The sequence below is a fragment of the Streptomyces xantholiticus genome (assembly GCF_014651015.1).
GTDB lineage: Bacteria > Actinomycetota > Actinomycetes > Streptomycetales > Streptomycetaceae > Streptomyces > Streptomyces xantholiticus.
This window is the reverse complement of the sequence record NZ_BMWB01000033.1, coordinates 17,317-58,998: the sequence shown is the minus strand read 5'-3', so window position 1 is coordinate 58,998 and position 41,682 is coordinate 17,317. Positions and strand designations below refer to the sequence as shown.

General features: G+C 71.7%; 41 protein-coding genes. 18 read left to right on the top strand and 23 right to left on the bottom strand.

Features of this window, described 5'->3' with window-relative positions; genetic code table 11:
* Nucleotides 1-62 precede the first annotated feature (62 nt).
* Together IE198_RS31665 and IE198_RS31660 are read right to left on the bottom strand one after the other, a co-directional pair.
* Entirely contained in the window at nucleotides 63-1,079 is a 1,017-nt protein-coding gene (locus IE198_RS31665; RefSeq protein ID WP_189892881.1) for a sigma-70 family RNA polymerase sigma factor, read from the bottom strand.
* Between the two features lie 123 nt (nucleotides 1,080-1,202).
* On the bottom strand, nucleotides 1,203-2,471 hold the full coding sequence (locus IE198_RS31660) for an MFS transporter (RefSeq protein ID WP_189892879.1): 1,269 nt from the start codon (nucleotides 2,469-2,471) through the stop codon (nucleotides 1,203-1,205).
* A 62-nt stretch (nucleotides 2,472-2,533) separates the two neighbouring features.
* On the opposite strand from IE198_RS31660, the gene IE198_RS31655 reads away from it, so the two are divergent.
* Nucleotides 2,534-3,496: a LysR family transcriptional regulator gene (locus IE198_RS31655; protein WP_189892877.1), complete on the top strand. Its 963-nt coding sequence runs from the start codon at nucleotides 2,534-2,536 to the stop codon at nucleotides 3,494-3,496.
* A 330-nt stretch (nucleotides 3,497-3,826) separates the two neighbouring features.
* Here the strand turns inward: IE198_RS31655 and IE198_RS31650 are convergent, their stop codons facing one another.
* Nucleotides 3,827-4,606, bottom strand: coding sequence for an alpha/beta hydrolase (locus IE198_RS31650; RefSeq protein WP_189892896.1), 780 nt, complete (start codon nucleotides 4,604-4,606; stop codon nucleotides 3,827-3,829).
* A 205-nt stretch (nucleotides 4,607-4,811) separates the two neighbouring features.
* Here IE198_RS31650 and IE198_RS31645 point away from each other — a divergent pair, with 205 nt between their 5' ends.
* From IE198_RS31645 to IE198_RS31635, 3 genes are all read left to right on the top strand, one after another.
* Nucleotides 4,812-5,948, top strand: a complete 1,137-nt coding sequence (locus tag IE198_RS31645) for an adenosine deaminase (RefSeq protein ID WP_189892875.1) — start codon at nucleotides 4,812-4,814, stop codon at nucleotides 5,946-5,948.
* Nucleotides 5,949-6,090: 142 nt separating this feature from the next.
* Nucleotides 6,091-6,480, top strand: a complete 390-nt coding sequence (locus IE198_RS31640) for an ATP-binding protein (protein ID WP_189892873.1) — start codon at nucleotides 6,091-6,093, stop codon at nucleotides 6,478-6,480.
* A 79-nt stretch (nucleotides 6,481-6,559) separates the two neighbouring features.
* On the top strand, nucleotides 6,560-7,321 hold the full coding sequence (locus IE198_RS31635) for a hypothetical protein (RefSeq protein ID WP_189892870.1): 762 nt from the start codon (nucleotides 6,560-6,562) through the stop codon (nucleotides 7,319-7,321).
* A gap of 15 nt (nucleotides 7,322-7,336) precedes the next feature.
* Here IE198_RS31635 and IE198_RS31630 read toward each other — a convergent pair whose 3' ends face one another.
* From IE198_RS31630 to afsQ1, 5 genes are all read right to left on the bottom strand, one after another.
* Complete coding sequence (locus tag IE198_RS31630) at nucleotides 7,337-7,537, bottom strand: PspC domain-containing protein (RefSeq protein ID WP_189892869.1); 201 nt, start codon at nucleotides 7,535-7,537, stop codon at nucleotides 7,337-7,339.
* Nucleotides 7,538-7,629: 92 nt separating this feature from the next.
* Nucleotides 7,630-8,172, bottom strand: a complete 543-nt coding sequence (locus tag IE198_RS31625) for a VanZ family protein (protein ID WP_229834621.1) — start codon at nucleotides 8,170-8,172, stop codon at nucleotides 7,630-7,632.
* 114 nt (nucleotides 8,173-8,286) lie between these two features.
* On the bottom strand, nucleotides 8,287-8,958 hold the full coding sequence (locus IE198_RS31620) for a hypothetical protein (RefSeq protein WP_229834618.1): 672 nt from the start codon (nucleotides 8,956-8,958) through the stop codon (nucleotides 8,287-8,289).
* Nucleotides 8,955-10,520, bottom strand: coding sequence for an ATP-binding protein (locus tag IE198_RS31615; RefSeq protein ID WP_229834614.1), 1,566 nt, complete (start codon nucleotides 10,518-10,520; stop codon nucleotides 8,955-8,957). Before IE198_RS31615 ends, IE198_RS31620 begins: the two co-directional genes overlap by 4 nt.
* Nucleotides 10,521-10,551: 31 nt before the next feature.
* Nucleotides 10,552-11,229 carry a two-component system response regulator AfsQ1 gene (gene afsQ1 / locus IE198_RS31610; RefSeq protein WP_175257369.1) on the bottom strand — a complete coding sequence of 226 codons (678 nt, stop codon included), beginning with the start codon at nucleotides 11,227-11,229 and terminating at the stop codon, nucleotides 10,552-10,554.
* A 181-nt stretch (nucleotides 11,230-11,410) separates the two neighbouring features.
* On the opposite strand from afsQ1, the gene IE198_RS31605 reads away from it, so the two are divergent.
* Nucleotides 11,411-12,151 (top strand): SigE family RNA polymerase sigma factor, encoded by a 741-nt coding sequence (locus IE198_RS31605; protein ID WP_189892862.1) that lies wholly within the window; start codon nucleotides 11,411-11,413, stop codon nucleotides 12,149-12,151.
* Nucleotides 12,152-12,500: 349 nt separating this feature from the next.
* Here IE198_RS31605 and IE198_RS31600 read toward each other — a convergent pair whose 3' ends face one another.
* Nucleotides 12,501-13,130, bottom strand: a complete 630-nt coding sequence (locus tag IE198_RS31600) for a uridine kinase family protein (RefSeq protein WP_229834611.1) — start codon at nucleotides 13,128-13,130, stop codon at nucleotides 12,501-12,503.
* 118 nt (nucleotides 13,131-13,248) lie between these two features.
* Here IE198_RS31600 and IE198_RS31595 point away from each other — a divergent pair, with 118 nt between their 5' ends.
* Nucleotides 13,249-13,635, top strand: a complete 387-nt coding sequence (locus IE198_RS31595) for a hypothetical protein (RefSeq protein ID WP_189892859.1) — start codon at nucleotides 13,249-13,251, stop codon at nucleotides 13,633-13,635.
* Nucleotides 13,636-13,693: 58 nt separating this feature from the next.
* Here IE198_RS31595 and IE198_RS31590 read toward each other — a convergent pair whose 3' ends face one another.
* The 3 genes from IE198_RS31590 to deoC are packed head-to-tail and all read right to left on the bottom strand — an operon-like array spanning nucleotide 13,694 to nucleotide 16,996.
* A complete protein-coding gene (locus tag IE198_RS31590; RefSeq protein ID WP_189892857.1) occupies nucleotides 13,694-14,584 on the bottom strand; it encodes an aldehyde dehydrogenase family protein in 891 nt (296 codons plus the stop codon).
* A complete protein-coding gene (locus tag IE198_RS31585) occupies nucleotides 14,577-16,013 on the bottom strand; it encodes an aldehyde dehydrogenase family protein (protein ID WP_189892855.1) in 1,437 nt (478 codons plus the stop codon). The genes IE198_RS31590 and IE198_RS31585 overlap by 8 nt, the downstream gene beginning before the upstream one ends.
* 5 nt (nucleotides 16,014-16,018) lie before the next feature.
* Nucleotides 16,019-16,996 (bottom strand): deoxyribose-phosphate aldolase, encoded by a 978-nt coding sequence (gene deoC, locus IE198_RS31580; protein ID WP_189892892.1) that lies wholly within the window; start codon nucleotides 16,994-16,996, stop codon nucleotides 16,019-16,021.
* 186 nt (nucleotides 16,997-17,182) lie between these two features.
* On the opposite strand from deoC, the gene IE198_RS31575 reads away from it, so the two are divergent.
* On the top strand, nucleotides 17,183-17,818 hold the full coding sequence (locus IE198_RS31575) for a PH domain-containing protein (RefSeq protein ID WP_189892853.1): 636 nt from the start codon (nucleotides 17,183-17,185) through the stop codon (nucleotides 17,816-17,818).
* Between the two features lie 136 nt (nucleotides 17,819-17,954).
* Here the strand turns inward: IE198_RS31575 and IE198_RS31570 are convergent, their stop codons facing one another.
* From IE198_RS31570 to IE198_RS31560, 3 genes are all read right to left on the bottom strand, one after another.
* Nucleotides 17,955-19,604, bottom strand: coding sequence for a phospho-sugar mutase (locus IE198_RS31570; protein WP_189892851.1), 1,650 nt, complete (start codon nucleotides 19,602-19,604; stop codon nucleotides 17,955-17,957).
* 368 nt (nucleotides 19,605-19,972) lie between these two features.
* Nucleotides 19,973-20,803 carry a purine-nucleoside phosphorylase gene (locus IE198_RS31565; RefSeq protein WP_189892849.1) on the bottom strand — a complete coding sequence of 277 codons (831 nt, stop codon included), beginning with the start codon at nucleotides 20,801-20,803 and terminating at the stop codon, nucleotides 19,973-19,975.
* Between the two features lie 124 nt (nucleotides 20,804-20,927).
* Nucleotides 20,928-21,365, bottom strand: a complete 438-nt coding sequence (locus tag IE198_RS31560) for a gamma-glutamylcyclotransferase family protein (protein WP_189892847.1) — start codon at nucleotides 21,363-21,365, stop codon at nucleotides 20,928-20,930.
* A gap of 236 nt (nucleotides 21,366-21,601) precedes the next feature.
* Between IE198_RS31560 and IE198_RS31555 the strand changes: the two genes are divergently transcribed.
* Both IE198_RS31555 and IE198_RS31550 read left to right on the top strand, forming a co-directional pair.
* Complete coding sequence (locus tag IE198_RS31555) at nucleotides 21,602-23,041, top strand: NAD(P)H-quinone dehydrogenase (protein ID WP_189892844.1); 1,440 nt, start codon at nucleotides 21,602-21,604, stop codon at nucleotides 23,039-23,041.
* 143 nt (nucleotides 23,042-23,184) lie between these two features.
* Complete coding sequence (locus IE198_RS31550) at nucleotides 23,185-24,108, top strand: DeoR/GlpR family DNA-binding transcription regulator (RefSeq protein WP_189892842.1); 924 nt, start codon at nucleotides 23,185-23,187, stop codon at nucleotides 24,106-24,108.
* A gap of 561 nt (nucleotides 24,109-24,669) precedes the next feature.
* Here IE198_RS31550 and IE198_RS31545 read toward each other — a convergent pair.
* Together IE198_RS31545 and IE198_RS31540 are read right to left on the bottom strand one after the other, a co-directional pair.
* Nucleotides 24,670-25,233: a TetR/AcrR family transcriptional regulator gene (locus IE198_RS31545; RefSeq protein ID WP_229834609.1), complete on the bottom strand. Its 564-nt coding sequence runs from the start codon at nucleotides 25,231-25,233 to the stop codon at nucleotides 24,670-24,672.
* 196 nt (nucleotides 25,234-25,429) lie between these two features.
* On the bottom strand, nucleotides 25,430-27,181 hold the full coding sequence (locus tag IE198_RS31540) for an ATP-binding protein (protein ID WP_189892838.1): 1,752 nt from the start codon (nucleotides 27,179-27,181) through the stop codon (nucleotides 25,430-25,432).
* A gap of 380 nt (nucleotides 27,182-27,561) precedes the next feature.
* Between IE198_RS31540 and IE198_RS31535 the strand changes: the two genes are divergently transcribed.
* Nucleotides 27,562-27,993, top strand: coding sequence for a hypothetical protein (locus IE198_RS31535; RefSeq protein ID WP_229834606.1), 432 nt, complete (start codon nucleotides 27,562-27,564; stop codon nucleotides 27,991-27,993).
* Nucleotides 27,994-28,006: 13 nt separating this feature from the next.
* Here the strand turns inward: IE198_RS31535 and IE198_RS31530 are convergent, their stop codons facing one another.
* From IE198_RS31530 to IE198_RS31525, 3 genes are all read right to left on the bottom strand, one after another.
* On the bottom strand, nucleotides 28,007-28,636 hold the full coding sequence (locus tag IE198_RS31530) for a nucleoside triphosphate pyrophosphatase (protein WP_189892836.1): 630 nt from the start codon (nucleotides 28,634-28,636) through the stop codon (nucleotides 28,007-28,009).
* Between the two features lie 387 nt (nucleotides 28,637-29,023).
* The gene (gene mmpB / locus IE198_RS36225; RefSeq protein ID WP_100108772.1) at nucleotides 29,024-29,152 is read right to left on the bottom strand and encodes a morphogenic membrane protein MmpB; all 129 of its coding nucleotides are present in this window, start codon (nucleotides 29,150-29,152) and stop codon (nucleotides 29,024-29,026) included.
* A 48-nt stretch (nucleotides 29,153-29,200) separates the two neighbouring features.
* Entirely contained in the window at nucleotides 29,201-29,824 is a 624-nt protein-coding gene (locus tag IE198_RS31525; protein WP_189892834.1) for a TetR/AcrR family transcriptional regulator, read from the bottom strand.
* Between the two features lie 72 nt (nucleotides 29,825-29,896).
* Between IE198_RS31525 and IE198_RS31520 the strand changes: the two genes are divergently transcribed.
* Nucleotides 29,897-31,078, top strand: a complete 1,182-nt coding sequence (locus IE198_RS31520) for an SGNH/GDSL hydrolase family protein (protein WP_189892832.1) — start codon at nucleotides 29,897-29,899, stop codon at nucleotides 31,076-31,078.
* A gap of 49 nt (nucleotides 31,079-31,127) precedes the next feature.
* Here the strand turns inward: IE198_RS31520 and IE198_RS31515 are convergent, their stop codons facing one another.
* Both IE198_RS31515 and IE198_RS31510 read right to left on the bottom strand, forming a co-directional pair.
* The gene (locus IE198_RS31515) at nucleotides 31,128-31,334 is read right to left on the bottom strand and encodes an acyl-CoA carboxylase epsilon subunit (protein WP_189892830.1); all 207 of its coding nucleotides are present in this window, start codon (nucleotides 31,332-31,334) and stop codon (nucleotides 31,128-31,130) included.
* 31 nt (nucleotides 31,335-31,365) lie between these two features.
* Complete coding sequence (locus tag IE198_RS31510) at nucleotides 31,366-32,955, bottom strand: acyl-CoA carboxylase subunit beta (protein ID WP_189892828.1); 1,590 nt, start codon at nucleotides 32,953-32,955, stop codon at nucleotides 31,366-31,368.
* Between the two features lie 159 nt (nucleotides 32,956-33,114).
* Here IE198_RS31510 and IE198_RS31505 point away from each other — a divergent pair, with 159 nt between their 5' ends.
* The 5 genes from IE198_RS31505 (at nucleotide 33,115) to hutH (ending at nucleotide 39,225) form a co-directional block, all read left to right on the top strand.
* Entirely contained in the window at nucleotides 33,115-34,020 is a 906-nt protein-coding gene (locus tag IE198_RS31505; protein WP_189892826.1) for a biotin--[acetyl-CoA-carboxylase] ligase, read from the top strand.
* Nucleotides 34,021-34,104: 84 nt separating this feature from the next.
* Entirely contained in the window at nucleotides 34,105-35,304 is a 1,200-nt protein-coding gene (locus tag IE198_RS31500; protein ID WP_189892824.1) for an adenylate/guanylate cyclase domain-containing protein, read from the top strand.
* Nucleotides 35,305-35,560: 256 nt separating this feature from the next.
* Nucleotides 35,561-36,361 carry an enoyl-CoA hydratase/isomerase family protein gene (locus IE198_RS31495; RefSeq protein ID WP_189892822.1) on the top strand — a complete coding sequence of 267 codons (801 nt, stop codon included), beginning with the start codon at nucleotides 35,561-35,563 and terminating at the stop codon, nucleotides 36,359-36,361.
* A 71-nt stretch (nucleotides 36,362-36,432) separates the two neighbouring features.
* Nucleotides 36,433-37,599, top strand: coding sequence for a GGDEF domain-containing protein (locus IE198_RS31490; protein ID WP_189892820.1), 1,167 nt, complete (start codon nucleotides 36,433-36,435; stop codon nucleotides 37,597-37,599).
* 84 nt (nucleotides 37,600-37,683) lie between these two features.
* A complete protein-coding gene (hutH, locus tag IE198_RS31485) occupies nucleotides 37,684-39,225 on the top strand; it encodes a histidine ammonia-lyase (protein WP_189892888.1) in 1,542 nt (513 codons plus the stop codon).
* 62 nt (nucleotides 39,226-39,287) lie between these two features.
* Here the strand turns inward: hutH and IE198_RS31480 are convergent, their stop codons facing one another.
* Nucleotides 39,288-39,578 (bottom strand): LAETG motif-containing sortase-dependent surface protein, encoded by a 291-nt coding sequence (locus tag IE198_RS31480; protein WP_189892818.1) that lies wholly within the window; start codon nucleotides 39,576-39,578, stop codon nucleotides 39,288-39,290.
* Between the two features lie 107 nt (nucleotides 39,579-39,685).
* On the opposite strand from IE198_RS31480, the gene IE198_RS31475 reads away from it, so the two are divergent.
* Together IE198_RS31475 and IE198_RS31470 are read left to right on the top strand one after the other, a co-directional pair.
* A complete protein-coding gene (locus tag IE198_RS31475) occupies nucleotides 39,686-40,075 on the top strand; it encodes a hypothetical protein (RefSeq protein ID WP_189892816.1) in 390 nt (129 codons plus the stop codon).
* A 314-nt stretch (nucleotides 40,076-40,389) separates the two neighbouring features.
* Nucleotides 40,390-41,655 carry a L,D-transpeptidase gene (locus IE198_RS31470; protein WP_189892814.1) on the top strand — a complete coding sequence of 422 codons (1,266 nt, stop codon included), beginning with the start codon at nucleotides 40,390-40,392 and terminating at the stop codon, nucleotides 41,653-41,655.
* Nucleotides 41,656-41,682 lie beyond the last annotated feature (27 nt).

Here is a 41,682-nt window from a genome sequence, read left to right as displayed (position 1 = left end):
GAACTGACGCACCAGCAGCAGAAGTCACACAAAAACTAACGATCAACTACTGGCGCAGGACACTAGGAGGCCCCTGTCCCGACCGCCACCGGCTCGCCCGCCCTGTCCAGGCGCACAGGCAGGTCGAACAACGGGAACCAGCGCTTGGTGTCCAGGAAGAAGTCCATCCCGCCGACGTTGCCGTCCGAGAGCTCGAGGACGATGAGCGCCCACGGCTCGTACCCCTCGCCGTCCGCCGACGGGTGGTAGTGGGCGAAGGCGGGGACGCCGTTGGCCACGGTGGGTACCAGCTTCGAGCCGCGGCAGACGTCTCCGACGCCCAGCATCCAGCCGACGATGTTGTCGTGTCCCTGCAACCACAGGTCGTACGGCGGCATGGACATCGTCGCGTCCTCGCGGAGCAGCGCCGTCAGCGCCTTCATGTCGTACCCCTCGAAGGCCGCGACATAGCGGTTGAGCAGTTCCTGCTGCTCCTCGTCGAGCGGGTCTGCCGCGTCCGACGTTGCGGGCTGCTGCTCGGCGAGCGTCGCCCTGGCCCGCTGCAGCGCGCTGTTCACCGAGGCGACCGTGGTGCCGAGGAGTTCGGCGACCTCGCTCGCCTTCCAGGCCAGCACCTCCCGAAGGATCAGCACCGCCCGCTGCTTGGGCGGCAGGTGCTGGAGCGCGGCGACGAAAGCGAGCCTGATCGTCTCCCGCTCCACCGCCGTCTCCGCCGGGTCCACCGTCGACGGCAGCACCCGCCCGTCAGGCACCGGCTCCAGCCAGGTGATCTCAGGGCGGGCGTTGAGCTGGGCCTGGGCGACCGGCGTCGGACCGGACAGATCCATCGGCCGGGCGCGGCGGTTGCCCGCGTTCAGCATGTCCAGGCACACGTTGGTCGCGATCCGGTACAGCCAGGAGCGCAGGGAGGAACGGCCCTCGAACTTCTCGAAGCTGCGCCACGCCCGGACCATCGTGTCCTGGACCGCGTCCTCCGCCTCGAAGGACGAGCCGAGCATCCGGTAGCAGTAGCCGGTCAGCTCTTTTCGGTGCTGCTCGAGCCGCGAATCCAGGTCCTGCGTCGTCGCGAGGTCACTCATGCGGGTCCACCCCTGTCACCCATCGGTACCACCGCTTGGAAAGCTACCGCAGGGCACTGACACTCACCCCTCGACGGGGAAACCGGGCAGGCTCCGCGACCGCCCGCTGCCGTTCGGCGCCGCTCAGTGCCGTGCGCCCGCCGGCACCAGCCGTGCCTGTGTCCGCGCCGCGTGCGTCCCGTAGAGCGTGATCGACACGACCCCGAGGACCGCGAGCAGGCCCAGCAGCACCGTGCCGCCCCAGCCGCCGGCGTGGAAGGCGACCGCGCCGAGCGTGCCGCCTGCGCTGCTGCCCAGGTAGTACGCGGACTGGTACAGCGCGGAGGCCTGGGCGCGGCCCCTCTTCGCGGTACGGCTCACCGCGGACGAGGCGACCGCGTGGCCCGCGAAGAAACCGGCGGTGATCAGGACGAGGCCGAGCAGCACCGCCGTCAGCGTGTCCGCGAGGGACAGCAGCAGACCGGCGGCCGTGGTGGTGACCGCCAGGTACAGCGCCCCGCGGCGGCCGAGCCGGGCGAGCGTGCCGGCCGCGGCCGAGGAGGCCGTACCGACGAGGTACACCAGGAAGATCGAGCCGATCACGCCCTGGGGCAGGCTGAACGGCGCCTCCACCAGGCGGTAGCCGATCACCGTGTAGACGGCGCCGAAGACGGTCATGAACAGCGCGCCGATCCCGTACAGCCGCAGCAGCAGCGGATCGGCGAGATGACCGCGGACCGTCCTCGCCAGGGTGCGCGGGTTCAGCGTCCCCGGCGTGAAGTGCCGGGCCTTCGGCAGCAGCGCGCGGAAGACCAGCGCGCAGAGCAGCGCCATCACACCGACCGCGGCGAGCCCGGCGCGCCAGCCGAAGGCCTGCGCGACCCAGCCGGAGACGATCCGGCCGCTCATGCCCCCGATGCTGTTGCCCGCCACGAACAGGCCGATCGCACCGACCAGGGCCTTCGGCCGGACCTCCTCCGCGAGGAACGCCATGGCCGACGCCGGCAGCCCGGCCAGCGCGGCGCCCTGCAGGGCGCGCAGCGCCACCAGCGACTCGACGTTCGGCGCGAGCGGCACCAGTACGCCGACCACGACCGCGACCGCGAGGGACGCGTTCATCACGGTGGTCCGCCCGTAGCGCTCGGACAGCGCGCTCATCGGCAGTACACACAGCGCCAGTGCGCCCGTCGCGGCGGAGACCGTCCAGCTGGCGGTGCCCGCGGTGACGCCGAAGTCGGCGGAGACGGCGGGCAGCAGCGCCTGGGTGGAGTAGAGGAGGGCGAAGGTCGCCATTCCGGCGGCGAAGAGCGCGAAGCTCATGCGGCGGTAGCCGGCCGCGCCGGGGGAGAGGAGTTCGGGGGACGACGGGGCGGCGCCCACGGTGGTGGGCGCCTTGGTACTGGCAGAAGGCATATGTCGAAGGTAGGCCGACGGTTTTCATGCGTCCAATGCATGAAACGGCGATAATCGTTCCCATGGTGCATGAACGCAGCTCAGAGCCTCGCCCGTCACCGGGCAGTTACGAAGGATACGAAGCAGACACAGCGCTGGAGCTTGCGCCCCGCCTCGCGTACTTCGCGGGAGTCGCCCGCCACGAGCATGTGACCCGCGCCGCACAGGACATGGGCGTCCCCCAGTCGACGCTGTCACGGGCGATCGTCCGCCTCGAGGCGGATCTGGGCGTCGCACTGTTCGCCCGCAAAGGCCGTACGGTCTCCCTCACCCCGGCCGGCCGGACCTTCCTCGCCTCGGTCGAGCGGGCGCTGGCCGAGGTGGAGCGGGCAGCCGAGGCCGTCCGCGCCGACACCGACCCACGCTCGGGCAAGGTCGCCTTCGGCTTTCTGCACACCATGGGCTCGGAGACCGTGCCGGGCCTCATCCGGGCCTTCCGCGCGGACCATCCGCGCATCCGCTTCACCCTCGTCCAGAACTACGGCGAGGCCATGATCGAACGGCTCCGGGCGGGCGAGCTGGACCTGTGCCTCACCTCGCCCGTGCCCGACGCCCCCGACCTGGTCGCCCGCCGTCTCGACGAGCAGCGCCTGCGGCTCGTCGTCCCCGACGACCACCGGCTCGCCGGCCGCAGACGCGTCCGGCTCGCGGAGGCGGCGGACGAGACCTTCGTGACCCTCGAACCCGGCTACGGGCTCCGGCGCATCACCGACGACCTGTGCGCGCAGGCGGGTTTCACCCCGCGTGTCGCCTTCGAGGGCGAGGAGGCCGAGACACTGCGCGGACTGGTGGCGGCGGGCCTGGGCGTGGCTCTGCTGCCGCCGCCTGCCGTCGCCCGCCCGGGTGTCGTGGAGTTGACGGTGACGGCGCCCAGGGCGGTCCGGGAGATCGGCGTCGCCTGGCTCGACGGCCACCCGGACACCCCGCCGGTCGCCGAGTTCAAACGCTTCCTGCTCTCCAGGCGTGGCCGCCTCCTGCCGGAGTGACCGCACCGTCTCCGGGCGGCGCGGCCGGCCCGCCCGTCGTCGTGGGGTGCCGGATCCGTGCACGGCGACGCACCGCCTTCGCTGATCCCCCGTCAGCCGGAGGTGGACCGCCGACCGTTCTCCTCCGGCTGCGCCGCGGGGGCGCCCCGTCGGCAGGATCACCAGGGGCCGGGCCGGCCGATCTGCCGGGTCAGGACCACCTGGTTCACATCGCCCCGGTCTCCTCGGCGACCTTGCGCAGCTCCGCCGGCCGGGCGGGCCCGGAAGGTCGCAGTCCGCCGGCAGCGGCTTGTCGGCGCACTTCAGGGGCAGCCCTGCCCGTGCCCCGCCTCACGCCCGCAGCGACCGCCCGAAGCCGGCCGCCAGCGGCATCCGCAGCCCCAGCGGCGGCGGCGCGGCCAGCGCGTCCGCGAGCGGCCTGGCGTAGCTCCCCGTGAAGAGCGAACCGCGCACGAAGTCGACGGCCAGCGCGTGGACTTCCTCCTGGTACTGACGCAACGCGTGGCCGTCGGAGTGCACCTCGAAGCGGCAGATGTCGGGATTGGACTTCCTGGCGCGCTCGGCGAGCCGGTAGGAGAGCTCCGGGTCCGTGCGCGCGTCGTTGGTGCCGTGCACGATCAGCACCTGGCGCTCCACCAACTGCAGCACCGGCTCCGGCTCCGCCGCCATGTCGTCCTCCGGCAGCCAGGGCGCCAGCGCCAGTACCGAGTTGACCGCGGGATGCCCAGCCGCGTGCAGCGCGGCCCGCCCGCCCATGCCGTGGCCCGCCAGGCACACGGGCACGTCGCCGTAGCGGCGTACGACCTCCTCGACCGCCCAGGCCGCATCCGCGGCGAGCCGCGCGTCGGCGCCGTTCCAGCCGCGGCCCCTGTAGCGGACGCCGTGCACCGTCAGTCCGTCGTCCCGGCCGGCCCTGGCCAGTACGCGGCCCAGCGGCAGCACGGCGGCGTACGACAGCGCGGACGCCCTGCGCGCCGACTCCGGCTCACCGTCCGGCAGCAGCAGTACCACCCCGGCCACCGCCGGGCCGTTCCCGTCGCCCCGGGCCGCGGAACGCCCCGGCAGACGGCCCAGCCTCGCCTGCGGCGGTATCCGCCCCCCTCGCGCCATGTGCGCGACCGTCGTCTCACCGCGGGCGCTCGGCCCTCCGGCCGCTGCGGCCGGGCGCCCCCACCACCGGGGCAGTGCGTGGTGTCCCATGGCAGAACAGTCTCAGAAGGCGAGGTGTACGCCACCCGTACGCGTGGTCACTGTTACGTATCGACAGGCGTTCCGAGGGGGCGCGCTCTACGCGCGTAGGGGCTAGAGTGCCCAGATGACGAGCCAGACCCTCAATTCGCCCACCGCGGACCAGATCCGCCGCGCCCCGAAGGTGCTGCTCCACGACCACCTCGACGGCGGTCTGCGGCCCGGCACGATCATCGACCTCGCCCATGACGCCGGATACGAGGCACTGCCGGAGACCGAGCCCGACAAGCTCGGCATCTGGTTCCGGGAGGCCGCCGACTCCGGATCACTGGAGCGCTACCTGGAGACCTTCGCGCACACCTGCGCCGTCATGCAGAGCCGTGACGCGCTGTTCCGTGTGGCGGCCGAGTGTGCACAGGACCTGGCGGAGGACGGCGTCGTCTACGCGGAGGTCCGCTACGCCCCCGAGCAGCACCTCGAGGGCGGACTGGGCCTGGAGGAGGTCGTCGAGGCGGTCAACGACGGCTTCCGTGAGGGCGAGCGGCGGGCCAGGCAGGACGGCCACCGCATCAGGGTCGGTGCCATGCTGACCGCGATGCGGCACGCCGCCCGCGCCCTGGAGATCGCCGAGCTGGCCAACGCCTACCGGGACAGGGGCGTGGTCGGCTTCGACATCGCCGGCGCGGAGGCGGGATTCCCGCCCACCCGGCACCTCGACGCCTTCGAGTACCTCAAGCGCGAGAACAACCACTTCACCATCCACGCGGGTGAGGCGTTCGGGCTGCCGTCGATCTGGCAGGCGCTCCAGTGGTGCGGCGCCGACCGGCTCGGCCATGGCGTGCGGATCATCGACGACATCGAGGTGGCCGACGACGGCACGGTGACGCTGGGCAGGCTCGCGGCGTACGTACGGGACAAGCGCATCCCGCTGGAGATGTGCCCGACCTCCAACCTGCAGACGGGCGCCGCCGACTCCATCGCGGAGCATCCCATCGGGTTGCTGCGCAAGCTGCACTTCAGGGCCACCGTCAACACCGACAACCGGCTCATGAGCGGCACCAGCATGAGCCGCGAATTCGAGCTGCTGACCGGGGCGTTCGGATACACGCTCGACGACATGCAGTGGTTCACCGTCAATGCGATGAAGTCCGCGTTCATTCCTTTCGATGAACGACTGGCGATGATCAACGACGTCATCAAGCCCGGCTACGCCGAACTCAAGTCCGAATGGCTGTTCAGGCAGACCGCCACCACCGGGAACTGAGCGCCCCCGTCACTCGCGCGGCACCTACACGAAGCGGCCGGAGCCGTCAATTTCCGGCCGCTTCGCGGTGTTTGCGGCGCCTGTGCAAGGCTGACTAGCTTGCAGAGCCGCTCATGTTCCCGTCCCCAAGGATTCGTTCCTGATGAAGCAATCTGCTGCAAAGACCCTTGGTGTCGCCGCTCTCGGTGCCGCCTTCGCCGCTGCCGGCGCGGGCACCGCCTCCGCGGCCCCCGCCGTACCCGACCTGGCCGGTGGGCTCGGCAACGTCTCCCACACGCTGCCGCTGGACGAGGTCGCCGGTGGGCTCCCGGCGGGCGCTGCCGAGTCGCTGGCCGGAGGTCGGGGTGCTGTGACCGACACCGCCTCCACGCTGCCCGCCGCCGCGCAGAAGACCGTCGGCGAGGTCGCCCCGGCCGGCACGACCGAGCAGATCTCCGGTCTGCTCGGCGGCCTCCCGCTGACCGGCCCCTTCCACACCCTCGACGCAGGCCTGCCGGTCGGCGGTGGCCTGCTGCCCGGCCTCGGCGTCTGACGGCACGGCCCTGGGCCATGCGTGGGGCGCACACCCGAAGCGGGCGTGCGCCCACCGCCCTTGTGCCAGGATCGCCGCCATGCGAGTCGAGATCACCGGACTTCGTGCAATCGGTGTCCTGTGTGCACTGATGCTGGCCGCCGCCTGCACGAGCGACGCCGGCTCCGTGGCCGGCAAGGACGGCAGTACACCCACGGGAACGAGCCCGGCCCCCGACGCGGCCAAGGGCGGCGATGGCGCCGGCGGCGACGCGTCCCTACCGCTCACCCCGGCGGAACTGGAGCGCGCCGCCCTCGCCACCGGTGATCTGCCCGGCTTCCAGGTCTCCGCGGGCAAGGACGCACTCGCCCCCGCCGGGCGGCCCGTGGCCGACGAGACGGAGTGCCAGCCGCTCGCCGACGCCATGGGTGAGGAACCGGACCCGAAGGCCACGCACACCGTCAGCCGGGGCCTCGGCTCGCTCGACGCCCTCGGCCTCGCGGTGTCCGCGTCCCTCAGCTCGTACAGCGAGGCCGACGCAGAGAAACTGATCGACGGCCTCGAAGCGGCGATCGCCGCGTGCGGGACCGGGTTCGGAGCCACGGTCGACGGCCGGAGCGGCACCTACCGCGATGTGAAGGCGGTGCCGTTCACCGTCCCCGGCGGCGACGAGACGGTCAGCTGGACCGCCGTCGCCAGCGACGAGGGGGTCGCCTCGCCCCTTCACCTGGTCGTCGTCCGCAGGGGCGCGAGCGTGGCCCGCTTCACGGCGTTCGACCTCGCGGGCCGCAAGCCGCCGCGGGTCCCTGAGGACGTCGCCGGCAAACAGCTCGCGAAGGTCGCGCGGCAGCTCGCCGGCTGACCGCCCGGCTCCGGGTCACCAGGCGCCGGCGGCCGTCTTCTCAGCCGGCAGCAGTATCCACAGCGCCAGGTAGAGCAGGAACTGCGGGCCCGGCAGCAGACAAGAGGCCACGAAGATCACGCGCATCGTGGTGGCGGACATACCGAAGCGCCGGGCCAGCGCTGCGCACACTCCGCCGATCAGGCGTCCGTCGCGGGGGCGGGCAATTGCGGCCATGGTGGGCTCCTTCGCGAGACGTTTTCCCGGGAGCCTCTCCGTGGGCTTCCGATGCATCCATGGTGTCTTCGCGAAGGCGACGAAGCGTCGCTCTACGGGGCGATCCCGACCCTGGGAATCGTCGGGGTCGCCCCCTGGGAGCTCTCGTCCTGGAGCACGGCCCGGCGTCGTACCTCGCGCTCGTGGTCACGCAGCGCGGACCCGGCCCGCGTACCCAGCAGCCGGCGGCGCAGCAGCGCACGGCCCGCGGGCACGACCGCGAGGTGGGCGAGCGCCACGCCCGCCGTGTTCAGCATCAGCGAGTCGACGTCGACGACCTGACCGGGCACCCCGGTCTGCAACAGCTCGATCCCGAGCGACATCAGCGCACCGGCCGCCACCGTACGGGCCAGTGACGCCCACGGGGACACGGCGAGCCGGCCGCTCGCCATCGGCAGCAGGATCCCGAGCGGCGCCAGCAGGAGCAGGCCGCCGCCGATGTGCCGGACGGACTCGACGGGCCCCAGCTCCAGGGCGGCCTCGATACCGGCGAAGGGTTCCAGGTTCGCCGCCGTCACCCACATCACGTCGAGTGGTCGCAGCGTCAGCCAAGAGACGAGCAGCAGATGGGCGAGGAGGAGGACGACCCCCGCCACGCGGAAGCGGATGGCGGCACTGCCGCCAGAACCTTGACGCTGCACGCCCCCCTAGACGCACACTCGGCGGGGAACGGTTCCGCAGGAACTTCCCATGGCGCGGCCGGGGCGCTCCTACCCGTCGGTCGCGCTCGGCGAGGGCAGCGCCCTCAGCGTGGGCACAGCCCCCCCGGGCCGCTCCTTGGTGCGCGCGGAGCACACGTACGCGTGCGGCTCGTAGTCCCCCGGCCCGCCGAGCAGCACGGCGCCGCCCGCCTGCGTGGCGCGGCTCTCGGCCAGGGTGCACACGACCTGGGCCAGGGCCGGTGTCGGCAGATCCTCCGGCTGGCGGCTCAGCCTCAGCGTCCCGGCGGGATCGCCGTCCCTGGCGCCGCTCACCAGCAGCGGCCCGCGGACGTACGTCGTGAAGCCCGCCTCCTGCTCCGACGACGCAGGCTCCCGCAGCAATTCGTCCAGGAGTGCCTGCGCGAACTTTGGCGGGCTGTCCGCGGCCTTGCTCTCGGAGATCTTCGCCGTACGGTCGAGCGACTCCAGCTGCGAGCCGCACACCATGTAGACCCGGACCGGCACCCCCTGCTGCTGCGCCTGCGGGGTGATGCTCCCGCCGGACACCTGGCACGGCATCCGGGAGGGCGCCGCTCCGGCGTCCACGGGCACCTGCGTGGTCCTGATCCCGCATCCGGGGAGGGCGAGCATCCCCACGGCCGCGGCTGCCGCCGTCAGACCGCGCAGGCGACGGCGCGCGGCGTCCGTGAGGGCCGCGGCCCGGGTCCCAACCGCTGTCACAGCGTGTCTTCCTCTCCCGGTCCGCCGCTCTTGTCCGTCCCCGTGCCGACCGCGTCGCCGTCGGCGAGCGAGGAGGCGTCGCGCGGCAACCGCAGTACGAACACCGCGCCGTCCCCGTCCGGGGAGTTCGCCGCGGTGATGTCACCGCCGTGGATGTGTGCGTTCTCCACGGCGATCGAAAGTCCCAGCCCGCTGCCCTCGGAACGCGGCCGTGACGCGCTCGCCTTGTAGAACCGGTCGAACACGTGCGGCAGGACATCTGCGGGGATGCCGGGGCCGTGGTCCCGTACCTCGATCACCAGCTCGTGGTCGACGGGCCGTACGGACACCCGGACCGGGGAGCCGCCGTGCTTGAGCGCGTTCCCGATCAGATTGGCCAGGATCACGTCGAGCCGGCGCGGGTCGAGCCGCGCCATGATGCCGCGCTCGGCGTCCAGCTCCACCGCGTCCAGCCAGGCGCGGGCGTCGATGCAGGCGGTGACCTGGTCGGCGACGTCCACCGTGTCCAGCACGAGCCGGGCGGTGCCCGCGTCGAAGCGGGTGACCTCCATCAGGTTCTCCACCAGGTCGTACAGCCGCCGGGTCTCGCTGACCACCAGGTTCACGGCCGGCGCGATCATCGGATCGAGGCTGTCCGCCTCGTCCTCCAGCACCTCGGTGACGGCGGTCAGCGCGGTCAGCGGGGTGCGCAGCTCGTGCGACATGTCGGCGACGAAGCGCCGGCTGGACTCGTCCCGCGCGCTCATGTCGGCGACCTTCTTCTCCAGCGCCGCCGCGGTCTTGTTGAACGTCCTTGACAGCTCCGCCAGTTCGTCCGTGCCGGAGACCCGCAGCCGGGTGTCCAGCTTGCCCTCCCCGAGCTGCCTGGCCGCCTCGCCCAGCCGGTGCACCGGCCGCAGCACGGTCGTCGCCGCGGCCTGCGCGAGCAGCGCGGAGCCCACCAGGGCGAGCAGCGTCGCGATGCCGAGCGACCATGCGAGCGAGTTGAGGTCCTGCCGCTCCTGGTCGAGGGACTTGAACATGTAACCGGTCGGCCCGCCGCCGATGATCCGCGTGCCGCCCACCAGATAGGGCTTGTTGCCGCGCTCGGTCCGCTGCCAGAACAGGTGGTACGGCACCGAGTTGCCCGCCGCGATCGCCTGCCGGTCGTTCACCGCGTCCTGCAGTGACTGCGGCACGTCCTCCTTGGTGAAGACGTCCGGGTCGGAGACGCCGACGATCGGCTTGCCCTCCGCCCGTTCCCCGATCAGCAGAACGCTGTATCCCTTGTTGCCGTCCGCCATCAGCTCGGCGGCCCGCTGCAACTCGTCCTGCGTGGGCCGCAGCGGCAGCGCCGCGGCCCGGCTCTGCATGTCCTGCCGGAAGTCCTCGAGCGCCGCGTCCTGCGTCCGGGTCAGCACCGCCTCGCGGTTGAGCCAGTACGCGATGCCCGACGCGGACACGGCGGCCGTGAGCGCGACGAGCGCGAAGACCACCACCAGACGCAGCCGCAGACTGGTCAGACGGATCCCGGCGAGTATGCCGCGCCGGGGCGCGCCGGCCTCGTTCGTGGCACGGCTCACCGGGCGGTCCCGTTCCAAAAGCGCGCGTCGCTCACTGCGGGACGTCCAGCCGGTAGCCCACGCCACGCACCGTACGGATCAGGGTCGGTGAGGACGGCACGTCCTCCACCTTCGCCCGCAGCCGCTGCACACACGCGTCCACCAGACGCGAGTCGCCGAGATAGTCGTGCTCCCACACCAGCCGCAGCAGCTGCTGGCGCGACAGGGCCTGCCCGGGACGGCGGCTCAACTCCAGCAGGAGACGCAGCTCGGTCGGCGTGAGCTGCAGATCCTCGCCGTTCTTGGTGACCGTCATCGCGGAACGGTCGATCACCAGGGAGCCGAACGTCGCGGAGTCGGTGGACTCCCGCTCGCCGCGGCGCAGTACGGCACGGATACGGGCGTCCAGCACCCGTCCCTGCACCGGCTTGACGACATAGTCGTCGGCACCCGACTCCAGCCCCACGACGACGTCGATGTCGTCGCTGCGGGCGGTCAGCAGGATGATCGGCAGCTGGTCGGTGCGCCTGATCCGGCGGCACACCTCGAAACCGTCGATCCCGGGCAGCATCACGTCCAGCACGATCAGGTCCGGCCGCTGCTCACGCAGCAGTTTCAGGCCGTCCTCGCCCGTCGCCGCGGTGGCCACACGGTGGCCCTGGCGTGACAGCGAGAGTTCGAGGGCCGTGCGGATGGCATCGTCGTCCTCGATCAGCAACAGGAAAGGCACGGGGTCATTCTGGCCCATGGGGAGCCCCAGTTCGACTCCCGGGACTTCGCAGGCCCTCAGCCGCAGTACCTCCTCCCCTTGTGACGCGCCTGTGACAGTCGGCGGACAACGCCATTAAAGAGCCCCGGCAGAGTTCTTCTCACACCGAACGAAGCAGACTCCACTCGACGGGGGGCGCGAGATGAACGCACTGCACAGCACCACCTCAAGCGCAGTTGTGACGCGTCTCCACGACGCCGCCGTCGCGCGGAGCACCGAGAAGTCCGGCGCCGTGAACGGGCGGGGGTGCGTTCGCGGCGCCGGGCGTCAGCACAAGCCGTCGTACATGACGGTGGTTGACGCACCGACCGGGGGAAGCAGCGCCGCGTACGGGGAGGCAACGGGGGAGCGGGCGTCCTGCTCGGAGGCCGAGTTCACGGCCTACGTCCAGGAACGCCGCGCCTCCCTGTACGCGACCGCCTACCACCTGACCGGGGACCGCTACGAGGCCGAGGACCTGTTGCAGAGCGCGCTGTTCTCGACGTACCGGGCGTGGGACCGGATCAGCGACAAGGCCGCCGTCGGCGGCTACCTGCGCCGCACGATGACCAACCTGCACATCAGCGCCTGGCGTCGGCGCAAGCTCAACGAGTACCCCACGGAGGAGCTGCCGGAGACGGTCGGCGACACCGACGCGATGCGCGGCACCGAACTGCGCGCCGTCCTGTGGCAGGCGCTCGCCAGGCTCCCCGAACTCCAGCGGACGATGCTGGTCCTGCGCTACTACGAGGGCCGCACCGACCCGGAGATCGCGGACATCCTGGACATCAGTGTCGGCACGGTGAAGTCGAGCATCTGGCGGTCGCTCCGCCGGCTGCGCGAGGACGAGGTCCTCAGCTTCGGCCGTGACGAGGAAGAGTCCTTCGGCGAGCTGGTGGCCTGAAGGCAGCGGGGGATCACGGGGGAAAACGGGGGCCGTCGTTTCGGGGGAGACGGCGGAAGGATCCACGGGGGACACGGGGATCCAACGGGGTACGGAGTGGGGTCGGACAGGCCGGGGGGTTCTGTCCGGCCCCACTCCCATGTCCGGCCCTCTTTGGGGGGACGCGCCGGAGGCATATTGGTGACGTGAGGCGTCGTCGGTCGAGGCTGGGGCAAGTACGGGGAAGCAGCCCCGGGCCCCGAAGCGGCGCCCGGACGCACATGACCCGGACCGGGCCACGCCCGAGAGCCGGCATCCCTGCCCGACCCCGCCCGGCGCCGTGAACCCGGTCCGCCGCCCGCCCGAGGGCTTACGCCGCCGAAGGCGTACGGCAGCGGCCCGCCGCCGCGGCCGCGAGGCGGCCGAGCGCCTCCGCCTTGCCGCAGGGGTGCGCGCCCAGGCGCGCCTGGCGCGCCACGATGCCGCGCTCGGCGCGCATCAGGCGCCAGCCGCGGCGCAGCAGGAAGGGCACCGACTTGCGCCCCTCGCGCAGATCGCGCGCGAGGCGGCGGCGGAACGTCGTGGAGGGGCGGCCGCGCAGGCACAGCGCGTCGGCGAGGACGCCCAGTTCCTCGCAGCGTCGCACGATGTCGGCCGCGAAGATGCCCTCGGCCACGAAGAGCGGTGTGCGATTGATGTCGAGCGTCCCGGTCCCCGTCCGCGAGCTGGTGGCGATGTCGTACACCGGTACGGCGGTCCGGCCGCTGCGGCACAGCTCCGCTATCGCGGAGACCGCGGCATCCGCGTCCCAGGAGGACGGCGAGTCCCAGTCGATGTCCGTGCTGCCCGTCACCAGGGGCAGCGTCGGGTCGTTGCCCTCTTTGTAGAAGTCGTCCAGACGCAGGACCGGCAGGCCGGTGCGGGCGGCGAGAGAGGACTTGCCGGAGCCTGAGGGGCCCGCGAGCAGCACGACGCGGGTCGGGATGGGTTGGGAACTCACGGGAGACAAGTGTGACGCATGAAGCCGCGCCGGTAACCCCCCGGACCCTCGGTTGGTACGAGCGTCACAGCAGCAACTACTTTCCGTACAAGCGCGATTACTCGATTGGTTGGACGTCATGGCTCGTCACGCAGCTTCAAGGAACCAGCGACGCGCACTGCTGCGCGCGGGACTGACCGTCGCGGCGGCAGGTGCCGCGCTCGGTGCGGGCGGGGCGGCGGCGCACGCCGCCCCGGCCGTCGCGACGGACGGCATCGCAGGCGCGCCGCTGGGCGCCGCGACGGGGCTCGTCACCGACTCGGTGAGCGGCGTGAGCGAGCTCAAGAGCCTCCAGCTCCACCCGCTCGCCAACACCGGCATGGACCCGCTCGACAACGCGGTGGGCACCCAGGTCGCCGACTTCAAGCCGGTCACCACCGCGATGGTGACGGACAACATCACCAAGGGGCAGGCGCTGGAGGACCTGCCGGTGGCCGGCCCGGTCACCGGCGCCCTGCTGCCGTAGCGCCCGTGAAGAAGCCCCTGCCTCCGGACGGAGAGGCAGGGGCTTCGGTCCATGGACGTCAGTACGCCGAGCCGGAGGCGCCGAGCGAACCGGTCGGGTGCCAGACCGTCTTGGTCTCCAGGAACGACGTCAGGCGGTGCGTGCCCGGATCGGCCGAGAAATCCACAGCCTGTGGACGCAGGACCCGCTTGAGGTTGTCCGCCGCGGCCACTTCGAGCTCCTTGGCCAGGACCTCGTCCGCGCCGGTCAGGTCGATGCCGTTGACGTCCTGGTGCGCGGCGAGCGGCGCCGCGATCTCCGCCGTACGGCCGGAGAGCACGTTCACGACGCCGCCCGGCAGGTCGGAGGTGGCGAGGACCTCGCCCAGCGACAGCGCCGGGAGAGGCGCCTTCTCGGAGGCGATCACGACCGCGGTGTTGCCGGTCGCGATGACGGGGGCCACGACCGAGACGAGGCCCAGGAACGACGACTCCTGTGGCGCGACGATCGTCACCACGCCCGTCGGTTCGGGGGAGGACAGGTTGAAGTACGGGCCCGCCACCGGGTTGGCCCCGCCCACGACCTGGGCGATCTTGTCCGTCCAGCCCGCGTACCAGACCCAGCGGTCGATCGCCGTCTCGACGACCTCCGCCGCCTTGGACTTGGACAGGCCCTCGGCCTGGGCGACCTCGCGGACGAACTGGTCCTTGCGGCCCTCGAGCATCTCGGCGATGCGGTAGAGGATCTGCCCGCGGTTGTACGCGGTCGCGCCCGACCAGCCGCCGAACGCCTTGCGCGCGGCGACGACCGCGTCCCGCGCGTCCTTGCGGGAGGAGAGCGGCGCGTTGGCCAGCCACTTGCCCTTCGAGTCCGTCACCTCGTACACCCGGCCGCTCTCGGAGCGGGGGAACTTGCCCCCGACGTACAGCTTGTAGGTCTTGAAGACGCTCAGACGCATCGCATCAGACATCGAGGTAGGCCTCCAGACCGTGACGGCCGCCCTCGCGGCCGAAGCCCGACTCCTTGTAGCCGCCGAACGGCGAGGTCGGGTCGAACTTGTTGAACGTGTTGGCCCACACCACGCCGGCGCGGAGCTTGTTCGCGACCGCGAGGATGCGGGAGCCCTTCTCCGTCCAGATGCCGGCGGACAGCCCGTACTGGCTGTTGTTGGCCTTGGCGACCGCCTCGTCCGGCGTACGGAACGTCAGCACGGACAGCACAGGGCCGAAGATCTCGTCGCGGGCGATGGTGTGCGCCTGGGTGACGCCCGTGAAGAGCGTCGGCGCGAACCAGTAACCGGAGGTCGGCAGCTCGCACGCCGGGGACCAGCGCTCCGCGCCCTCCGCCTCGCCCGCCTCGACCAGCGTGGTGATCCGGGCCAGCTGCTCCTCGGAGTTGATCGCACCGATGTCGGTGTTCTTGTCCAGCGGGTCGCCGAGGCGCAGCGTGGACAACCGGCGCTTGAGGGAGTCCAGCAGCTCGTCCTGGATCGATTCCTGGACCAGCAGGCGCGAGCCCGCGCAGCAGACCTGGCCCTGGTTGAAGAAGATGCCGTTGACGATGCCCTCGACGGCCTGGTCGATGGGGGCGTCGTCGAAGACGATGTTGGCGCCCTTGCCGCCCAGCTCCAGGGTGACCTTCTTCCGCGTGCCTGCGATCTGGCGGGCGATGGCCTTGCCGACCGCGGTGGAGCCGGTGAAGGCGACCTTGTCCACGTCCGGGTGGGCGACGAGCGCGGAACCGGTGTCACCGTAGCCGGGGAGGATGTTGACCACACCGTTCGGCAGCCCGGCCTGGCGGCAGATGTCCGCGAAGAACAGGGCGGACAGCGGGGTGGTCTCCGCGGGCTTGAGCACGACGGTGTTGCCCGTGGCCAGTGCGGGGGCGATCTTCCACGCCAGCATCAGCAGCGGGAAGTTCCACGGGATGACCTGGCCCGCGACACCGAGCGGCCGCGGGTTCGCGCCGAAGCCGGCGTGGTCGAGCTTGTCCGCCCAGCCCGCGTAGTAGAAGAAGTGCGCGGCGACCAGCGGGAGGTCCGCGTCGCGGGTCTCCTTGATCGGCTTGCCGTTGTCCAGCGTCTCCAGGACGGCCAGCTCACGGCTGCGCTCCTGGATGATCCGGGCGATACGGAACAGGTACTTGGCGCGCTCGGCGCCCGGCAGCGCGGACCACGTCTCGAACGCCTTGCGGGCAGCCTTCACCGCGCGGTCCACGTCCTCGGCACCGGCCCGGGCGACCTCGGCGAGCACCTCCTCGCTGGACGGCGAGACGGTCTTGAAGACCTTGCCGTCGGCGGCGTCGGTGAACTCGCCGTCGACGAACAGCCCGTACGACGGGGCGATGTCGACGATCGAACGCGACTCGGGTGCGGGTGCGTAGTCGAATGCGGAAGCCATGATGATCAGTCCACCGTCACGTAGTCGGGGCCGGAGTAGCGGCCGGTCGCCAGCTTCTGCCGCTGCATCAGCAGGTCGTTGAGCAGGCTCGATGCGCCGAAGCGGAACCAGTGGTTGTCCAGCCAGTCCTCGCCCGCGGTCTCGTTGACCAGGACCAGGAACTTGATCGCGTCCTTGCTGGTGCGGATACCGCCGGCGGGCTTCACGCCCACCTGTACCCCAGTCTGCTCCCGGAAGTCCCGGACGGCCTGAAGCATCAGCAGGGTGTTCGCCGGGGTCGCGTTCACCGCGACCTTTCCGGTCGACGTCTTGATGAAGTCCGCGCCGGCGATCATGCCGAGCCACGAGGCGCGGCGGATGTTGTCGTACGTGGAGAGTTCTCCGGTCTCGAAGATGACCTTGAGCCGGGCGCTGCCGGAGGCCTCCTTCACGGCCCGGATCTCCTCGTACACCTTCATGTAGTCGCCCGCCAGGAAGGCACCGCGGTCGATCACCATGTCGATCTCGTCCGCCCCCGCGGCGACCGCGTCACGGACGTCCGCGAGCTTCACGCCGAGCGCGGCGCGGCCGGCCGGGAAGGCGGTGGCCACGGAGGCGACCTTGACCTCGGAGCCCTTCAGGGCCTCCTTGGCGGTCGCCACCATGTCGGGGTAGACGCAGACCGCGGCCGTCGTCGGCGTGCTGCGGTCGGTCGGGTCGGGGTTGACGGCCTTGGCGGCCAGTGCCCGGACCTTGCCCGGGGTGTCCGCGCCTTCGAGCGTCGTCAGGTCGATCATGGAGATGGCCAGATCGATGGCGTACGCCTTGGCCGTGGTCTTGATGGAACGCGTACCGAGAGACGCGGCGCGCCCTTCCAGGCCGACGGCATCGACGCCGGGCAGCCCGTGCAGGAAGCGGCGCAGAGTGCTGTCGGACGCGGTCACGTCGGCGATGGGGGTCCCGCCCACGCCGGAGGCTGTGGGGGAGGATGCGGTGGTGGGCATGGTCACCAGATGAGCATATCTACGCGCGTAGCGACCTGTACAGGGGGTGCGGTGTGAGGTGTGCGCCGCCTGGCCGCGGCGGGGACGTGGAAGGGCGTGCGGTGCCCATCCGGTGCCGGGGCGCGCCCGGGCATGCGGTGTCCGCCCGTGCCGGGGCGCGCCCGGCCGTGCGGCAGAATCGGAACCATGACGAGCCCCCAGCAGCCAGCGCCCTCCACCGACAGCGAACGGGTCTTCCGCTCGACGGCCGGAATGGCAGGCGGCGCGCTGCTGCTCGCGCTCATCGCCTGGATCGTCATCGACGCGGTCGTCCGCGGCGAAGGCCGCACGCCATGGCTCGCCCTCGCCGCCGCGCTGCTGGCGGCCCCGGTCGTCATCGCCTTCACCTTCCGGCCCGCGGTGTTCGTCGGCGACGACCGCATCCGGATCAGGAACCCGTTCCGCAGCATCGTCCTGCCCTGGGGTGCGGTCGCCGACGTGCGGGCCTCCTACTCGAGCGAGATCTTCACGCAGAGCGGCGCCAAGTACCAGCTGTGGGCCATCCCCGTATCGCTGCGCAAGCGCAAGACCGCGGCGCGCAGGCAGGCCCGGGCCGCGCACGACGACCCGCACGGCAGGACCTCGGTGCACGCCGACGTCAGCGACACGAAGTCCCGGGTCGCGTCCGCCGACCAGGCCATCGCCGACCTGCGCGAACTGGCCGAACGCCGCGGCCACGCGCCGGAGGCGCAGGGCGAGCCGCAGATCCGCTGGGCCTACGAGGTCCTGGCCCCGACGGCCGCGGGAGCGGTATTGCTCGCGGTCCTCCTGGCCACGGCCTGACGCCGCGTCGCTCTTGGCGTACCGGGCCGTGTTTCCGGTCGGGGCCCGGGCCGCGCGCACAGCACGCCCCCGGACCGGGCCCGGGACCCGGGCCGTCCCGAGGGGGCGCACCGCCCGGTCCCGGGTCCGGGGCTGGTCAGAGGCCGGCTGCTGCGGACAGGTCGTGCTTGATGGCGGTCAGGAGCGCCGTCGCGCGGGTGCGGGCCTGGCGGAGGGCGTCGGCGTCGGGGACCGGGACGACGACCTCCAGGTAGCACTTCAGCTTCGGCTCCGTACCGCTCGGGCGGACGATGACGCGGGCCTTGAACTCGCCCTCGAGGTAGTACCGCAGACCGTCCGTCGGCGGCAGCGTGTCCGTCCCCAGCGTCAGGTCCTCCGCGGTGGTGACCCGCAGTCCGGCCAGCTCCGTCGGCGGCTGCTCGCGCAGGGCGCGCATCGCGTTCGCGATGACGCTCAGGTCCTCGACCCGTACCGACAGCTGGTCGGTCGCGTGCAGGCCGTGGGCAACGGCGAGGTCGTCGAGGAGGTCGACGAGCGTACGGCCCTGCTCCTTCAGCTCGGAGACCAGTTCCGCGACGAGCAGCGCGGCCGTGATGCCGTCCTTGTCGCGTACGCCCTCGGGATCGACGCAGTAGCCGAGGGCCTCCTCGTAGCCGTAGCGCAGGTCCTCGACACGGGCGATCCACTTGAAACCGGTCAGGGTCTCCTCGTGGCCGACGCCCGCGGCCCGGGCGATCCGGCCGAGGAGGGAGGAGGACACGATCGACTCGGCGAAGACGCCGGTGGCGCCCTTGCCGACCAGGTGCGCGGCGAGCAGCGCGCCGACCTCGTCGCCGCGGAGCATCCGCCAGCCCCCGTCGGCCGTCTCGTCCGGGACGGCGACGGCGCAGCGGTCGGCGTCCGGGTCGTTGGCGATGACCACGTCCGGGGCCACGGCGCGGGCCGCCTCGAACGCCAGGTCCATCGCCCCGGGTTCCTCCGGGTTGGGGAAGGCCACGGTAGGGAAGGCCGGGTCGGGGTCGGCCTGCTCCGCCACCAGCGCGGGCGCGGGGAAGCCCGCCCGGTGGAACGCGGCCGTCAGGACTTCCTTGCCGACGCCGTGCATGGCGGTGTAGACGACGCGGGCGGTACGGGGGGAGCCGGCGGTGAGTACGGCGTCCGTACGGGCCAGGTACGCGTCGAGCACCTCGTCGCCGAAGGTCTCCCAGCCTTCGTCGGCGCGCGGGACGTCGTCGAGGCTGCGGATCGCGTCGATCTCGGCGGCGATCTCCGCGTCGGCGGGCGGCACGATCTGTGAGCCGTCGCCCAGGTACACCTTGTAGCCGTTGTCGCGCGGCGGGTTGTGGCTCGCGGTCACCTCGACACCGGCGACTGCGCCCAGCTGCCTTATGGCGAAGGCCAGTACGGGCGTGGGCAGCGGCCGCGGCAGCACCGCGGCGCGCAGGCCGGCGGCGACCATGACGGCGGCGGTGTCGCGGGCGAAGTCCGCGGACTTGTAGCGGGCGTCGTACCCGACGACGACGAGCCCGCCCGTCTGCCCCTTGGCCTTCAGATGGGCCGCGAGCCCGGCGGCGGCCCGGATCACGACGGCGCGGTTCATCCGCATCGGCCCGGCCCCGAGCTCGCCGCGCAGCCCGGCGGTGCCGAACTGGAGCGTGCCGCCGAACCGGTCGGCCAGCGCGTCGAGGTCCTTCGCGTCGATGAGCTTGCCGAGCTCGTCCCGGGTCTCACTGTCGGGGTCCTCCGCGAGCCATGCCCTGGCCCGGGCGATGAGGTCCTGCTGCACGGTTGGTCCGCCTCTCGTCTCTGCGTACGTCGAGTGTGCGCGGTGGGTGTGTGGCCCGCAGCCATTACGGGGGCGTGGCCACGCGCGGAACAGTTCCCCCACCCGTCCTCCACCCACGCCTGGCGGCGTGGGTGGTACCCCCTTCCCGAAACCGGGCTCAGCCCCGACCCGCTCACGGGGCCTCGGGCCAGTACCCGAACGCGCCGACGGGGAGGATGCAGTCCGTTCGGGGCGCCTCCCGTGGCCGCCGGGCCGTAGGGGAGTTCGAGGACACCGCGCGGAGCGCGGTGCGGGGCCGGCCCCGCACCGCGGTGCGGTGAGCGCGGAGGGGGGTGGGGTACGGGCCCTCCGCCGGCCCGGCCCCCGCCTCAGATCCGGTCCAGCACCCTCGTCAGCAGCGCCCCCATCCGCGCGGCCGAGTCGCGCCCCGCCTGCAGCACTTCCTCGTGGTTCAGCGGCTCGCCCGACAGGCCCGCCGCCAGGTTGGTGACGAGGGAGATGCCGAGCACCTCGGCGCCCGCCTCGCGCGCCGCGATCGCCTCGAGGACCGTGGACATGCCGACCAGGTCACCGCCGAGGACGCGCACCATGTTGATCTCGGCGGGGGTCTCGTAGTGGGGGCCGGGGAACTGGACGTACACGCCCTCCTCCAGCGTGGCGTCCACCTCCTTGCACAGGGCCCGCAGGCGCGGCGAGTAGAGGTCCGTCAGATCGACGAAGTTCGCGCCGATGATCGGCGATGCCGCCGTCAGATTGATGTGGTCGCTGATCAGCACCGGCTGTCCCGGGCGCATGCCCTCGCGCAGACCGCCGCAGCCGTTGGTGAGGATCACGGTCTTGCAGCCCGCGGCGACAGCGGTGCGCACGCCGTGGGCGACGGCGGAGACGCCGCGGCCCTCGTAGAAGTGCGTACGGCCCAGGAAGACCAGCGCGCGCTTCTGGCCGATGCGGTACGAGCGGATCCTGCCGCCGTGGCCCTCGACCGCCGGCGGGGGAAAGCCGGGCAGCTCGGTGACGGGGAACTCGGCCTCGGGGGCGCCGAGCGCGTCGGCCGCGGGAGCCCAGCCGGAGCCCATCACCAGTGCGACGTCGTGGGTCCCGGTGCCGCTCAGCTCGCGCAGGCGCGCGGCTGCGGCGTCGGCCGCGGCGCGGGGGTCGGCGAGTGCGCCGACGAGGTCCGGATTCACAGATGCGTTCACGCGGATGAGGGTAACCCGCAAATTCCTACGCGCGTAGATGACGCAGCCCACGGTCTTCGGATCGTTGTCTTGTCGTTTCCGACGAAGAAACCGCGGTGCCGCCGGTGCCCGTCCGGCGCGACCGCTAGCAGGGCCGCTTGCGCAGCTCCATCACATAGTCGTGCGGCGCCCCCGCCGACTCCGCCGCGTCCGCGAGTTCCCCCAGGTAGCGGGCGGACGGCAGGCCTCCCTCGTACGCGTTCAGCACGTACACCCAGGCCGGCTCCTCGCCGTCCAGTGTGTCCACCCGGACCCGCATCCGCCGGTATATGTCGAGACTGACACCTTCCCAGCGGTCCATGGAGTCCTCGTCCATCGGTGCGATGTCGTACAGCGCGACGAAGACCTGGGAGCGCGGGGCCTCGACGATCGTGGCCAGCGCTCCTTCCCAGCCCATCTGCTCGCCGCCGAAGGTCAGCCGCCAGCCGTTCAGCCAGCCGGTACCGCGCAGCGGTGAGTGCGGTGCGCGGCGGGACATCAGCCGCGCGTCGAGGTTGCCGGCGTACGCGGCGTAGAGCGACATGGGGTCGAGGGTACGGGAGGGTGGCGAGGGACTGCCCGCGCCGCGGGGTGCGGCGGGGTGCGGGGGGCGCCGGACATGCCGACCGCGGTGGTCGGGACCCTATGGAGGCCCCGGGGGGAGAACGCCTGAACGATGCGGGACAATGAAGTACGTACTGCATGCCACCGGGGGCGTCCCCGGACCCCCGGCAGAGCGGGCAGGCGGGCCGGGATCGACAATACGAGGCGGACTTTTTCGTGACCCGGATCGTGATCATCGGCGGCGGACCCGGAGGGTATGAGGCGGCCCTGGTGGCGGCTCAGCTCGGCGCGGAGGTGACCGTCGTCGACTGCGACGGTCTGGGCGGGGCGTCGGTGCTGACCGACTGCGTACCGTCGAAGACCCTGATCGCCACCGCCGAGGTCATGACGACCTTCGACTCCTCCTACGAGGAGCTCGGCATCATCGTGGCCGACGACACCCCGCACATCGAGCAGGCCGCCCGCGTCGTCGGCGTCGACCTCGGCAAGGTCAACCGGCGTGTGAAGCGCCTGGCCCTCGCCCAGTCCCACGACATCACCGCCTCCGTCACCCGGGCCGGTGCCCGTGTCATGCGCGGCCGCGCACGCCTCGACGGCCGGCAGGCGATGGACGGCTCCCGCAAGGTGATCGTGCGCGCGGCCGACGGCACGGAGGAGACGCTCATCGCGGACTCCGTGCTGATCGCGACCGGCGGCCACCCGCGCGAGATCCCCGACGCCAGGCCCGACGGCGAGCGCATCCTCAACTGGACGCAGGTGTACGACCTGGACGTGCTCCCCGAGGAGCTCATCGTGGTCGGCTCCGGTGTGACGGGTGCCGAGTTCGCGGGTGCGTACCAGGCGCTCGGTTCGCGGGTCACACTGGTCTCCTCGCGCGACCGCGTGCTCCCCGGCGAGGACCCGGACGCGGCCGCGGTCCTCGAGGACGTCTTCCGCCGCCGCGGGATGAACGTGATGGCCCGCTCCCGCGCCGAGTCCGCGAAGCGGGTCGGCGACCGGGTCGAGGTCACGCTCTCCGACGGCCGTGTCATCTCCGGCACGCACTGCCTGATGGCCGTCGGCGCCATCCCGAACACCGCGGGCATGGGGCTGGAGGAGGCCGGTGTCCGGCTCAAGGACTCCGGCCACATCTGGACCGACAGGGTGTCCCGTACGTCGGCGCCCGGTGTGTACGCGGCCGGTGACGTCACCGGCATCTTCGCCCTCGCGTCGGTCGCGGCGATGCAGGGCCGCATCGCGATGTACCACTTCCTCGGCGACGCGGTCGCCCCGCTGAACCTCAAGACCGTCTCGTCCAACGTCTTCACCGACCCCGAGATCGCGACGGTCGGCTACAGCCAGGCGGACGTCGACGCGGGCAAGATCGACGCCCGGGTCGTCAAACTCCCGCTGCTGCGCAACCCGCGCGCCAAGATGCAGGGCATCAGGGACGGCTTCGTCAAGATCTTCTGCCGGCCGGGCACGGGGATCGTCGTCGGCGGTGTCGTCGTCTCCCCGCGGGCTTCGGAACTGATCCACCCCATCTCGATCGCGGTCGACAACAACCTGACGGTCGAACAGATCGCAAACGCCTTCACGGTCTATCCGTCTCTGTCGGGCTCGATCGCCGAGGTGGCACGACAGCTGCACACCAGGAAGTCGGGCGGCGAGGCGTAAACCCGTCGAACCCCGGGCACTCCGCCCGGGTTCGATCAACTAAGAGGCCGCCTATACCACTTGGCGGCCTCTCGGTTGCGCAATTTCTACTATCCGGTGCATAGAGCTGAAAAGTGACCGGCGGTGGGGTTACTGTCAGTTTCGTGTTCGCTGCAGAACGTCGTCAGTTGATCCTTGAAATGGTGCGTGCCAACGGTGCCGTGTCGCTCCGTGAGCTCGCCCGCGTCGTCCAGACCTCAGAAGTGACCGTACGGCGTGACGTGCGGGCACTCGAGGCAGAAGGACTCCTCGACCGCCGGCACGGCGGTGCGGTACTGCCGGGCGGGTTCACCCGTGAGTCCGGCTTCCCGCAGAAATCCCTGTCCGCGACCGCCGAGAAGACGGCCATCGCCGATCTCGCGGCGGCCCTCGTCGAGGAGGGCGAGGCCATCGTGGTCGGCGCCGGGACGACGACGCAGGAGCTGGCCCGCCGGCTCGCGCGCGTTCCCGGGTTGACCGTGGTCACCAACTCCCTGCTGGTGGCCCAGGCCCTTGCCCACGCCAACCGGGTCGAAGTCGTCATGACCGGCGGGACGCTGCGCGGCTCCAACTACGCGCTGGTGGGCAGCGGTGCGGAGCAGTCCCTGCAGGGGCTGCGGGTCTCCCGCGCCTTCCTGTCCGGCAGCGGGCTCACGGCCGAGCGGGGGCTGTCCACGTCCAACATGCTCTCCGCGAGCGTGGACCGGGCGCTGGTACAGGCGGCGGCGGAGGTCGTGGTCCTGGCGGACCACACCAAGCTCGGCACGGACACAATGTTCCAGACGGTGCCGACCGATGTGATCACTCGCCTGGTGACGGACGAACCGCCGGCGCACGACGACCGGGCGGCGACGGAACTGCAGGCGCTGGCGGACCAGGGTGTGCAGATCGCGGTGGCGGGGGCGGCAGGCGCGACTGCGGCGCGGCACGAGGTGCCGCTGCCGGGGCAGCGGCGCACCCGCACGGGCCTGCGCAGCGCGGCGGGCCCCCTCGCGCCGGACCCCCTCCCGGACCGCCCGGCCCGAGTGGCCGACCTCCGCCGCCGCTGAACGCCCCCTCCGGGACGTGGCCAGGTCCCGGAGGCGTTGCGCCCACCGCGCTCCGCAAGGTGTTTCGGGGATTCTGCCCCGGGCCCCCGGCCCCCCGGGTACCGCGCTTCGAGCGCTGTCCTCAATCGCCGGAGGCTGATTGTGCCGCGTGCGGCACCCGAGCCTCCCTGGGGTTGCCTCCCACGCCCGCCCGGGCCAGGGGGGCCCGAGATCGGGTCGGGGCGGAGTCCGGTTCGGGATGGAGTACCACCCACGCCGCCAGGCGCAGCGGGAGGGCGGGGGTCTCCCCACCCGCGCTGAGCAGCCGGCCGGAGCGAAACCGTCGTGGGGGACCCGCAGTGGGCCTGTTCGGGACGTAAGGCGTCGTCGGACAGGGCGGGGCAAGTATGGGAACGCAGTGCCGGACATGCCCCCGGACGCACACGACATGGACCCGGACCACGCCTGGGCATACGCACCGGGCCCCGCCCGGAAAGCGCGGGCCGGCCCAGAGGCGTCACGCGCAGGGGCGGCCACGCCCGGAACGTGAACCCGGTGCGCCGCATGTCCAAGGGCCCGGTGTCACGACCGTAGGCCCCGTAGCGTCAGCGTCAGCAGGCGGTCGGCCAACGCCGTGTCGGCCGGGTCCTGTTCCGCCGCCAGAGCGATCGCGTTCGTCAGCTGCATCAGGTCGCCGATCGACACGTCCGCTCGGACCGAACCGGACTCCTGCGCCCGTCCCAGGAGGCGTTCGCCGGCGTCGCGCAGCGGGACGCTGCACGCCGACAGCGCGGAGCTCTCGTCGTGGGACGCGGACATCAGCGCACGCGCGAGACCGCGGTACTCGCCGGCGTGGGCGATGAGCGCGCGCAGCCACTCGACCAGCGCCGTGCACGGCTCCTTTGCGCCCGCCAGTTCGCGTGAGCGACCCAGCAGGTCGGCCAGGGACTCCTGGAAGACCGCGTTCATCATGGCCTGGCGGTTCGGGAAGTGGCGGTACAGGGTGCCGATGCCCACGCCCGAGCGGCGTGCGATCTCCTCGAGCGACGCGTCGGTGCCGCGTTCCGCGAACGCGGCCCGCGCCTCTGTCAGCAGTCGTTCGTAGTTGCGGCGCGCGTCGGCGCGCTTGGGCCTCAAGTCGGTCACGTGGTCAAGGATGCCGGACGTCACGGGGGAGGCGGCTGCGCCGGGGCAGCACTCCCGCGGGGCCGGCTCCGCCCGGTCGGGCGCCAGGGCCGCGTCGGCGGCGGGGCCGCACGGCCGCCGGGACATCCGCGTCACAAGCAGCCGGAAGGGCCCCCGGGATGCCCGGAGGCCCTTCGTCGGACGTACGGAAGGGACGTCAGTCCTTGATCTCGCAGATGGTGGCGCCGGACGTCAGGGATGCGCCGACCTCCGCCGCGAGGCCCTTGACGGTGCCGGAGCGGTGTGCGTTGAGTGGCTGTTCCATCTTCATGGCCTCCAGGACGACGATGAGGTCGCCCTCCTCCACCTCCTGGCCTTCCTCGACCGCGACCTTGACGATCGTGCCCTGCATCGGGGAGGTGAGGGTGTCCCCGGACGCGGCCGAGGCGGACTTCTTCGCGGCCCGGCGCTTGGGCTTCGCACCCGCCGCGAGGCCGGTGCGTGCCAGGGTCATGCCGAGCGAGGACGGGAGCGAGACCTCGAGGCGCTTGCCGCCGACCTCGACCACGATGGTCTCGCGGCCGGCCTCGTCCTCCTCCGCGTCCGCGGGGACGGCGAAGGGCTTGATCTCGTTGACGAACTCGGTCTCGATCCAGCGGGTGTGGACCCGGAACGGGTCGGCGGTGAAGGCCGGGTCGGCGACGACCGCGCGGTGGAACGGGATGGCCGTGGCCATGCCCTCGACGGTGAACTCGGCCAGCGCACGGGCCGCGCGCTGCAGTGCCTGCTCGCGGGTGGCGCCGGTGACGATCAGCTTGGCGAGCAGCGAGTCCCAGGCCGGGCCGATCACGGAACCGGACTCGACACCGGCGTCGAGGCGGACGCCGGGCCCGGTGGGCGGGGCGAAGGTCGTGACCGTGCCCGGGGCGGGCAGGAACCCCCGGCCGGGGTCCTCGCCGTTGATCCGGAACTCGAACGAGTGGCCGCGCACGGCCGGGTCGTCGTAGCCGAGCTCCTCGCCGTCGGCGATACGGAACATCTCGCGGACCAGGTCGATGCCGGTGACCTCCTCGGTCACCGGGTGCTCGACCTGCAGACGGGTGTTGACCTCGAGGAACGAGATGGTGCCGTCCACGCCCACGAGGAATTCGACCGTGCCGGCACCGACGTAGCCGGCTTCCTTGAGGATGGCCTTCGACGCGCGGTACAGCTCCGCGTTCTGAGCATCCGACAGGAACGGGGCCGGGGCCTCCTCCACCAGCTTCTGGTGGCGGCGCTGCAGCGAGCAGTCACGGGTGGAGACGACGACCACATTGCCGTGGGTGTCGGCCAGGCACTGGGTCTCGACATGGCGCGGCTTGTCGAGGTAGCGCTCGACGAAGCACTCGCCGCGACCGAAGGCGGCCACCGCCTCGCGGACGGCGGAGTCGTACAGCTCCGGCACCTCTTCCAGGGTGCGGGCGACCTTCAGACCGCGTCCGCCGCCGCCGAAGGCCGCCTTGATCGCGATCGGCAGCCCGTGCTCCTGGGCGAAGGCCACCACCTCCTCGGCACCGGAGACCGGGTCCGCAGTGCCGGCGACCAGCGGCGCGCCGGCGCGCTGGGCGATATGACGGGCGGCGACCTTGTCGCCGAGGTCGCGGATCGCCTGCGGCGGCGGGCCGATCCAGGTCAGACCGGCGTCGATGACCGCCTGGGCGAAGTCCGCGTTCTCGGACAGGAAACCGTATCCGGGGTGGATCGCGTCCGCCCCCGAATCGGCCGCGGCTGTAAGCACCTTGGCCATGTCCAGATAACTGGCGGCCGGGGTGTCACCGCCCAGGGCGAACGCTTCGTCGGCCGCGCGGACATGCAGAGCATCCCGGTCCGGGTCGGCGTAGACGGCTACGCTCGCGATCCCGGCGTCCCGGCAGGCACGGGCAACGCGGACAGCGATTTCGCCACGGTTGGCGATGAGCACCTTGCGCACGATGGCTCCCTCCTTGAAACAAGCTGAGTTTAGGGACTGCCGACACGGCCTTTCGACCCGTCCCCAATGGTGAGCTTGCCCACACGGAGCGTGATTCGAGGCGCGCTGACCCGCGAAATCCCTTGTCGCACCACGGTACGACGGGTTCCTCCCTCGCACAGTAGTCCTCCGGTGTGGTCAAGGTCTCTGTCTGCGGGGGCAGCCGGCCGATGCGTTTCTTTGTGGAGTCCCTACGAATGGCCCAATGATTCTTTGCCGTGCAGCCGGGCGTGCCGAATCCCTTGCCCCGGCGTTTACCCGTCAGTAGCCTCGCGGCTGTCGTACGTACTTCCGGTACACACAGGGTTGGGGGCGCCGTGGTGCGCAGACCGGTGGCCGTGGTGGCTGCGCTTGTCCTGCTGGTGGAGGCCGTCGGAATCGTCGTGCTCAACGGCATCATGGCCACCTTCGTCGATGCCCAGCAGATGTCGGTCGACGGCCTGGATCCGGACGTCATGGTGACCGCGACGTGGGGGCTCGGGATAGGGACCGGTCTGCTGCTCGCCCTGGCCGCCGTGCTGCTGCTGGTCGTGGCGGTACGGGACCGGGCGCCCGGCCGCTTCACCCGCATCCTGCTCATCGGCCTGGCCGTCGTGCACGGCGTCCTCGGCGCGCTGACGGTGGGTCTGGTCGGCTGGAACGCCTTCGCGTTCATGATGGTGGTGCTGGGCCTGCTGGTGGCGGCGCTGATCGTGTACGGCAAGGAGCGGGTCGCGGACGAGTCGGCCGAGCCCATCGAGCCGACCGCCGGGGGGGCGGCGTCGCCGGCCTGACGCGTGGCGCCCCCTACGCGGTCTCCGCCTGCGCCGCCCAGAGGTCGGTGATCGAGAGTCCCAGCTCTGCCAGGAGCCTGCGGAGCAGGGGCAGCGAGAGCCCGATGACGTTGCCGGCGTCGCCGTCGATGCCGTCGATGAACGGCGCGGAGCGGCCGTCCAGGGTGAACGCGCCCGCGACATGCAGCGGTTCGCCGCTCGCGACGTACGCGGCGATCTCCGCGTCCGTCGGCTCGCCGAACCGCACCGTCGTCGAGGCGGTCGCCGACGCGCGGCGGCCGGTCGCCGTGTCGATCACGCAGTGCCCGGTCTGCAGTACGCCCGCCCGGCCGCGCATCGCCTTCCAGCGGGCGGTCGCCTCCTCGGCGTCGGCGGGCTTGCCGAGCGCCTCACCGTCGAGCTCGAGGACGGAGTCGCATGCGATCAGCAACGCGCCCGCGGCCTCCGGGCGGGCGGCCACCGCCGCGGCCTTCGCCTCCGCAAGCACGAGCGCGAGCTCGGCGGGCGTCGGCGCGGTCACGGCGTCCTCGTCGACGCCGCTGACGATCACCTCGGGCACGAGACCGGCCTGCCGCAGCAGGTTCAGCCGGGCGGGGGAGGCGGAGGCGAGCACGAGACGGGGGCGGAGGGGCTGCGTGGTCATGGGGGTCATGGTAGGCGTCCTCCGCCCCGCTCCCTACGGCCCGGCGGCCGCGCGGAAGCCCCGATCTCCCAGGGGCCTGGGGCGCCTCACTCGTGCGTCCGGGGGGCGTAGAGGCCCCCACAGGACCACCGCGCCCCGTGCGCCGGCGGATCTGGAACCTGCCTCTTCGTCCGGGCCCCGCCCCGGACCACCGCGCCTCGCGCCGGCGGGGCCGGACGTGGGGGCTGATTGCGCGGACGGAATGCAGCCCGTCAGGCGATGGAGGCACCGTGCGGAGCGCGGAACGGGGCCCGGGGTCTGCCCCGGCTTCAGGAAGTGGAGCCCCCGCGGCCGCCAGGTCGTAGGGGAGAGGCGGGGGACGGCCCCGGGCGGCGGCCCGCCCCGCCGCTAGCGCAGGCCCGCCGCGAACATCGCCACCACCATCGCCAGCGCCAGCAACAGGCCCGCCCGACGCAGCATGGCTTGCATGTCGCGTAGTTCCTTGGGCGGCTCGTTCTCAGGGTCGGACCAGAGCATGCCTTCGATGGTGCGGGCGACGACGGCCTCGCGCCTGAGTACGCGTACTCAAACCACGAACGCGCCCGCCCCCGCCGCGGCCAGCGCCGCGGAGGCCGCGCGCTCGGCCGTGTCGGGCGTCAATGGCTCACGGCTGACGGCGAAGCGGTAGTACAGCGGCGCGGAGACGGCCCGTACGACCTCCAGCGGGTCCGTCCCGGCCGGGAGCTCGCCGCGGACGAGGCCTCGTTCGGCGACCGGCGCCCATTCCGAAAGGCGCGTCGCGTAGAAGCCGTGCAGCGCGTCCGCACACTCCTCGTCGCAGGCCGCCGCGGCGATCACGGCGCGGAAGACGGGGCCCATGCGGGGATCGGTGAGGGTGTCCAGGACGACGCGCGCGTTGGCGCGCAGGTCGCCCTCCAGTGATCCGGTGTCGGACGCGGGGAGCGACTGTTCGGCCATGTCGCGCAGCAGGTCCGTGACAAGGCCGACCGCCGAGCCCCAGCGTCGGTAGACGGTGGTTTTGCCGACGCCCGCGGCAGCCGCGATCCGGTCCAGGTTCAGGGCGTGGAATCCGCTGTCGGCGAGGGCGTCCCTGGTGGCTTCGAGGACGGCGGCGCGAACCTTCGCGGTGCGGCCGCCGGGGCGGACGGAGCCGGGCTGGGTGGCGTTCAAACGGGCCTCCAGTTCCATTAGGGCGTCGCCTCTGTTAGCGTTCCACCATCTTAACGGAACCCACCGCCCATTAGTGGTGAAGAGGTAGCCATGCCCCCGACCAGCACGAGCACCAGCACCACGGACCAACAGCGGACCCCCGTCTGGACCGCTGTCTGGACCGCCGCCCCCCAGGCGCCCAGCACCGGTTTCACACCGAACTGGTCCCAGGAGGGCTTCTCGCACCAGACCGTCCGCCAGATCGTCCGCGTCACCGCGGGCGGCGACCGCCTCCGGATCCGTCTCTCCAACGCCTACGGCACCTCCCCGCTGCACCTCACCGGCGCCACTGTCGCCCGCTCGACCAGGGGAGCGGCCGTCATGGAGGCCTCCGTACGGCACCTCACGTTCGGCGGACGGCTCTCCGCGTCCGTCCCCGCCCGCGCGGAGCGGCGCAGCGACCCGGTCGAGATGGCCGTCGGAACGCTCGGATCGGTGGCCGTCACCCTCCACTTCGCCGGTACGACCGGCCCCGCGACCTTCCACGCGCAGGCATGGGCCGACACCTACCGCGCCGACGGCGACCATCGGGCCGACCCGTCGGCCGCGGCCTTCACCGGCGTCACCCAGTCCTGGTACTACCTCTGCGGGGTGGAGGTCGACGCCGGCCGCACCGACGGGATCGTCCTGTTCGGCGACTCCATCACCGACGGGTTCGGCTCGACGCCGGGCGCGAACCGCCGCTGGTCCGACGCGCTCGCCGAACTCACCGGCCGGCCCGTTCTCAACGCCGGCATCGGCGGCAACCTGGTCCTCAACGACTCGGCCTGGTACGGCGAAAGAGCCACCGCCCGGTTTCACCGTGACGTCCTGGAACAGCCCGGCGTCTCCACCGTCGTCGTCCTCGAAGGCCTCAACGACATCGGCTTCAGCGAGGCCCCCGAGGAGCCGACCTACAAGCCGGCGCCCCTCGTGAGCGCAGCACAGGTCGTCGGCGGGTACCGGCAGTTGATACGGCAGGCGCACTCCCGGGGGCTGCGGGTCGTCGGTGCGACGCTGCTGCCGCTGGGCGGCTCCGACCACTGGGGCGCCCATTCGGCCCGCGTCGGCAAAGAGATCAACGACTGGATCCGCACCTCCGGCGAGTTCGACGCGGTCGTCGGCCTCGACCGCGCCCTCGCGGACCCGGCCGACCCCGACCGTCTGCATCCGGCCTTCGACCACGGCGACCGGCTGCACCCCAACGACAAGGGCTACCAGGTCATGGCCGAGGCGCTGGCGGACGTTCTCTGAGCAGCGCGAAGGCCGGGCCCTTCGATCAGGGCCCGGCCTTCCGTCACGTTCAGACCGGCCAGTAGCTACGTGCCCACGCCCGCGGCCCCGGCAGGGGCCTGCTGGAGCGGGCGATACGCGCCGGGTCCGACCAACCCTCGGGCAGCCTGGGGCCGCCGACCGCGGCGCCTTCGATCGCCGCGGCGCGGGCCTGGACCACCGCCAGGGCGGCGGCCAGCTCCTCCGGGGTCGGGTTTCCTCGTACGACCTTGATCATCGTCTCGTCCCTATCCTCGTGCCTCGGAGCCCTACAGGGGGATGTTCCCGTGCTTCTTCGGGGGCAGGCTCCCCCGCTTGGTCCGCAGCTGCCGCAGGCCCTTCACGATCTGCGCCCGCGTCTCCGACGGCATGATCACCGCGTCGATGTAGCCGCGCTCGGCCGCCGTGTACGGATTGAGCAGCGCGTCCTCGTACTCCTGGATCAGCCGCGCCCGGGTGGCCTCCTGCTCGTCCGCGTCCTCGACGGCGGCGATCGTGCGGCGGTGCAGGATGTTCACCGCGCCCTGCGCGCCCATGACCGCGATCTGTGCGGTCGGCCACGCCAGATTGAGGTCGGCGCCCAGGTGCTTGGAGCCCATGACGTCGTACGCGCCACCGAACGCCTTGCGGGTGATGACCGTGATCAGCGGGACGGTGGCCTCCGCGTACGCGTAGATCAGCTTGGCGCCGCGGCGGATGATGCCGCCGTACTCCTGGTCCACGCCCGGCAGGAAACCGGGGACGTCGACGAACGTCAGCACCGGGACGTTGAACGCGTCGCAGGTGCGCACGAAGCGCGCGGCCTTCTCGGAGGCGTTGATGTCCAGACAACCGGCGAACTGCATCGGCTGGTTGGCGACGATGCCGACGGGATAGCCCTCGACCCGGCCGAAGCCGGTGACGATGTTCGGGGCGAACAGCGACTGGGTCTCCAGGAACTCGCCCTCGTCGAGGACGTGCTCGAGGACGGTGCGGATGTCGTAGGGCTGGTTCGCGGAGTCGGGGATGAGAGTGTCCAGCTCGCGGTCCTCGTCGCTGACCGCCGTGTCCGACTCCTCGGGGAAGGACGGCGGCTCGGAGAGGTTGTTGGACGGCAGGTAGGACAGCAGCGACTTGACGTACTCGATCGCGTCCTTCTCGTCGCCCGACATGTGGTGCGCGACACCGGAAGTCGAGTTGTGCGTGCGGGCGCCGCCCAGCTCCTCGAAGCCGACGTCCTCGCCGGTGACCGTCTTGATGACGTCGGGGCCGGTGATGAACATGTGCGACGTCTGGTCGACCATCACCGTGAAGTCGGTGATCGCGGGGGAGTACACCGCGCCGCCCGCGCAGGGGCCGACGATCAGCGAGATCTGCGGGATGACGCCGGAGGCATGGGTGTTGCGGCGGAAGATCTCGCCGTACATGCCCAGCGCGCTGACGCCTTCCTGGATGCGGGCGCCGCCGGAGTCGTTGATGCCGATGACCGGGCAGCCGGTCTTCAGCGCGAAGTCCATCACCTTGATGATCTTCTGTCCGAACACCTCGCCGAGAGCGCCGCCGAAGACGGTGAAGTCCTGCGAGAAGACGGCGACCGGGCGGCCGTCGACCGTGCCGTAACCGGTGACGACACCGTCACCGTAGGGGCGGGTCTTCTCCAGGCCGAAGTTGGTCGAGCGGTGCCGGGCGAACTCGTCGAGCTCCACGAACGAGTCCTCGTCCAGGAGCAGGTCGATCCGCTCGCGGGCCGTCAACTTGCCTTTCGCATGCTGCTTCTCCACCGCACGAGCGGAGCCGGCATGCGTCGCCTCATCGATACGGCGCTGAAGGTCCGCGATCTTTCCCGCGGTGGTGTGGATGTCGATTTCCGGCTCGGACATCGGGATGCGGCTCCCTGGCTGGTCACGGGGACGGCTTACGGGGACGGGTTATGGGGACTGCTCGGGGCAACGGTTAACGATCGGTTGCTACCGACTCGTAGCGTATCGGCGGGGATACGGTTCGGCAGTGCGGCGTTGGCCACACCTAGGCTGGCTTGCATGACGCCTCCGAATGCGCCCGAGAGCCGCTGGTCCGACCTCGAACGGCCCCCTCTGAACGTCGCCGCCCTGCGCCGCGGCGTCGTCGTGCCCGGCGGTCTGTGGACCTCCCTGGACCTGGTGGCGGCCACCGGCTCCACCAACTCCGATCTGGCGGCACGTGCGCCGTCCCTGCCGGAGGGCGCCGTGCTGATCGCGGAGGAGCAGACCGCGGGGCGGGGCCGGCTCGACCGGACCTGGACCGCGCCCGCCCGCTCCGGCCTGTTCTTCTCCGTACTCCTGCGCCCCGGCGCGGACGTGCCCGTGACCCGCTGGGGATGGCTGCCGCTGCTCGCCGGCGTCGCCGCCGCCACGGGGCTCGCACGGGCCGCCGGCGTCGACATGTCCCTCAAATGGCCCAACGACCTGCTGGTCACCGTGGCGGGCGAGGAACGCAAGACCGGCGGCATCCTCCTGGAGCGGGCAGGAGAGGACGCGGTGGTGCTCGGCATCGGCGTCAACGTCTCGCTGCACGCCGACGAGCTGCCGGTTCCCGGGGCCGGGTCCCTCGGCCTCGCCAACGCCGTGTCCACGGACCGTGACCCGCTGCTGCGGGCCGTGCTGCGTTCCCTGGAGAAGTGGTACACCCGCTGGCGCGCCGCTGTGGGCGATCCTGCCGCCTGCGGGCTCCAGGAGGCGTACGCGGCGGGCTGCGCCACCCTGGGCCGCCAGGTACGCGCCGAACTTCCCGGCGGCGCGGCCGTGACCGGCGAAGCGGTCGCCCTGGACGGCGACGGCAGGCTGGTGCTCGCCACCGGGGGCGGGGACCGGCAGGCCGTGAGCGCGGGCGACATCGTGCACCTGCGGCCGGCGGACCGACCGGACCCCGACGGATCCGGACCAACCTCCTCTGCCGCCGGGACGTGAGCTGGGGCACACCTGCCGTATCGTTGAGGCGATCGCGCGACAGATCGGCAGGGCATTGCGCAGGGAACGGGCAGGAGGCGGCTGGTGACCGTCGACGACACCACTTCCGGCGCGGGCGCGCAGCCGCCGTCGGACGGCTCCTCCGGCGCGTCCGCCTCTTCATCGGGGGCCGCCTCGTCCTCCGGGTCGGTGCATCCGACGCCCCACCACGAGGTCGACCACACGGCGGAGCCCTCGGACGATCCGCTGGCCATACGTCTGGAACAGCTGATCCTCGGCGCCGAGCGGCGCTACACCGCCTTCCAGGCGGCCCGTACCGCCGGCGTCTCCATGGAACTCGCCGCCCGCTTCTGGCGGGCCATGGGCTTCGCCGACATCGGACAGGCCAAGGCCCTCACCGAGGCGGACGTCCTCGCCCTGCGGCGGCTCGCCGGTCTTGTCGAGGCGGGTCTGCTGAGTGAACCGATGGCGGTCCAGGTCGCCCGCTCCACCGGGCAGACCACCGCGCGCCTCGCCGACTGGCAGATCGACTCCTTCCTGGAAGGGCTCACCGAGCCGCCCGAGCCCGGCATGACCCGCACCGAGGTCACGTATCCGCTGGTCGAGCTGCTGCTGCCGGAGCTCGAGGAGTTCCTGGTCTATGTCTGGCGGCGGCAGCTGGCGGCGGCGACGGGCAGGGTCGTCCAGGCCGCGGACGACGAGGAGATGGTCGACCGCCGTCTCGCCGTCGGTTTCGCCGACCTGGTCGGCTTCACCCGGCTGACCCGTCGGCTCGAGGAGGAGGAGCTCGGCGAACTCGTCGAGTCGTTCGAGACCACCTGCGCGGACCTGGTCGCCGCGCACAGCGGCCGCCTGATCAAGACCCTCGGCGACGAGGTCCTCTACGCGGCGGACGACGCCGGAACGGCGGCGGAGATCGCGCTCCGGCTCATCGAGACGATGACCGACGACGAGTCGATGCCGGCCCTGCGGGTGGGCATCGCGTTCGGGACGGTCACCACGCGGATGGGCGACGTCTTCGGTACGACGGTGAACCTGGCCAGCCGGCTGACGTCGATAGCGCCGAAGGACGCGCTGCTGGTGGACGGTGCGTTCGCGGAGGAACTGATCAGGACGGGCGAGGCGCCGGCCTCCGAGGCGGAGGCGGCGGAGGAAGCGGTCAAGGCGGAGAAGGAAGGGCGCGAGGTGCCGACGTACCGCTTCGCGCTCCAGCCGATGTGGCAGCGGCCGGTGCGGGGTCTTGGCGTGGTGGAGCCGTGGTTGCTGACGAGGCGGCCTTCCTGACCGTGCGGGTGCGGTAGCGCCTGCGCCGGGCTTCCTCCCCGCCCTCCCCTCACGGCTGGCGGCGTGAGGGGTACCCCCTCCCGGAACCGGGGCTCCGTCCCCGGACCGGGTACGGTCCTGCCCGGTCCTTCCGTGCTCCTCCCCCAGGCCTGGCGCCCTGGGATCCGCACCCGATGCCCCCAGGCAGCGGTTTCCGCCCGGACCCGCCGCGCGCGCATATGATCCGGTGAACCATCGTTAACCGGGAGGGTGTCCCATGTCGGAGTCCGAGCAGCGGTTCGGGGAGTTCGTCGTCATCCGCAAGCACGCGCACGGTCACGTCGCAGAGCTCGTCCTCGACCGGCCCAAGGCCATGAACGCCGTGTCCTCGGAGATGGCGCGGTCCATCAGGGCCGCCTGCGACGCGCTGGCGGAGGACCGCGAGGTGCGGGTGGGCGTGGTCAGCTCCAGCAGCGAGCGCGCCTTCTGCGTCGGCGCCGACCTCAAGGAGCGCAACTCCTTCTCGGACGCGGACCTCGCGCGGCAGCGGCCGACCACCCGTGGCGCGTACACCGGGGTGCTGGAGCTGCCCATGCCGACCGTCGCGGCCGTGCACGGGTTCGCGCTCGGCGGGGGCTTCGAGCTGGCGCTCTCCTGCGACGTGATCGTGGCCGACGCCAGCGCGGTCGTGGGTCTGCCCGAGGTGTCCGTCGGAGTCATCCCCGGCGGCGGGGGCACGCAGCTGCTGCCGCGCCGGGTCGGAGCCGCCCGTGCCGCGGAGCTCGTCTTCACGGCGCGGCGCGTGGAGGCCGCGGAGGCAAAGGAGTTGGGGCTCGTCGACGTCCTCGCGGAGGACGCCCGCACCGAGGCGCTCGCGCTGGCCGCCCGGATGGCCGCGAACTCGCCCGTGGGGCTGCGCAACGCGAAGAAGGCCATGCGGCTCGGGCACGGGCTCGACCTGCGCGCGGGTCTCGAGGTCGAGGACGCGGCGTGGTGGGCGACCGCGTTCTCGGGGGACCGGGCGGAGGGCGTCGCCGCGTTCAACGAGAAGCGGAAGCCGGTGTGGCCCGGCCGGTGACCGTGCGCCGGTCGCGCGACCCGGGCCACCACAACAGATCAAACCGGTCGAAACATCCCTAAGCTGGGTAGATGGCTGTGGATGGGCGGTTGCGAGCCGTGGTGGCGCTGGCGCAGGCGATGGCCGCGGCCCAGACGTCGCGGGAGTCCTGGCGGGCGGCGGCCCTCGGTGCCTGCGGTGCGCTCGCCGGTTCGTTCGCGGCGCTGTCCGTGTGGGAGCGTGAGCGCGGGCGGCTGAGGGTGCTGGTGAACGCGGGCGAACGCGCGCCGGACGAGGAGGAGTTCCCCGAGTCCGAGGCCTATCCGGTGAACCGTTTCCCGGAGATCACCGAGTTCCTGCACGAGCGCTGGGCCGGTGGCGGTGAGCCGGAGGCCTGGGTGGAGACGGCGACGGGCCCGGCGACGTCCGGGCACGGCTACTGCCACCAGAGGGTGGCCGCGCTGCGCCGGCGCGGCCGGGGCTGCTGCGTCGTCGCGCCGATCGTGCTGCACGGCCGGGCGTGGGGGGAGCTGTATGTGGCCCGGCCGGAGGCGTCGCCGGTGTTCGACAGGGACGACGCCGATTTCGCGACCGTACTGGCGTCCGTCGTGGCGGCCGGTATCGCCCAGACCGAGCGGCTGGAGGAGGTCCGCAGGCTCGCGTTCACCGATCCGCTCACCGGTCTGGCCAACCGTCGTGCGGTCGACACCCGCCTCGACGAGGCGCTGGAGCGGCACCGGGCGGACGGTTCCGTGGTCAGCCTGGTGGTGTGCGACGTCAACGGGCTCAAGCAGGTGAACGACACCCAGGGGCACGCGGTCGGCGACCGGCTGCTGGAACGGTTCGGCTCCGTGCTGTCCCTTTGTGGCGCGATGCTGCCGGGTGCGCTGGTCGCCCGTCTCGGCGGGGACGAGTTCTGCCTGGTCGCAGTGGGTCCGTCCGCCGACGAGGTGGTCGACGTCGCCGACGACCTCTGTGTCAGGGCGAAGGGGTTGGAGCTCGGTCAGGGCGTCGCCTGCGGAGTCGCGTCGACGGGCGACCCGATCGGCGAGGTGCACTCGGCCCGGCGGCTCTTCCGGCTGGCGGACGCGGCCCAGTACCGGGCCAAGGCGGCGCGTTCCCCGAAGCCGGTGGTGGCCGGGCGGGACGGCACGGTGATGCGGCTCGCGGACTCGCCGCCGCGCTCCGCGCAGGACCGCCGCCGCTTCCGGGACGCCCGCCCTGAGGAGTCCGAGGAAGAGCCGTGGAGCGAGCCGTGACGGCCGGGCGGCCCGGGTAAGGGGCCAACCTGTTCACCGGTGGTGACAGGTTTGGATTCAGTCCGTACGCTGCTGAATATGGATATGCAAACAGTCGTGGTGGGGACGTCCGGTACCACCGCCGATGACGTCATCGCCGTGGCCCGCCACGGCGCCCGTGTCGAGCTCTCCGGCGAGGCCCTCGCCGCCCTTACCGAGGCCCGTTCGATCGTCGACGCGCTGGCCGCCAGGCCCGAGCCCGTCTACGGCGTCTCCACCGGATTCGGCGCCCTCGCCACCCGCCACATCAGCCCCGAGCTCCGTGCCCAGCTGCAGCGCAACATCGTCCGCTCGCACGCAGCGGGCATGGGACCGCGCGTCGAGCGCGAGGTCGTCCGCGCGCTGATGTTCCTCCGTCTCAAGACGGTCTGCTCCGGCCGCACCGGCGTGCGCCCCGAGGTCGCGCAGACCATGGCCGACGTACTGAACGCGGGCATCACGCCCGTCGTGCACGAGTACGGCTCCCTCGGCTGCTCCGGCGACCTCGCGCCGCTGTCCCACTGCGCCCTGGCGCTGATGGGCGAAGGCGACGCCGAGGGCCCCGACGGTACGGTGCGTCCCGCGGGGGAGCTGCTCGCGGAGCACCGCATCGCGCCCGTCGAGCTGCGCGAGAAGGAAGGACTCGCCCTTCTCAACGGCACCGACGGCATGCTCGGCATGCTGGTCATGGCCCTCGCCGACCTCGACCGCCTCTACAAGTCGGCCGACATCACCGCCGCTCTGACGCTGGAGGCCCTGCTCGGCACCGAGAAGGTCCTTGCTCCGGAGCTGCACACCATCCGCCCCCACCCCGGCCAGGGCGCCTCCGCCGCGAACATGCTCGCCGTGCTCAAGGGCTCCGGACTCACCGGCCACTTCCAGGAAGAGGCGGCACCGCGCGTCCAGGACGCCTACTCGGTGCGCTGCGCGCCCCAGGTCGCCGGCGCCGGACGCGACACCATGGCGCACGCCCGCCTGGTCGCGGAGCGGGAGCTGGCCTCCGCCGTCGACAACCCCGTGGTCCTCCCCGACGGCCGGGTCGAGTCCAACGGCAACTTCCACGGTGCGCCCGTCGCGTACGTCCTGGACTTCCTCGCCATCGCCGCCGCCGATCTCGGCTCCATCTCCGAGCGCCGCACCGACCGGCTCCTCGACAAGAACCGCAGCCACGGCCTGCCGCCGTTCCTCGCCGACGACGCCGGCGTCGACTCCGGGCTGATGATCGCCCAGTACACGCAGGCCGCGCTGGTCAGCGAGATGAAGCGGCTCGCGGTCCCCGCCTCCGCCGACTCCATCCCGTCCTCGGCCATGCAGGAGGACCACGTCTCCATGGGCTGGTCCGCAGCCCGCAAACTGCGCACCGCCGTCCGAAACCTGGGCAGGATCATCGCAGTCGAGCTCTACGCGGCGACCCGGGCCATCGAGCTGCGCCGCCACCTCACCCCGGCACCGGCGTCGCAGGCGGCCATCGAGGCGCTGCGCGCGGCAGGCGTCCAGGGCCCCGGCCCGGACCGCTTCCTCGCGCCCGACCTGGACGCCGCGGACACGTTCGTACGGGACGGACTGCTCGTCGCCGCCGTCGAACCGGTGACCGGCCCGCTGGCCTGAGCCCTCGCGCGGTACGAAGGCCGCCCCCGGACGGCGGGGGCGGCCCCGTGCGTCGAGAGCCGTCAGACGGTGCCCGGGGTGCGCCTGCGCACGGAGTACGCGACGAAGCCGGCCCCGACGGCCAGGCACGCCGTGCCGCCGACGACGTACGGGGTGGTGTCCACGCCACCCGTCTCGGCCAGCAGCAGCCGCTCGTGGCCGGCCTGCTGCGCCGCCATGCCGGAGGTGGTGCTTCCGGACCGCTCCCCGGCCGGTCTCTCGGCAGTGGCGTTGGCCGAGGGAACGAACCACAGCGCACACAGCAGCGTCCCTGCGGCAGTGGCGGTGATCAGCGGTCGACGTGCGACGGACACGGAGACGATCCTCCTTGAGGCATCCTCGAATTGGCCGGTGGGCAGATGCTAATGAAAGCAGCGGGTCGTGGGAAAGCCGTGGGGCCCCGACCCATACGCTCCGTCCTATGAGCACCTCTGAGACATCACGCTATGTGCGGCTACGAGTGGAACTGGTCATCGAGGTCGACGACTCCGGGGCGCTGACCGGTGCGGCGCTCGAGCGGATCGCCGACGACGAGTTGATGCCGGACGCCGAGCGCGCACATGCCCAGTCCGCGGTGAGCGAGGACGAGGCGGAGGCGCTGGCGTATCTCATCGACCCGTTCGACCTGGTCAGCGAAGTCCCGGGGATCGAACTGGCGCAGGCCTCGTGGAGCAGCGAGGAGATCGATTACGACCCCGACTCCGACGAGTGGGAACTGGGCGACGACGAGGACGACGAAGTGGATGGTTACGAAGCCGGTCCCGATGGTTACCCGTTGCTCGACACCGACGAGGACGGCCCACGTTCCTAGGGTCGCATGTGCCGAAACTGCGCAAGCAGTGACATGTGACACGCTTCGGTCCTCGGCCGCCGGGCACCCGAACCGGTGCCCGGTCTTTTCCGTGCGGGAGTACGGAGGCGACAATCGAATGGCGAACCGGACCGTGAGCGGTGCAACCGATGAGGCGGAAACAGCGTCGATCAGTTCGGTGAGGAGGGTGCCCGGCCGGACCGGTGTCCGCGGGTGCGCTCGGTGGGTGTTGTTACCCACATTTTTTACCGATGGGGAACCGGATGGCCTGAAATGGGGTTGTCCACAGTGGTTGATCAGGGGACTCGGCAGCGATGGAGAAGCGTGTGATGACGGACAGCAAGCGGCGCGGCGGCCTGAAGGTCGCATCCGCGGTGCTCGGGGGCGTGCTGGTCCTGTCGGCCTGCAGCGGAGGGGACGACGAGGACGCGGCCGCCGGGAGCTCGAAGACGTCACAGGCGCAGATCGACGAGGCGGCCGCCAAGGAGGTCTCGAAGGCGCGAATAGTGATTTCGCCGAAGAACGGCGCGACCAACGCAAGCATCAACAACGCGGCCAAGGTGACCGTCACGGACGGCACCCTGACCGAGGTCACCATGACCACCAATGAGGGCACCCCCGTCGAGGGCACGCTCTCCGCCGACGGCAAGAGCTGGAAGCCGGACGTCCCGCTCGAGCGTTCCACCACGTACAAGATCTCCGCCACGGCGAAGGACGCCGCCGGCCTCGAGGCGCACGAGAACGCGTCGTTCACCACCGTCTCGCCCGCCAACAGCTTCATCGGCAACTTCACGCCCGAGGACGGCTCCACCGTCGGCGTCGGCATGCCCGTCTCGATCAACTTCAACAAGGCGATCACCGACCGCAAGGCCGTCCAGTCCGGGATCACCGTGACCTCCAGCAGCGGACAGGAGGTCGTCGGCCACTGGTTCAACAGCCAGCGGCTGGACTTCCGCCCCGACCAGTACTGGGCCGAGGACTCCACCGTCACGCTGAAGCTCGCCCTGGACGGCGTCGAGGGTGCCGAGGGCGTCTACGGCGTCCAGCAGAAGACGGTCACCTTCAAGATCGGCCGCAACCAGGTCTCCACCGTCGACGCCGCCGCGAAGACGATGACGATCACTCAGGACGGCAAGACGGTCAAGACCATCCCGATCTCCGCCGGCTCCCCGCAGAACCCGACCTACAACGGTCAGATGGTGATCTCCGAGAAGTTCAAGGAGACCCGGATGAACGGTGCGACGGTCGGCTTCACCGACGACGACGGCAAGGGCGAGTACGACATCAAGGACGTGCCGCACGCCATGCGGCTGTCCACGTCGGGCACCTTCATCCACGGCAACTACTGGGGCCCCGACTCGGTCTTCGGCAGCGCCAACACCAGCCACGGCTGCGTCGGACTGAACGACGTCAAGGGCGCCGGCGACCCGAACCAGCCGGCCGCCTGGTTCTACAACAACTCGCTCATCGGTGACGTCGTCATCGTCAAGAACTCCAAGGACACCACCATCAAGCCGGACAACGGCCTGAACGGCTGGAACCTGGACTGGGCGCAGTGGAAGGCCGGCTCCGCCGTCTGACCTTCCCGGGACCACCCCGGTGGCGGG

Coding starts and splice junctions, on each gene's coding strand:
- deoC (WP_189892892.1), bottom strand. CDS start 16,996: ATGCCCACCACCGCATCCTCCCCCACAGCCTCCGGCGTGGGCGGGACC.
- IE198_RS31510 (WP_189892828.1), bottom strand. CDS start 32,955: ATGTCCGAGCCGGAAATCGACATCCACACCACCGCGGGAAAGATCGCG.
- IE198_RS31630 (WP_189892869.1), bottom strand. CDS start 7,537: ATGGCCGCAATTGCCCGCCCCCGCGACGGACGCCTGATCGGCGGAGTG.
- IE198_RS31505 (WP_189892826.1), top strand. CDS start 33,115: ATGACGCCTCCGAATGCGCCCGAGAGCCGCTGGTCCGACCTCGAACGG.
- IE198_RS31665 (WP_189892881.1), bottom strand. CDS start 1,079: ATGAGTGACCTCGCGACGACGCAGGACCTGGATTCGCGGCTCGAGCAG.
- IE198_RS31605 (WP_189892862.1), top strand. CDS start 11,411: ATGAACGCACTGCACAGCACCACCTCAAGCGCAGTTGTGACGCGTCTC.
- IE198_RS31650 (WP_189892896.1), bottom strand. CDS start 4,606: ATGGCGCGAGGGGGGCGGATACCGCCGCAGGCGAGGCTGGGCCGTCTG.
- IE198_RS31635 (WP_189892870.1), top strand. CDS start 6,560: ATGCGAGTCGAGATCACCGGACTTCGTGCAATCGGTGTCCTGTGTGCA.
- IE198_RS31640 (WP_189892873.1), top strand. CDS start 6,091: ATGAAGCAATCTGCTGCAAAGACCCTTGGTGTCGCCGCTCTCGGTGCC.
- IE198_RS31515 (WP_189892830.1), bottom strand. CDS start 31,334: ATGATCAAGGTCGTACGAGGAAACCCGACCCCGGAGGAGCTGGCCGCC.
- IE198_RS31590 (WP_189892857.1), bottom strand. CDS start 14,584: ATGTCTGATGCGATGCGTCTGAGCGTCTTCAAGACCTACAAGCTGTAC.
- IE198_RS31655 (WP_189892877.1), top strand. CDS start 2,534: ATGGTGCATGAACGCAGCTCAGAGCCTCGCCCGTCACCGGGCAGTTAC.
- IE198_RS31585 (WP_189892855.1), bottom strand. CDS start 16,013: ATGGCTTCCGCATTCGACTACGCACCCGCACCCGAGTCGCGTTCGATC.
- IE198_RS31525 (WP_189892834.1), bottom strand. CDS start 29,824: ATGGAACTGGAGGCCCGTTTGAACGCCACCCAGCCCGGCTCCGTCCGC.
- mmpB (WP_100108772.1), bottom strand. CDS start 29,152: ATGCTCTGGTCCGACCCTGAGAACGAGCCGCCCAAGGAACTACGCGAC.
- IE198_RS31475 (WP_189892816.1), top strand. CDS start 39,686: ATGAGCACCTCTGAGACATCACGCTATGTGCGGCTACGAGTGGAACTG.
- hutH (WP_189892888.1), top strand. CDS start 37,684: ATGCAAACAGTCGTGGTGGGGACGTCCGGTACCACCGCCGATGACGTC.
- IE198_RS31490 (WP_189892820.1), top strand. CDS start 36,433: ATGGCTGTGGATGGGCGGTTGCGAGCCGTGGTGGCGCTGGCGCAGGCG.
- IE198_RS31660 (WP_189892879.1), bottom strand. CDS start 2,471: ATGCCTTCTGCCAGTACCAAGGCGCCCACCACCGTGGGCGCCGCCCCG.
- IE198_RS31560 (WP_189892847.1), bottom strand. CDS start 21,365: ATGTCGCTCTACGCCGCGTACGCCGGCAACCTCGACGCGCGGCTGATG.
- IE198_RS31595 (WP_189892859.1), top strand. CDS start 13,249: ATGGCTCGTCACGCAGCTTCAAGGAACCAGCGACGCGCACTGCTGCGC.
- IE198_RS31520 (WP_189892832.1), top strand. CDS start 29,897: ATGCCCCCGACCAGCACGAGCACCAGCACCACGGACCAACAGCGGACC.
- IE198_RS31530 (WP_189892836.1), bottom strand. CDS start 28,636: ATGACCACGCAGCCCCTCCGCCCCCGTCTCGTGCTCGCCTCCGCCTCC.
- IE198_RS31470 (WP_189892814.1), top strand. CDS start 40,390: ATGGAGAAGCGTGTGATGACGGACAGCAAGCGGCGCGGCGGCCTGAAG.
- IE198_RS31645 (WP_189892875.1), top strand. CDS start 4,812: ATGACGAGCCAGACCCTCAATTCGCCCACCGCGGACCAGATCCGCCGC.
- IE198_RS31575 (WP_189892853.1), top strand. CDS start 17,183: ATGACGAGCCCCCAGCAGCCAGCGCCCTCCACCGACAGCGAACGGGTC.
- IE198_RS31495 (WP_189892822.1), top strand. CDS start 35,561: ATGTCGGAGTCCGAGCAGCGGTTCGGGGAGTTCGTCGTCATCCGCAAG.